Origin of the sequence: Streptomyces sp. NPDC015131 (assembly GCF_043079975.1) — a bacterium.
Taxonomy (GTDB): domain Bacteria; phylum Actinomycetota; class Actinomycetes; order Streptomycetales; family Streptomycetaceae; genus Streptomyces.
Genome location: NZ_JBIBVB010000003.1, coordinates 366,542 through 420,596 on the forward strand (window position 1 = coordinate 366,542; position 54,055 = coordinate 420,596).

Here is a 54,055-nt window from a genome sequence, read left to right on the forward strand (position 1 = left end):
CCACACCCGAGCGTGGGCGGGGGGGGCGGGGGGGGGGGGGGGGGGGGCCGCGGGGCGGGGGGCGGGGGGGGGGGGGGGGGGGGGGGGGGGCGGGGGTGGGCCCCCCCCGCCACCGGAAGGGGTGAATGCTCGTAACTTTCGCGCGCAGGTCGCGTTTCGACGCGCTACCGCCCGTTTCGCCCGCCGGGGGCGCGCGGCGCGCGGCCGTCCCCACGGCCCGGCCCGCCCGGGTCAGCCGGTGGGGTACACCCACGGGTTGGGGCGGCAGGCGATGCCTTCGACCTTCAGCGACTTGGTCTGCTGCTGCATCACCGGAGCGAGCGCGCCGGGCGTGCGGCAGTTGACGTGGTTGTGGCCCAGCCGGTGCCCCACCTCGTGGTTGATCAGCATCTGCCGGTAGGTGAGCATCGCCTTGGGGCCGTACGTCGCCGAGCCCTGCGCCCACCGGTAGGCGTTGATCATCACGCGGTCGGTGGCGGCCGAGTCGCACGAGACGTTGTCGATCGTCGTGTCGAGACCGGACTTGGCGCACCAGACGCCGGTGGTGCCCGGGCTGGCGAGGGTGATCACAAAGGCCGGCTCGCCGCTGGAGATCCGCTCGAAGGTCATGGCGCCGCCGTGCGCCCAGCTCCGGTCGTCGTTCAGCGTCTCGTGCACGGCGCGCGCGAAGAGGGCGTGGTCGAGGCCGAGGCCCTTCTCCACGTCGATGCGGTAGCGGATCTTCTGGCCCGCGCCGGGCGCCTTGTCGGTGCCGGGCACGACCTCGAAGCCGCCGGGACCCTTCAGCTTCGGGTCGAGCGGGAACGGCTTGGCCATCAGCTGCGCGTACGTCGGCGGGGCGGCCGGGCGGGCGGCCCCCGGCGGGGCGGCGCGCTGGTCGGAGCGGTCGGACCGGCCGCCGGTGCCGGGAGCGGCGCCGGCACCGGGGTCGGCGGGCCGGCCCGCGGCCTCGCCCGGCGCGCGGGACGCGGAGGCGTCCGGTCCGGCGCCGGTGACCTGGCCGGCCACGACCACCGCGAGGACGGTGGTGACGGCCGCCGCCGCGATGCCGGTGACCGTGCGTCCCCGGCCGCCGCCCGCGGTGCGGTCCTTCTGCGGCGGCGGCTGGTCGCCCTCCCCCGCGCCGGGCACCTCGCGCGGGTGCGGGGCGCCGTCGAACGCCTCGGTGTACTCGCGGCGGGGCCCCGGTATCCGGGCGCCCGCGCCCACCCCGGTGGGCGGGCCCGAGGGGCCGGCGGGCCTGCCGGGAGGGCGGGACGGTACGCCGCGCCAGTCGCCGTAGCGGCCGGGCTCGCCCCAGCCGCCGCCCGGCTCGCGGTGCTCGGGGTGGCCGCCCCGCACCGGCGGCTGGGGCCGCGGGGGCTGCTGCTGGTGCTGCGGTTCGGCCGGGGGCGCCGCGCTCCGGCGCCGGCGGCCGGTCCCCGGGCGGGCGTCCTCACGCACCGCCCCGGTGGCCTGCTCCGCGCCCTGAGGTACGGGGCCTTTGCGACTGTGTCGTCCCACGCCCCGGATCAGCCCCCGTCGCCGTCGTCGCCGTCACGCCCGCGGTCGCGGGCCGTACCGCCGCTCGTACCGCGGCCCGTACCGGCGTCCGTGCCGCCCCCGCCGCCCCTGGAGTCGTACTCGGTGATCAGCTCCCGTACGGCCTGGGCGACCGTCTCCGGGTACTCCATCATCGCCACGTGCCCCGCGTCCGGGAGCGTCAGCAGCCGGGACTCGCGGAAGGCGGCCGCCGCCTTCCGCGCCATCCGGAAGGACACCAGCTGGTCGCGCGCCCCGTACACCAGCAGCGTCGGCGCGAGCACCCGCTCCGCCTGCCGCCACAGCCCGTGCTGGCCGCCCAGGGTGTAGGCGTCGACGATGCCGCGCGAGGACCGGGCCATCGCGTCCCAGAAGTACGGCAGGCTCAGCCGCCGCTCCATCTCCTCCACCGCGTTGCGGAAGCCCTCGTCGGTGACCCGCCCGGGGTCGCCGTAGCAGAGGGAGAGGACCCCGCGCACCCGCTGCTCCGCCGTCCAGTCCCGGGTGAGCCGGGTGAACAGGGACGCGACCCCGGGCAGCGCTATCAGCGCCGTGGGCCACGCGCCCCGCTGCGCGCGCAGCTCCGGCAGCGCGGGCGAGATCAGCGTCAGCGTACGGACGAGGTCGGGGCGGACGGCCGCGATACGGGTGCAGACGGCGCCGCCCAGCGAGTTGGAGATCAGGTGCACCGGCCCGCGCCCGCCGGCGTCGAGCAGCCGGATCACCGCGCGCGCGTGCGCGGTGACCGAGTAGTTGCCGTCGTCGGGCGGCGGGGAGTCGCCGAAGCCGGGCAGGTCGACCGCGTCGCCGTCGACCACGTCCTCCAGCAGCGGCATCAGCGCCGACCAGTTCTGCGAGGAGCCTCCGAGGCCGTGCACGTACAGCGCGGGCGGGCGGCCGGTGCGGTCCGAGGGGCGGTAGCGCACGTTCAGCGTCAGTCCGGGCAGCGTCACACAGCGCAGCCGCTCCCCCTTCGCGACCCGCACGGCGCTCACCCGCGGCCCCGCCGCGGCGGCGGCGACGGATTCCGGCAGCTCGGTCGAAGACATGCGGCAATGTTACGAGACGATCACGCGCGGGCCGGTGTGTTCGCCGTCACAGATCGCATAGCGCCGGAGAGGGGTACCTCCTAGGCTCGTAACCGAGGGCACACCGATGTGGACGACCCCCCACCGCCAGAAGCCAGGGAAAGGGAGCCCATGACCGTCGACCCGACCGACCCGGAGACCTTCGCAGCCGAGAACGGTGAGGCGACCGCGCCGGAGGACCAGGAGGCGCCCGAGGCGGACGCCGCGGAGCAGCACACCGAGCTGCGGCAGCGCTCCGACGAACCGCTCACCCGGATCGACCCGTCCGTGGCCAACCCCGCGGACGCCGCCGAGCAGGCCCGTGTGGTGGAGACCGACGAGGACGACTACCGCTGATTTGGTCGGTTTAACGTTGAATATCCAGCTACCCCGCCCGTCCGGTACGTGAAATTCTGCGCTCGCACCGCGCACAGCCGGGTTACCCAAAAGTACGATGGCGGGCGCGGCGCACAGCGCGCAAGGATCGATTTTGGGAGGCGGCGTGACAGCCATCGAGCAGACAGAGGCGGCGCGCCCGCGGGGCACGCGCCTGCCGCGCCGAGCCCGACGCAACCAGCTCCTGGGCGCCGCCCAGGAAGTGTTCGTGGCGCAGGGGTACCACGCCGCCGCGATGGACGACATCGCGGAGCGCGCGGGCGTCAGCAAGCCCGTGCTCTACCAGCACTTCCCGGGGAAGCTGGACCTGTACCTGGCCCTGCTGGACCAGCACTGCGAGTCGCTGCTCCAGGCGGTGCGCACCGCGCTCGCCTCCACCACGGAGAACAAGCTGCGCGTGGCGGCCACCATGGACGCCTACTTCGCCTACGTGGAGGACGAGGGCGGCGCCTTCCGCCTCGTCTTCGAGTCGGACCTGACGAACGAGCCCGCGGTGCGCGAGCGCGTGGAGCGGGTGTCGCTGCAGTGCGCCGAGGCCATCTCGGACGTGATCGCCGAGGACACCGGGCTGTCCAAGGACGAATCGATGCTGCTGGCCGTCGGCCTGGGCGGGGTCTCGCAGGTGGTGGCGCGGTACTGGCTGTCCAGCGAGTCGGCGATCCCGCGCGACAAGGCGGTGCAGCTGCTGACCTCGCTGGCCTGGCGGGGCATCGCCGGCTTCCCGCTGCACGGCTCCGAGTCCCACGGGTGATCGGGGTCGCCTCCCCGGGCTAATGTGTGCAGCGTACGGCGCGGCCGACCGCGCAACGCTGACCGTTCGGAGGGACATAGCCGTGGAGGTCAAGATCGGCGTGCAGCACGCGCCCCGGGAGATCGCTCTGGAGAGCGGGCAGTCCGCCGAGGAGGTGGAGCGCGCGGTGGCCGAGGCACTGGCCGGCAAGACGCCGCTGCTCAGCCTGACGGACGACAAGGGCCGCAAGGTCCTGGTGCCGTCCGACCGGATCGCCTACGTGGAGATCGGCGAGCCGGCGACGCGCCGGGTGGGCTTCGGGGCGCTCTGAGCAGGACGCGAAGCAGGACGTGAAGGCCCGGTGGGGATGTCCCCGCCGGGCCTTTCCCCTGCCCCAGGAGCAGGATTGCGCCACGCAGGCATCGGGTAGGACGGGATGTGACCGATTTGCCCGCCCCGCCCACGCGAGGTGATCCGTTTGTTCTGGGAAGCTCTCGGCTCCGTCGTGCTCGGTTTCGCACTGTCCTGGGCGGCCGCCCACCGGCTCGCCGACCGGCTTCCGTCCCGCCGTACGGTCCTGGGCGCCGGAGTGCTGGGCACCCTGTTCGGCGCGCTGATCACCCATGCCGCACTGGGCCCGGGCTATCCGCTGGGCACCCTGCTGGGAGCCGTCGCGGTCGGGGCGGTCGTGCTGTCCCTGCTGCTGCGCCCGGCGCGCCGCCTGCGCCGAGCGCCACAGACCTGACCGGGCCCGGCGCGGACCTGACCGGACCCGGCGCGGACCTGACCGGACCTAGCGCGGACCTGACCGGGCCCCACACGGACGCGCCGTCCGCCGGGCGGCCGTCAGGCGGCCAGGCCCAGCGCGGCCATGCGCTTGGTGTGCGCCTTGGTGATACGGGAGAACATCTCGCCCACCGCCGCCAGGTCGAACCCGTCCGCGACACCGCCCACCAGCATCGTCGACAGCGCGTCCCGCTCCGCCACCACCCGCTGGGCCTGCGACAGGGCCTCGCCCATCAGACGGCGCGCCCACAGCGCGAGCCGGCCGCCCACCCGGGGGTCGGCCTCGATGGCGGCCCGTACCTTCTCCACGGCGAAGTTCCCGTGACCGGTGTCGTCCAGCACCGCCAGCACCAGCGCGCGCGTGTCGGAGTCCAGCCGGACCGCGACCTCGCGGTAGAAGTCGCTGGCGATCGAGTCGCCGACGTACGCCTTGACCAGGCCCTCCAGCCAGTCGGACGGCGCCGTCTGGCGGTGGAAGTCGTCCAGCGCCCGGGCGAAGGGCTCCATCGCTGCCGTGGGCTCCGCGTCGATCGCCGCCAGCCGGTCGCGCAGCCGCTCGAAGTGGTGGAACTCCGCCGAAGCCATCTTGGCCAGCTCCGCCTTGTCGGCGAGCGTGGGCGCCAGCTTCGCGTCCTCCGCCAGCCGCTCGAAGGCCGCCAGCTCTCCGTACGCGAGCGCGCCGAGCAGGTCCACGACCGCCGCGCGGTACTGGGGCTCGGCGGACGCGGCGGCCCAGTCCAGGGCGGCGATCCCGGTGGGTTCCGCGTCGGCGGGGGCGGGGGCGGTGGCGTTGTCAGGCGTCTCCATGGAGCGCACAATAGCCCGCCCGGCGCGCCTCCGAAGGCCCCGGTCATCCACTGTGACCTCCCCCTCCTTGTGAATCGACTCAACACGGCTGCGGGAATCCGGGGTACAGTGGTATTGCGCCTGCTGAGTAATCAGTCATGTCCGTATGTACGCGATGTGCTCGGTGGGCCGGCTCATGAATGAGGATGCCCGGTCGGTGGCCCGATCGGCTCCGACCCGACAGCCCTCCGTGCGCGAAGAGCCGCACGTGAGGGGCCCTCAGCGGTATGACGCTCGAGCGACGGCAGTGGTCCCGCGCCATCCGGCAGTGGTCTTGACGACCCGCGGCCGGCCGCTACCGGCACGGTAAGACCCCCAGCGTTCGCCTCATGCCGCGTCTCACAGAAGAGGCAGCACCCTGACTACGACTTTCCGAGAGCTCGGGATCCTTCCCGAGACGGCCGAGGCCCTCGAAGCCGTCGGCATCACGACCCCGTTCCCCATCCAGGAGATGACCCTCCCAGTCGCCCTCTCCGGCACCGACGTCATCGGCCAGGCCAAGACCGGCACCGGCAAGACCCTCGGTTTCGGCCTGCCGCTGCTGGAGCGCGTCACGGTCCCCGCGGACGTCGAGGCCGGCCGGGCCGCGCCCGAGCAGCTCACCGACGCCCCGCAGGCGCTGGTGGTCGTCCCCACCCGCGAGCTGTGCACCCAGGTCACCAACGACCTGCTGACCGCCGGCAAGGTCCGCAACGTCCGTGTCCTCGCCATCTACGGCGGCCGGGCGTACGAGCCGCAGGTCGAGGCCCTGAAGAAGGGCGTCGACGTGATCGTCGGCACCCCCGGCCGCCTGCTGGACCTGGCCGGCCAGCGCAAGCTGGACCTGTCCAAGGTCAAGGCCCTCGTCCTCGACGAGGCCGACGAGATGCTCGACCTCGGCTTCCTGCCGGACGTCGAGAAGATCATCAACATGCTTCCGGTGCGCCGCCAGACCATGCTGTTCTCGGCGACCATGCCGGGCGCCGTCATCGGCCTGGCCCGCCGCTACATGTCGCAGCCCACCCACATCCGCGCCACCGCGCCGGACGACGAGGGCGCGACCGTCGCCAACATCGCGCAGCACGTCTACCGCGCCCACTCCATGGACAAGCCGGAGATGGTGGCGCGCATCCTCCAGGCGCGCGGCCGCGGCCTGGCGATGATCTTCTGCCGTACGAAGCGGACGGCGGCCGACATCGCCGAGCAGCTGGAGCGGCGCGGCTTCGCCTCCGGCGCGGTCCACGGCGACCTCGGCCAGGGCGCCCGCGAGCAGGCGCTGCGCGCCTTCCGCAACGGCAAGGTCGACGTGCTCGTCTGCACCGACGTCGCCGCGCGCGGCATCGACGTCGAGGGCGTCACCCATGTGATCAACTACCAGTCGCCCGAGGACGAGAAGACCTTCCTCCACCGGGTCGGCCGCACCGGCCGCGCCGGCAAGAAGGGCATCGCCGTCACGCTGGTCGACTGGGACGACATCCCGCGCTGGCAGCTGATCAACAAGGCGCTGGGCCTGGACTTCAACGACCCGGTCGAGACGTACTCGACGTCCCCGCACCTGTACGCGGAGATGGACATCCCGGAGGGCACCAAGGGTGTCCTGCCCCGCGCCGAGCGGACCCGGGCCGGTCTGGACGCGGAGGAGGTCGAGGACCTCGGCGAGACCGGCGGGCGCGGTGCGCGCGGCCGGCGCCCGGAGCGCCCGGAGCGTGAGGAGGAGCGCCCGGCGCGTACGCGTACGCCGCGTCAGCGCCGCCGCACCCGGAGCGGCGCCCCGGTGGCGGACGGTGCCGAGGGAGCGGCCGCCGCGCCGGTGACCCCCGCGCCCGAGGCGCCCGAGGCCGAGCAGGCCCCGGAGCCCCGGACGCCGCGCCGCCGCCGGACGCGCACCCGCGCGGGCGCCGCCGCCCCGGTGGCGGAGGCGGCTCCGGTCGCCGAGGCCGCCCCGGTGGCCCCGGCCGCGACGGAGGCCCCCGAGGCCGCCGCGCCGGCCGCGGAGACCAAGCCCCGCCGCCGTACCCGCAAGGCCACCGCGGCCACCGCCGAGGCACCCGCCGCCGAGGCGCCCGCCGCGACCGAGGCCGCCGCGCCGGTCGCCGAGGACAAGCCCCGCCGCCGTACCCGCAAGGCCACCGCGACCACGGTCGAGGCACCCGCCACGGCCGAGGCCACCGAGGAGAATCCGCGCCGGCGCCGCACCGCGAGGGCGGCCGCGCGGCAGGTTCCCGTGGCGCCCGAGCCGGTCATCGAGGGCCCGCCCCGCCGGCGCCGTACGGTGAAGGCCGCCGCCGCCCAGCCCGAGAGCTGACGGCCGGCACGAACGGCACGACCGACGGCCCCGCACCCCGCACCGGGGCGCGGGGCCGTCGGCCTGTCGGCGTCGCCGCCGGTCGCGCGCCGGGCGGCCCGCTAGCCTCGTCCCATGAGCCGCCCGCCCACGTTCGTCCCGCCGCCCTGCGCCCGTGCCCGTACCCTCCGCACCGCGCGCGGGGACTTCGCCGTCCTGGACGCCGCGCCCGCCGACGGCACCGCGCCCCGGGGGACGGCCCTCCTGCTGCCCGGCTACACCGGGTCCAAGGAGGACTTCATCGCGATGCTCGAACCGCTCGCCGCCGCCGGCTGGCGGACCGTCGCCGTGGACGGCCGCGGGCAGTACGAGACGCCCGGACCGCCCGATCAACAGGCGTACGAGCAGGACGAGTTGGCGCGTGACGTCCTGGCGCAGGCGGAGGCCCTCGGGGCCGGGCGGGTCCATCTGCTCGGGCACTCGCTGGGCGGCCAGATCGCCCGCGCGGCGGTACTGCTCGACCCGGAGCCGTTCCTGACGCTCACCCTGATGTCGTCCGGGCCCGCCCGGGTGGCCCCCGAGCAGCAGGAGAAGATCAGGCTGCTGAGCGGTGCGCTCACCGTGATGACCATGGACGGGGTGTGGCAGGCCATGCGCGCCCTCGACCCGCCGGAGGACGCCGAGGAGACGGGCGCCGCGCGGGAGGACCTGCGCCACCGCTGGCTGCTGCACAACCCCGCGCAGCTGCTGGCCACCGGCCGCCGGCTGAGCACCGAGCCGGACCGGGTGGACGAGCTGGCGGCACTGTGCCCGCCGCCGGCGGTGCATGTGATCTCGGGCGTCCGGGACGACACCTGGCCCGTCTCGCTGCTCGACGCGATGGCGGTACGGCTGGGCGCCCGCCGGACCCTCGTCGAGGGTGCCGAGCACTCGCCGAACACCGACCGCCCGGAGGAGACCGCCGCGGCGGTGGCGCACTTCTGGGAGACGTGGGACACCGGGAACACCGGAGAGGCCGGGGACACCGCCACCACCACCGCCGAGAGCGGAGCCGCCGGTCAGAACCGGGACTGAAGGTGCTGCCAGAAGCCGTCGCGCAGTGACCGGCGCAGCACGGCGTGGCCGCGCAGGGAGCGGCCGAGCAGCCGCTCGGCCTCGACGAGCAGCTCCTGGTCGACCGGGCCGGGCAGGTAGGGGTGGCCGGGCAGCAGCTCGGCCATCGCGCCGGCGCCCCGCTCCCCCACCCAGCCGGCCGCTATGCGGGCGCCCAGGAGCCGGACCTCGTCGCGCGAGGGCGGCGGTTCGCCCTCGCTCTCGTAGGTGGTCACCGGCCGCCGGGTGAGGTAGGGGCGGCAGAAGTCCAGGTCGAAGGTGCGGGTGGTGTCGGCCTCCCAGAGGAGAGGGTCGGCCTGGTTGCGGCCGTCGGCGGCCTCGATGCCCCAGACGTGGACGCGCGCCCCGTACCCCTGGGCCGCCTCGACGGCGGAGACCAGGTCCTCGTCGCCGCCGACCAGCGCCGCGTCGCTGATGGCCCGGTGGCGGGCGAGCGACTCCAGGTCGGTGCGGATGAGGGAGTCGACGCCCTTCTGCTGGTTGTTGGCGTTGAGGTTGCCGAGGCGGACCTTGACGTCGGGGAGTTCGGCGATGGCCTGCTGCTCGGGGGTGTGGATACGGCGCCGGGCGCCGTCGTACCAGTAGACCCGCAGCAGGCGGCTGTCGGTGAAGAGGGTGCGGGCCTTGTCGATGAACGCCTCGATCAGCCCCTCGGCGTCCAGGTCGAAGGAGCGCCGGTCCTCGGTGCCCGCCACCAGCAATCCGGCCGAAGCATAGACGTAACCGGCGTCGACGAAGATGGCGTGGGTCGAGGGCGTTCGGGAGACCTCGGCGAGCACGCGCCGCAGCAGTGCGTCGGTGCGCTCCAGGCGGGTGCCGAGGTCGGCGGGGACGGGGGTGTCGGGGTGGTCGTCGTTCATACGGGGCCCATTCTCCGGCCCCGGGGAAGGCCCCGCCACCAGGCAATACTTAGAATGTCGAAAATTTTCTTTAGCGTAGGGAATGTTTGCCCCCTACACCTCGTTGGAACCCGTACAGACACCAGTTCTCCATCAGGAGGATCAACTCCGACGAAGGGAGAAGCCCATGCGCTTCGAGATTCTGCGACTCGACGACGTCGACGGCACGCCCGTGGACAGCACCGTCGTGGACGCCGCCTCCGTCAACGGGATCGTGCAGCAGGCCGCCTCGGTGGGTCAGCGCATCTGGATCCGCCCGGCCGAATCCGCGGCCTCGTAACGCGTACGCCGCGCGCCGTACGACCGGCGCGCACGCCCACCGCGCCCCCGCGCGGACTCCGGACCACGAGAGCCGGAATCCGTACGGGGGCGCAGTGCTGCCCGGGCCTCCGCCGCCCGGCCGGGGGCGTCAGGCGCCCTGGACGACCTGGGTGACGCCGTTGATGATCTGCTGGACGGCGATCGCGGAGAGCATCATCCCGGCGAGGCGGGTCACCAGCACCACACCGCCGTCCTTGATGATCCGGATGATCACCAGCGAGTAGCGCATGGTGAGCCAGAGCACCACGTGCATGGCGACGATCGCGGCCCAGACCGAGACCTGGCCGGTGAAGCCCTCGGCGTGCTGCACCGCGAGGATCACCGACACGATCGCGCCCGGCCCGGCGAGCAGCGGCATGCCGAGGGGGACGAGGGCGACGTTGACGTCCTTGGTCTGCTTGGGCTCGTCGGTCTTGCCGGTGAGCAGGTCGAGCGCGATCAGCAACAGGAGCAGTCCGCCCGCGATCATCAGCGCGGGGACGGAGACATGCAGGTAGGCGAGGATCTGCTGGCCGAGGATGCCGAAGACGGTGATCACGCCGAAGGCGACGGCCACGGCCTGCCACGCCATCCGGCGCTGCACCTTGGTGGCGCGCCCGGAGGTCAGGGCGAGGAAGATCGGGGTGATCCCGGGGGGATCCATGATGACAAAAAGGGTGAGGAAGAGGGAGCCGAAGACGGCGACGTCGAACACGGTGAGCCTTGAGACCTTGAGGGGGAGAAGAGAAACGGGTGGTACGGGGGTGGCGAGGGCTACGGGCGGCGTCCGCCCGCGCCGGGCACCGGGAAGGCGCCGGTCGCACGGCGCGTGATCTCGCCGTAGATCTCCGGGTCGGTCGTGTGGTCGCCGAGCCGGCAGGTCTTGCGGGTGCCGTGGTAGTCGCTGGAGCCGGTGGTGAGCAGGTCCAGGTCGGCGGCGAGGGCGCGCAGCCGGTCGCGGGTCGGCCCGTCGTGGTCCATGTGGTCGGTCTCGATGCCGTCGAGGCCGTACGCGGCGAGCTCGGCGATGACCGCTTCGGGCACCGTGCGTCCGCGCTTGGCGGCGCCGGGGTGGGCGAAGACGGTGACGCCGCCGGCCGCCTTGACGAGCCGGATCGCGGTGAAGGGGTCCAGCTCGTGCTTGTCGACGTAGGCCCGGCCGCCGTCGGCGAGCCACTCGGGCGTGAAGGCGTCGGAGACACTGGCGACGACGCCCAGTTCGACGAGCGCCTCGGCGATGTGCGGCCGGCCCACGGAGCCGTCGCCGGCGATGGCGGCGACCCGCTCCCAGGTGAGGTCCACGCCCAGCTCGCGGATCTTCCCCACCATGCCCTGGGCGCGCGGGACGCGGTCGTCGCGCACCAGCTCGCGCTCGCGGAGCAGTTCGGGCTCGTCCGGGTCGAAGAGGTAGGCGAGCATATGCATGCCGATGCCGTCGATCCGGCAGGACAGTTCGGCGCCCGTGACGAGGGTGAGGCCCTCGGGGAGCGCGGCGATCGCCTCGGCGTGGCCGCGGGTGGTGTCGTGGTCGGTGAGCGCCACGACGTCGAGCCCGGCCGCGGCTGCGGCCCGTACCAGCTCGGCGGGGGTGTCCGTACCGTCGGAAGCCGTGGAGTGGGTGTGCAGGTCGACGCGCACGACAGGCTCCGGGGCTCGGGACGGACAGGGGACGCTCCAGGATAACGGGAACGGGCACCCGCCCCGCTCACCCCGGGTCCGGCCCTGCGGCTCACACCCCCGGCAGGTCCAGGAGCCGGGGGCTCAGGGCGCCGCAGGGGAGCAGCTCGACCTCGGAGCCGGCCTCGCGCAGGTCGGTGAGGATCAGTTCGTCGTAGAGCAGCAGGCCGGACTTCTCCGGCCAGACGACGGCCCACAGCCACAGGCCGCACGCCTCGCCCGCGAAGACCGCGCGGTCCTCGGGGGCGTCGCCGACGTGCCAGAGCGGGGTGGGCCGGCCGGCGGCGTGGACCTTGGCCTGCGGCGGGGTGCCGGTGCACATGTGCGGGCCCGGGTCGGGGCCGTCGATCCCGGCGTACCGCGCGCCGAGCCCCACGCCGGGCTCCTCGGCGACGAGCAGCAGCTCACCGGCGCCGCCGAGGGGGCCGGGGCCCGAGCAGGCGACGGCGGCGGCGCGCCCGCCGGTGCGGTCGTCCCCCGCGTACGCCACGCCGGTGAAGAGCCAGCCCACCGGGAGCGGCCACGGCATCCAGACCGGGACGTGGGCGCGGTGCGTGACGACGCCGAGCGCCTCGACGCTGGGCGGGAGCACGGGCTGCAGCGGGTGCACGGCACCGTGCGCGTCGCACTGCCACGAGTCGGAGAAGAGGCCGGGGGCCCTGACCCGGCCTGCGCATTTCGGGCAACTGGGTTCGCCCCTCATAGCGTTCCACGGTCCTCCCCCGCCGTCGCCCCGTCAAGGACGATCACCCTTCCGGTACGGACGGGATCTCCCGGGCCTTTGAGTGTATCTTGCACCCATTAGCTCGGCTAACTTATTATGTGTATCTACCAACTAACTCGGCCGTTCCAGGGAAGGGCCGGGAGGGCCACGGAAGGAGCGGACATGCGGCGAGACGATCCACTGGACGAGGGGGCCGGCAGCATCCTGCGGCAGCCCCGGGCCGTCTGGGCCACCGCCGGGGCGTCGGTGGTGGCGTTCATGGGCATCGGCCTGGTCGACCCGATCCTGCCGTCCATCGCCAAGGGACTGGACGCCTCCCCCAGCCAGGTGTCCCTCCTGTTCACCTCGTACTTCCTGATCACCGCCGTCGCGATGCTGGTCACCGGCTTCGTCTCCAGCCGCATCGGCGGGCGCCGGACGCTGCTCGCCGGGCTCGCGCTGGTGGTCGTCTTCGCCGCCCTCTCCGGCACCTCGGGGTCGGTCGGCGAGCTGGTCGGCTTCCGGGCCGGCTGGGGGCTGGGCAACGCCCTGTTCGTCTCCACCTCGCTCGCGGTGATCGTCGGCGCGGCGGCGGGCGGCAGCGCCGCCGCCATCCTGCTGTACGAGTCGGCCCTGGGCCTCGGGATGGCCTGCGGGCCCCTGGTCGGCGCCCTGCTCGGCGACGCCAGCTGGCGCTACCCCTTCTTCGGCACGGCCGCGCTCATGGCGGCCGGCTTCCTGTGCATCGCCGCCTTCCTGAAGGAGCAGCCCCGGCCCGCCCGCAAGACGTCGCTGCTCGACCCGCTGCGGGCGCTCGGGCACGGCGGCCTGGCGTCCGCCGCCGCCTCGGCGTTCTTCTACAACTACGCCTTCTTCACCGTGCTGGCGTTCACCCCGTTCGTGCTGGACATGACGCCCTACGCGTCCGGCGCGGTGTTCTTCGCCTGGGGCGTGCTGCTCGCCGTCTTCTCGGTGCTGGTCGCGCCGCGCCTCCAGGAGCGGTTCGGCTCGCTGCGGGTGCTCGGCGGCTCCCTGCTGCTGCTCGCCGCCGACGTCGTCGTCCTCGGGTACGGCGACCACACCACGGCCGTCGTCTGCACGATCCTGTCCGGCGCCTTCATCGGCGTGAACAACACCGTCTACACCGAGCTGGCCCTCGGCGTCTCGGACGCCCCGCGCCCGGTGGCCAGCGCCGGCTACAACTTCGTGCGCTGGTTCGCCGCCGCCGCGGCGCCCTGGCTGGCGCCGCGGATCGAGGAGTGGAGCGACGCGCACATGCCGTTCGTGGTCGCCGGCGCCGCCGCCGTCGCCGGGGCGGCCATCGTCGGGGTACGCCGCCGCTCGCTCACCCGCGAGGCCGAGGCGCACCGCGCGCGGCCCCGCCCCGCGTACGCCGGCTGACGCCCCCTCAAAGCACCCGGGCGGGCGGTCAGGTGAGGGGGACGGACCCGCGCAGCGGGTCACGCAGATCGGTGCCGGCGCCCAGCCAGCGCTCCTGGAGCGCCTGGGCGCCGTGCACCCGCTTCCAGGCCGCCTCGTTGGGCGTCATCGGCAGCAGCGGCAGGAACCGCACCGGCTCCCTCGGCGCGTCCAGCTCCAGGTCCTCGACCAGCCCGCCGGGCTCGGCGACCAGCACCGAGGTGAACGGCGCGCCCGGCCACAGCGGTTCGCCGGTGTCCAGCGACGCGCCGGGCGCCACGATCACCCCCTCGACCTGCGGCGAGGCGGCGAGCACCGCCAGCGGGCGCAGCACCTTGTCGGTGTCGGCGAGCCCCGCCCGTACGGTCAGGAGGAGCTCGGCGCGCGGGCCCTTCACCGGGTCGGCGAGGACAGCGGCCGGGTCGGTCATCGGCCGGTCCGACATGCCGAGCGTGGCGTATCTCACCAGCCCCAGGGCGGCGTCCGGGAAGCGCAGGACCTCGATGCGGTCGGTGCCCAGGAACGTCACCGCGGCGCGCGCGTCGGGCTCCCCCAGGGCGGAAAGCAACCGGGCTTCGACCAGAGCAAGAACTTCTCCCATGCGGGGAGCATAGAGCGCGTATGGAACGGGCAAAGTACGGGATTGACCCTCAGTCGGCTGATACGCTGGGCCGTCTGCTGGTCGGGGCGGCATGCCAAGCATCGCTTTCCAGTCCCGACGACACGTCATCCCCCACGGGGGACCGGCCGGAGGAGGTGGGGCTGCGTGGATCGAAGTCGATCGTGCGATACCAGCCGTTCTTCCGCCGAGAGCCTCTCCCTGTGATCCGGTTCTTGTGACCCGGCTCCCTGTGATCCCGCAGGGGTGACCCGCCCCGCTCCCGCGATTCCGCCCGTGACACCGGGTGCGAGAGCGACATCACGGCGATGCGCACGACGGAAGAGCACACGTTTTGCCTGTCTGTAGCGAACGCCGCCACCGCGATCCCGCGGTGCCGCCCGCTTTGCGGACGTAAGGAACGCCACGTCCCCATTCCGGGCTGCGCCACGCCCCGCGACGGCCTCTCCGCGAAGGAGCCAGCCATGTCGATGATCCGTGACCTGCGCGCAGCGGTACGCCCGTCCCTGCGCAAGAACAGCTCGCCCTACACCCCGTACAACTCCTACGACGCCACCCGCGACCCGTCGACCTCCACCGCCGTGGTGGACTGCGCCGTCTACCTCGACGGCCGGCGGGTGAAGGACGGCGGCCCCGGCAACTGCCTCACCCCCCGCGAGGCGATGCGGCAAGTGCGGGAGGGCGGCGGCTTCGCCTGGATCGGCCTGCACGAGCCGACGGAGGCCGAATTCGCCGGTATCGCCGCCGAGTTCGGGCTGCACCCGCTGGCCGTCGAGGACGCGGTCCACGCCCACCAGCGGCCCAAGCTGGAGCGGTACGACGACACGCTGTTCACCGTCTTCAAGACGATCCACTACGTGGAGCACACCGAGCTGACCGCGACCAGCGAGGTCGTCGAGACCGGTGAGGTGATGTGCTTCACCGGCCGGGACTTCGTGATCACCGTCCGGCACGGCGGCCAGGGGTCCTTGCGCAACCTCCGGCACCGGATGGAGGGGGAGCCCGAGCTGCTGGAGAAGGGCCCCTCGGCGGTGCTGCACGCGATCGCCGACCATGTGGTCGACGGCTACATCGCGGTGGCGGACGCGGTGCAGATCGACATCGACCAGATCGAGATCGACGTCTTCTCGCCGCCGGCCAAGGGCTCCACGCGCGGCGCCGACACCGGCCGGATCTACCAGCTCAAGCGCGAGGTGCTGGAGTTCAAGCGGGCGGTGTCGCCGCTGCTGCGGCCGATGCAGCTGCTCAGCGAGCGCCCCATGCGGCTGGTCGACCCGGACATCCAGAAGTACTTCCGGGACGTGGCCGACCACCTCGCCCGGGTGCAGGAGCAGGTCGTCGGCTTCGACGAGCTGCTGAACTCCATCCTCCAGGCCAACCTCGCCCAGGCGACGGTCGCGCAGAACGAGGACATGCGCAAGATCACCTCGTGGGCGGCGATCGTGGCCGTGCCCACCGCGGTCTGCGGGGTGTACGGGATGAACTTCGACCACATGCCCGAGCTGCACTGGAAGTACGGCTATCCCATGGTGCTCACCGGCATCATCGGCATCTGCTTCGCCATCCACCGCACGCTCAAGCGCAACGGCTGGCTGTAGCGCGCGACGGCCCGGCGGCCCCCGCCGCCTGTCGCGGGGGCCGCCGCGGCCGGTGGCTAAGCTGCCGGGCATGACTGACGCACTGCTCGACCGGGCCCTCGTCGAGGAGGCCACCAAGAAGTCCGGCCTGATCTGGGTACGGGGCGAGGGCCCGGCCCGCGCGCTGTGGCACGTGTGGCTGGACGGGGCGGCCCATGTCGTGGGCGACGGGCCGGGCGAGCAGCCGCTGCCGGGGCTGGCGGACGGCGCGACCGCGGAGGTCACCGTACGCAGCAAGGACAAGGGCGGGCGTCTCGTCGCCTGGACGGCGGGCGTGACCGAGCTGGCGCCCGGCTCCGAGCCGTGGGAGGCGGCCGTCGCCGAGCTGAAGGGCAAGCGGCTGAACGCGCCGGACGCGGAGACGATGACCGACCGCTGGGCGCGCGAGTGCCGGGTGCTGCGGCTCGCCCCGACCGGCGCGACCGCCGCCCACCCGGTCGGGTCGCTCTCGGCCGTACCGCTGCCCACCCCGGCCACCACGCGCCACCCGGTCCCGGCGGCGCTGCCGCGCCTGCTGCTCAAGCGCGGACGGCGCGGCGGCCGGGGCTGAGGCCCCTGCGGCCAGCCGGGGCTGAGGCCCCTGCGGCGGGCCGGGGCCCGCTGCCCGAGACTGCGGCCCGGGGCCCGCCGTCCGTCGCTGCGGCCCGGGGCCGCTGTCAGTCGCTGGTACGGGGCAGCTGGCGGCCGTAGTCGAGCGTCTGGTCCCGGGAGGGCTCGGTCAGCGGGAAGGGCTTGTTCCAGTCGGACAGCAGGACCACGCCCGCGCCGCCGCCCCGGGCGAACTGCAGCGGGTACGGGGTGCCCTCCAGGGAGACGTCCAGGGTGCCGCCCTCGCCGCCCGCGCCGCCGGCGACCTTGATGGTGCGGATGCCGCCGACCTTGGAGCGGTCGCCCTTGACCACGTCGCCGTGCAGCTCCAGCAGGCCGTTCAGCAGGACGTTCATCTCGGTGAAGCCGCGCAGCTGCTTGTACGAGGGGTCGTCCTCGGGGACCTTCACGTACTTGTCGTCGAGCTTGTCGGCCGCCTCCGTACCGGACTCGCCCTCGCCGCCGTCCGGCCCGCCCTCCGACCCGCCCCCGGAGTCGCCGGAGTCGCCGGAGCCGCCGCCGGCCTCGTCGTCGCTCGCCCAGAACTCCGCGTCGGCCTTCAGGTAGAGCGCGTCGCCCACCCGCAGCAGCTCGAAGGTGGAGGTCCTGGTGCCCACCGAGCCGGCCGCGCCGCCCCGGTTCAGCCGCATGTTCAGCTCGTAGGTGCCGCCCTTGCTGACCAGCGTCCCCGACAGGCGGACCGCCTGGGCCTTGCCGGCCGCCGCCCGTGCCTTGGTCTCGATGGCGGTGGCGGACAGCTTGCCCACCCCGTTCGTGCCCGCGTCCGGGTCGGGTTCCTCACTCGCGCAGGCGGTGAGCACCACGGTCAGCCCGGCGCACAGTGCGACGGGGAGGGCGGCCCGGCGGGCACGCGAAGCCGGGGCGAGAAGGGTCACCAGCGCACTGCCTCTCATCAAACCGTGGGGGGTTGGCAGACCGCAGCGTACCCGGGCCGCCGGGGGCCGCCGGAAGGGAGCCGTCCGGACGCCCTGCCCGGGCGGCCCGCACCATCACGGGCTAGCCTGAACCGGCACAAAGGTCTGAATCCGGGCGGACGAGGAGGTGTGCGGCATGGCGGCAGGCACGTCCCGGATCTTCGTCTCCCACCTCGCCGGGGTCCCCGTCTTCGACCCGAACGGCGACCAGGTCGGCCGGGTCCGCGACCTGGTCGCCATGCTGCGCGTCGGCCGCCGCCCGCCCCGCCTCCTCGGCCTGGTGGTGGAGGGCATCGGGCGGCGCCGGATCTTCCTGCCGATGACCCGGGTCACCGGCGTCGAGTCCGGCCAGGTCATCACCACCGGGGTGCTCAACGTCCGCCGCTTCGAGCAGCGCCCCACCGAGCGCCTGGTCCTCGGCGAGCTGCTGGACCGCCGCGTCCGGCTGGTCGAGGACGGCTCCGAGGTGACCGTCCTGGACGTCGCCATCCAGCAGCTCCCGGCCCGCCGCGACTGGGAGATCGACAAGGTGTTCGTCCGCCGGGGCGGCGGCGGGGCGCTGCGCCGCAAGGGCGAGACGCTGACCGTCGAGTGGTCGGCCGTCACCGGCTTCTCGCTGGAGGAGCACGGGCAGGGCGCCGAGAGCCTGGTGGCCACCTTCGAGCGGATGCGCGCCGCCGACCTCGCCAACGTCCTGCACCACCTCAGCCCCAAGCGCCGCGCCGAGGTCGCCGCCGCCCTCGACGACGACCGGCTCGCCGACGTCCTGGAGGAGCTGCCCGAGGACGACCAGGTGGAGATCCTCGGCAAGCTCAAGGAGGAGCGGGCCGCCGACGTCCTGGAGGCCATGGACCCCGACGACGCGGCCGACCTGCTGTCCGAGCTGCCCGAGGAGGACAAGGAGCGGCTGCTGACGCTGATGCGGCCGGACGACGCCGCCGACGTACGCCGGCTGATGTCGTACGAGGAGCGCACCGCGGGCGGCCTGATGACCACCGAGCCGATCGTGCTGCGCCCCGACGCGACCGTCGCCGACGCGCTGGCCCGGGTGCGCCAGCAGGACCTCTCCCCCGCCCTGGCCGCGCAGGTGTACGTGTGCCGGGCGCCCGACGAGACGCCGACCGGGAAGTACCTGGGCACGGTGCACTTCCAGCGGCTGCTGCGCGACCCGCCCTTCACCCTGGTATCCGCGATCGCCGACACCGACCTGGCGCCGCTGGCCCCGGACACCCCGCTGCCCGCGGTCACCAGCTACCTCGCCGCCTACAACCTGGTGGCCGTCCCGGTGGTGGACGAGAGCGGGTCGCTGCTCGGCGCGGTCACCGTGGACGACGTCCTGGACCACCTGCTGCCGGAGGACTGGCGCGAGACGGAGTTCCACCCGGAGGCCGAGAGCGAGGCCGCGCATGGCGCATGAGCGTCCCGTCGAGCCGGCCGGCCCCCGCATCCGGCTCGACCAGCCCCGCGTCCGGCGGCCCAAGCTGCTGCCCGAGTACGACCCGGAGGCGTTCGGGCGGCTGTCCGAGCGGATCGCCCGCTTCATCGGCACCGGGCGGTTCCTCGTCTGGATGACGGCCGTCATCATCGTGTGGGTGCTGTGGAACGTCTCCGCGCCCGGGGCGCTGCGGTTCGACGAGTACCCGTTCATCTTCCTGACCCTGGCCCTGTCCCTCCAGGCGTCGTACGCGGCCCCGCTGATCCTCCTCGCGCAGAACCGGCAGGCCGACCGGGACCGGGTCACCCAGGAGCAGGACCGGAAGCAGAACGAGCGGTCCATCGCCGACACCGAGTACCTGACGCGGGAGATCGCCGCCCTGCGGATGGGCCTCGGCGAGGTCGCCACCCGGGACTGGATCCGCTCCGAGCTGGCCGCCCTGGTCCGCGAGCTGGACGAGCGGGGCGGCCCGCCCGGGCACGGGAGTGACGAAGCCGACCGCTGACGCGCTTTCCGGAGGCAGGGTCCGGCGCCGTACCATCTCCGTATGGCTACGGAAGACGCGGTGCGCGAAGCACTGGCGACGGTGAACGACCCCGAGATCAACCGGCCGATCACCGAACTGGGCATGGTGAAGTCGGTGGAGATCGCTCCGGACGGGGCGGTCGCCGTGACCGTCTACCTCACGGTCTCCGGCTGTCCCATGCGCGAGACGATCATCTCCAGGGTCACCGAGGCCGTCTCCCGCGTCGAGGGCGTCACCGGTGTCGACGTGACGCTGGACGTGATGAGCGACGAGCAGCGCAAGGAGCTGGCCGCCGCGCTGCGCGGCACCACCGCCGAGCGCGAGGTGCCCTTCGCCAAGCCCGGCTCGCTGACCCGGGTGTACGCCGTGGCCTCCGGCAAGGGCGGTGTCGGCAAGTCGTCCGTGACGGTGAACCTGGCGGCGGCGATGGCCGCGGACGGGCTGAAGGTCGGTGTCGTGGACGCCGACATCTACGGCCACAGCGTGCCGCGCATGCTGGGCGCGGACGGCAGCCCGACCCAGGTCGAGAACATGATCATGCCGCCGTCGGCGAACGGCGTGAAGGTCATCTCCATCGGCATGTTCACCCCCGGCAACGCCCCGGTGGTCTGGCGCGGCCCCATGCTGCACCGCGCGCTCCAGCAGTTCCTCGCCGACGTGTACTGGGGCGACCTGGACGTCCTGCTGCTCGACCTGCCGCCGGGCACCGGCGACATCGCGATCTCCGTCGCCCAGCTGGTGCCCAACGCGGAGATCCTGGTCGTCACCACCCCGCAGCAGGCGGCGGCCGAGGTCGCCGAGCGCGCCGGGTCGATCGCCGTGCAGACCCACCAGAAGATCGTCGGCGTGGTGGAGAACATGGCGGGCCTGCCCTGCCCGCACTGCGACGAGATGGTCGACGTGTTCGGCACCGGCGGCGGCCAGAGGGTCGCCGACGGGCTCACCAGGACCACCGGCGCCACGGTCCCGGTGCTGGGCTCCATCCCCATCGACGTACGGCTGCGCGAGGGCGGCGACGAGGGCCGGCCGGTGGTCCTGGCCGACCCCGACTCCCCGGCGGGCGCGGCGCTGCGCGCCATCGCGGGCAAGCTCGGCGGCCGGCAGCGCGGCCTGTCGGGCATGTCGCTGGGCATCACCCCGCGCAACAAGTTCTGACCACGGCGGAGTCCGCCGGTCGCGTACGACGTCAGGGGCGCCGCTCGGTGAGCGGCGCCCCTGACGTGTTCCGGCGCGTTCCTGCGTGTTCCGGCGTACGGCCCTGTCAGGCGTACGAGGCGATGTCCCGCACCTGGGCGAAGCCGAGGCCGTACGCGCTCATCCCCCGTCCGTACGCACCCAGATGGGCGCCCCCGGGCGTGGTGCCGGCCAGGATCCAGCCGAACTCGGACTCGCGGTAGTGGAACGGCGTCGGCACCCCGTCCACGGGCAGCGACAGCGTCGACCACTCCGGGCCGTCCAGGTCGTCGGCCAGCGCGAAGGCCGTCTCGGTCTGCTGGTCCAGCCAGTCGTCCCGCAGCGCGTGGTCGAGCTGGGCGGGCCAGGTGTAGGCCAGCAGGCCCGAGCCGGCCAGCCAGGCGGCCGACGAGACGCTGGTGGCGTCCAGCACCCCCGTACCGTCACCGCTGCGGCGCACCGGGCTCGCGGCGACCGTCACCACGGCCGCGAAACGCTCCTTGTCGGCCTCGGCCTCGTCCGGCCGCTCGGGCCGTATCGACGGCTCGTCGCCGTGCCCGATGGAGCCGTGCTGGACGGTGCCGTCGGCGGACGTGCCGACCTGCATCAGCCAGCGCGGCCCGGTGAACGCCTCGTCCAGCCCGTACCAGGGGAACGTCGCCCGCAGAAAACCGTCGGCCGTACGCCGGGCCGCGAGCGCCCCATCGGGCGCCCCGGGCGCCGGCGCGGCGCCGGGTGCTGCCCCCTGCGCCCCTACTCGACTCGTCGTCTCCATCTGCCCGGCCGCCTCCTCGATTGTGGAGTCCGGTGCCGCGCGCCCCACGGGCGTCTCGCGCAACCGGACAGATGGAGAGGATAGCCACCTCGCGGCGGCTCTTTCCGCAAGGGCGGCCGGGAGCGGTTCAGGTGGCGTCGGCGTCGAACGGGGGACGCTCGGTGCGGCCCGCCGCGTCGCTCTTCTTCAGCAGGTCGGGGCCGGTGCCCTGGCCGCCGCCCGCCGGGGCCGGGACGGCCGCCGTGTCGGACTCGCGGCCGTTGACCGCGTCGGCGACGTCGTTGATCTCCTTCTTGAGATCGAAGCTGCTGCGGAGGTCCTTCAGCTCCTTGAGGTCCTCGTTCTCCGTCAGCTGCTTGCGGATGAACGCCTTGGGGTTGAGGTCCTCGAACTCGAAGTCCTTGAACTCCGGGCCCAGCTCGCTGCGGATGTCCTGCTTGGCGTTCTCCGAGAAGTCGCGGATCTTGCGGATGAAGCCGGCGACGTCCTGGATGACCTTGGGCAGCTTGTCGGGACCGAAGATGAGCACGGCAAGGACGACGAGCGCCACCAGTTCGAGTGCGCCTATGTCATTGAACACCTTGCTGCTCCTTCCGGCCCGGGGCCCGTACCACGGTACCTGGCCGGGCTGCCGGGGCGGTACCTGCGGGCGGCCGGGCGGTGACGGCGGGGTGGACGGTCAGCCACCCGCCGCCGAACCGAGGGTGAGGGTCCGGGTCTGCTCCTTGCCGGCCCGCTCCAGGGTGAGCCGGAGCCGGTCGCCGGGGCGGTGCGCGCGGATCTTGACGATCAGTTCCTCCCCGCTGTGCACCCGCTGGCCGTCCACCTTGGTGATGACGTCACCGGGCCGGACGCCGGCCTTGGCCGCCGGACCGCCGGGGGTGACGGAGGCGCCGCCGTCCTGGGCCTTCTCGCCGACCCGGGCGCCGTCGCCGGTGTACTTCATGTCGAGGCTGACGCCGATGACGGGGTGCGTGGCCTTCCCGGTGTTGATCAGCTCCTCGGCGACCCGCTTGCCCTGGTTGACCGGGATGGCGAAGCCCAGCCCTATGGACCCGGCCTGTTCGCCGCCGTCCCCGGAGCCGCCCCCCGCGGCGCGGATCGCGCTGTTGATGCCGATGACCCGGGCCTTGGAGTCGAGCAGCGGCCCGCCGCTGTTGCCGGGGTTGATCGGGGCGTCGGTCTGGAGGGCGTCGACATAGCTGATGTCGCTGCCGTCGCCCTTCTCGCCGCCTGCGGTGATGGGCCGCTCCTTGGCGCTGATGATGCCGGAGGTCACCGTGTTCTGGAGGTCGAAGGGCGCGCCGATGGCGACGACGGGGTCGCCGACGCGGACGTTGTCGGAGTTGCCCAGCGGCAGCGGCTCCAGGTTCGCCACGCCCTTGACCCGGACGACGGCGAGGTCGTAGCCGCTGTCCTTGCCGACCAGTTCGGCGGCGGCCGTCTCCCCGCCGCTGAAGGTGACGGTGATGTCGCCGGAGGCGCCGGCCGGGTCGACCACATGGTGGTTGGTGAGGATGTGGCCGCGCTCGTCGAGGACGAAGCCGGTGCCGGTGCCCTGCTCCCCGCCGCCGCTGACGTGCAGGGTGACCACTCCGGGCAGGGCGCTGGCGGCGATCCCGGCGACGCTGTCCGGCGCCCGGTCGCCGTCCTCCCGCCCGGCCTGGGGCAGTTCGACGGTGGTGAGGCCGCCGTGGCGCTCGATGTACGCGCCGACACCGCCGCCGACGACACCGGTGACCGCCGCGAACAGCAGCGCGGCGACTACGGCGAGGCCCCGGCGCCGCCCCTTGCGCGGGGCACCCGGTACGGCCCCCGCCGGGTGGAGCAGCGGCTCCCGCGCCCCGCCGGGGGCGCTCCACGGGTCGTACTGGGACCACTGCGGGGCGGGCGGCGTGGGGTGGGGGTGGCTCTGGTGCGGCGCGTGTGGTTGGTGGGTCTGGTGGTGCTGGTGGTGCCGTTGGGTCTGCTGGTTCTGGTGGTCCTGATGGTCCTGGTGGGGTGCCTGGGCCGGGTGTGACGGCTGAGGCGGTGGTGTCTGGTGAGGGACTGGTGCCTGCTGAGGGACCGGTGCCGCGGGCGGCGGGGCGGCCGGGGGCGTGGCGGGGGCCTGCGTGGCGGGAGCCGGTGCCGGTACGGCGGCTGCGGCGGCGGGCGGCGGCGTGGCGCCCGCGGGCGGGACGGGCGTCCCCTGCGCGGGCGTCGGCAGCTGTACGGGCGGGGCGGGCGCCCAGGGACCGGGCTCGCCGTAGGGCGGGGTGCGGTACTCGTCCGGCTCGTGCAGCGGCCGGGGCCGCTCCGCCGCCACGGCGGCCGGCGCGGGTGCGGCCCCGTCCGGGGCGCCCCCCGCGGGCCGCCGCGCGGGGCGGCTCCACCACGTCGGCCTCGACTCCGTGGGCTTCCCGTCGTCCATGTTCTCCCCGCTGCGTACCCCGCGCCCCCTCGGGGCGCCCCTGCGCAGGATTCAACCAGGTCGGCGCCCCACCGCGCAGGGGGCCGGGGTCAGCGGCCCGCGGGCAGCGGCAGCGAGCTGGGGGACGGGGTGGCCGCCGGGGCGAGGCCGTGGGCGGTGGCCAGGCGCAGCTCCGGACCCGTAGGGCGGATCAGCGGGGCGGGCATCGCGGTGTTGAGCGCGCTCATCACGCCGGGTGCGGAGGCGGCGGGCGGAAAGGGCGGCGCCCCGGGCCGCCGCACCGCGTGCAGCGGCAGCGCGGACAGCGGTGCCACCGGCCGGTCCACCGCGCGCGCCGGGCCGGAGCCGCCCGCGCGGCGGCGGGTGCTCTCGCCGGTGCCCGGGCTCCCGGTGCTCGCGTTGCTCTTCTGGGCCTGGCCGGGCGAGCGCAGCGGGGTCACGGTGTTGCCCGTGCCGTCGCCGCGCGCGTCCACGGTCGCGGCCGTGGGCAGCGCGCCGCCCAGAGCGATGGCCGCGAACGACACCGCGCTGGCGGCCGCGAAGGCGAACCTCCGCCCCCGCCACGGGGACCGCTCCGCATCATGGCGGCCCACCTCGTGGATGCGGAAGCCCGTGTCCGGTCCCCCGGCGTGACCGAGGGTGCCGGGTCTCGCGCCGAAGGAGCCGTCACCGCCGAAAGGGCCGCCCCGGTCGTCGTCACCGGGACCGACGCCGGGCAGGCCCTGGAGGCGGGCGAGCAGCCCCTCGGAGGGCGGCGGCGGGGCGGTCTGGGCGAAGACGCTCTTCAGCCGGCGCTGCGCGTCGGCCTCGGCCTTGCACTTGGGGCAGGTGGCCAGGTGGGCGAGGACCCGCTCGCGGGCGTCATGGCCCAGCTCGCCGTCGACGAGCGCGGCGAGACGGTCCCCCAGGTGCTGTTCCGCGGGGGTCGGACGTGTGCCGCTCACGCCGGTCCGCCCTCCGCTCCCACCACCGCGAGGGTGCGCTGCCCCGCCCGGGCCTCGGGCGACCGGTGCTTGAGGGCCTTGCGCAGGTGCGACCGGCCGCGGTGGATGCGGCTGCGGACGGTGCCGAGCTTGACGCCGAGGGTCGCGGCGATCTCCTCGTACGACAGTCCCTCGATGTCGCACAGCACGACGGCGGCGCGGAACTCGGGGGCCAGGGTGTCGAGGGCCTGCTGGACGTCGGCGTCGAAATGCGTGTCGTGGAAGACCTGCTGCGGCGACGGCTCGCGGCTCGGCAGCCGCTCCGCCGCGTCGTCGCCGAGGGCGTCGAAGCGGATGCGCTGCTTGCGGCGCACCATGTCCAGGAAGAGGTTGGTGGTGATGCGGTGCAGCCAGCCCTCGAAGGTGCCGGGCGTGTAGGTCGACAGCGAGCGGAAGACGCGGACGAAGACCTCCTGGGTGAGGTCCTCGGCGTCGTGCTGATTGCCGGTCAGACGGTAGGCGAGGCGGTAGACCCGGCCACTGTGCGTGCTGACGATCTCCTCCCACGAGGGCGGAGTCCACGCCTGCGATTCCGCATCCGGGGCGAAGGTCGCGGTGGTGGGTGCGAAGTCGGCGGGCATGGAACGGTCAGCGGTGTCGGTCACGGATTTCGGCTCACCCGCCGACCTGAGAAGGCGCCGCAGCACTCCTCCCCGATCCACAGGCTCAGCCGCACCTCCCCTGTCGGCTCTGGTGGTGTCCAGTGGAGCCCCTACCATAGCCACCTCGCCCGTTAGCTCCGGATAAGAATCTTTACGTGAATTTGGGACCGTCTTCGGCTCTTGATCCATGTGCTCCCCCCACCTCTCCTGAACGCGTGGTCCCATCTGCGGGTTCCCGGGCCCGAACGGCTACAGTCACCGTTGCGCCAACTACGGGGACAGGAGAGGGTCATTACCGCCAACCGGCAGACGAGCTGGGCGTTCGCCGACGCCTTTGTCGCCGAGGACGAAGCGCTGCGCTGGGCCCGTGACCGGGCCCGGGACGCGGGGCTGCCCTCGGTGTCACCGGGCACCGGCGCGAGCCTGCGTCTGCTGGCGGCCACGGCGGACGCCAAGGCGGTGGCGGAGATCGGCACCGGCACCGGGGTGTCGGGGATCTACCTGCTGGAGGGCATGCGGCCCGACGGGGTCCTGACCACCGTGGACACCGAGCCGGAGCGCCAGCAGTTCGCCAAGCAGGCGTTCCGGGCGGCCGGCTTCGCCGGGAACCGGGCGCGCTTCATCCCCGGCCGGGCGCTGGACGTGCTGCCGCGGCTCGCGGACGGCGGGTACGACCTGGTCTTCTGCGACGGCGACCGGTCGGAGGGCCTGGAGTACCTGGCTGAATCGTTGCGCCTGCTGCGGCCGGGCGGGCTGGTCTGCTTCGAGGGCGTCTTCGCCGACGGGCGTACGGTCGACTCGGCGGCCCAGCCGGTGGAGGTGCTGCGGGTGCGGGAGCTACTGCGGGCGGTGCGGGAGAGCCAGGAGCTGGTGCCGGCGCTGCTGCCGGTGGGCGACGGACTGCTGTGCGCGGTGCGGCGCGGCTGACGGGCGCGGAGGGCGTATGGCCTGCGGGGCTCGTACCAGGGGCGTACGCCTCCGTGCGGCCTGCGGACGCGCGGAAGCCCCGGACCGCTCGCGTCGCCGCGTACCGCCGGGGCTTCCGGAAAAACCGGGGGCCGTCCGCCTCAGCCGACGACCTTCTTCAGTGCGTCGCCGAGCGCGTCGGCCTCGTCCGGGGTCAGCTCGACGACAAGCCGACCGCCGCCTTCGAGCGGAACGCGCATGACGATGCCCCGCCCCTCCTTGGTCACCTCGAGCGGGCCGTCGCCCGTCCGCGGCTTCATGGCCGCCATGCTCGTTCCCCTTCCTGAAACCAGCTCATCGTCGCCGACGGCCCTCTGGCATGGGCACGCATCACCGGCATCGAACACATTGCTTCCAGGTCATTATCCCGCATGGCAGGACCCGATGACCAACATCGGTCGGCATCGCTTGGGCAACGCGCTCTCGCAAAACCGTCCATTTCGGCGATACGCCTGCGATACTTCGCCGCCGCACCCACGGCCCGGGACCCGCATTGTTAGACGCAGGTCACATGTCCGGGCGCGTGTCCGGGCGCGATGATCTCCGCCATGCTGGGCGGGACATCACCGCCGGAGCGCAAAGGGGACCCCACTCATGGCCGACACCGTGCTGTACGAGGTGGCCGACGGACTCGCCACGATCACGCTCAACCGCCCCGACGCCATGAACGCCCTGAATGTCCAGGCCAAGATCGCGCTGCGGGACTCGCTCCGCGCGGCGGCGGAGGACGACGGCGTACGGGCCGTCCTGCTGACCGCGACAGGCAAGGCGTTCTGCGTGGGCCAGGACCTCAAGGAGCATGTGTCGCTGCTCGGCACCGAGCACACCATGAGCACCGTGCGCGAGCACTACAACCCGATCGTCCGCGCCATCGCGGGCATGCCCAAGCCGGTCATCGCCGGGGTCAACGGCGTGGCGGCGGGCGCGGGCCTGGGCTTCGCGCTGGCGGCGGACTACCGGGTGGTCGCCGACACCGCGTCCTTCAACACCTCCTTCGCGGGCGTGGCGCTCACCGCCGACTCGGGCGTCTCCTGGACGCTGCCCCGGGTGGTCGGCCCGGGCCGCGCGGCCGACCTGCTGTTCTTCCCGCGCTCGATCCCGGCGCGGGAGGCGTACGAGCTGGGCATCGCCACCCGGCTGGTCCCGGCCGCCGACCTGGCGGCGGAGGCGGAGTCGGTCGCCCGCACCTTCGCGGCGGGGCCGACCCTGGCGTACGCGGCGCTGAAGGAGTCCCTGGCGTACGGCGCGGCGCACACCCTGGACGAGTCGCTGGACAAGGAGGACGAGCTCCAGACGCGGGCGGGTGCCTCCGAGGACCACGGCATCGCGGTGCGGGCCTTCCTCGCCAAGGAGAAGCCGAAGTACGTGGGGCGCTGACCCCGCGGGCGGCCCGGCCGGCCGGAGTCGGCGGCGGGCGGGGTCGGCTGCGGGCGGCGGCCGGCTGCGGGCGGCGGCCGGGTCAGGCGAGGGCGCCGGCGCGGGCGGCGCAGTCGGCGAGGTGGTCGTCGACCAGGCCGCACGCCTGCATCAGGGCGTACGCCGTGGTGGGGCCGACGAACCGCAGGCCCCGCTTCTTGAGCGTCTTGGCCAGGGCCGCCGACTCGGGGGTGACCGCCGGGACGTCGGCGACGGTACGGGGCGCCGGGCGGGCCGCCGGGTCGGGGGCGTGGGACCAGATCAGGGCGTCCAGCTCACCGGGCGCCCAGCCGGCCAGCACGCGCGCGTTGGCGAGGGTCGCGTCGATCTTGGCGCGGTTGCGGATGATCCCGGTGTCGGCGAGCAGCCGGCTCCGGTCGGTGTCGGTGAACCCGGCGACGGCGGCGATGCGGAAGCCGTCGAAGGCCCGGCGGAACCCCTCGCGGCGGCGCAGGATGGTGATCCAGGACAGGCCCGACTGGAACGCCTCCAGGCACAGCCGCTCGAAGAGGGCGTCGTCGCCGTGGACCGGGCGGCCCCACTCCTCGTCGTGGTAGCGCACATAGTCCTCGGTGGACACGCCCCAGGGGCAGCGGAGCCTGCCGTCGGGTCCGGCCACGGCTCCCCCGGTCACCGCTCGTCCTCACCGGCGGCCGGGCCGCCATGGGCCTCGCCGGCCGCGCCGCCGCCCCGCCCGGGCGCCGCCGCCCGGGCCTCCGCCAGGGCGTCCTCCAGGTCGGCGATCCGGGCGTCCCGCTCGGCCAGTTCGGCGCCGAGCCGGCCCAGCGCGTCGTCCACCTCGGCCATCCGGTAGCCACGCGGGGCCAGCGGCAGCCGCAGCGCGTCGACGTCGGCACGGGTGACGGGCCGAGTCAGGGGCAGGGGGTCCACCGTGTGCTCGGGCGGCACGTCCGGGAGCACGGCACGCTCCCCGCCGCCGATCACGGCGAGCGTGACCGCGGCCACGACCACCACCATCGCTACAGCCAAGAACCAGAACACGACCGTGCCTCTCCACCCGGAGCGAAAACCCGACGGTGCCGATCGTGCCATGCGGCACTGACGGTTAAGGTCGCAGGCGACGGAAGACGAGGAGGAGCAACGGGATGCTGCGCTTGGGACGGCGTGAGTTCGGGCCGCACGAGCCGGTGATCATGGCCATCGTGAACCGGACCCCGGACTCCTTCTACGACCAGGGCGCCACCTTCCGTGACGAGCCCGCGCTCGCCCGGGTCGAGCAGGCGGTCGCCGAGGGCGCCGCGATCATCGACATCGGCGGGGTCAAGGCCGGGCCGGGCGAGGAGGTGACCGCCGCCGAGGAGGCGCGCCGCACGGTCGGCTTCGTCGCCGAGGTGCGCCGGCGGTTCCCGGACGTGGTGATCAGCGTCGACACCTGGCGGCACGACGTCGGCGAGGCGGTCTGCGAGGCAGGCGCCGACGTGCTCAACGACGCCTGGGGCGGGGTCGACCCGAAGCTCGCGGAGGTCGCCGCCCGGTACGGCGCCGGGCTGGTCTGCACGCACGCGGGCGGCGCGGAGCCCCGCACCCGGCCGCACCGGGTCGCGTACGACGACGTGATGGCCGACATCCTGCGGGTCACGCTCGGCCTGGCGGAGCGCGCCGTGGAGCTGGGCGTACGCCGGGACGGCATCATGATCGACCCGGGTCACGACTTCGGCAAGAACACCCGGCACAGCCTGGAGGCCACGCGCCGGCTGGGCGAGATGGCGGAGACGGGCTGGCCGGTGCTGGTGTCGCTGTCCAACAAGGACTTCGTCGGCGAGACCCTCGACCGGCCGGTCAAGGAGCGGGTGCTGGGGACGCTCGCGACGACGGCCGTCTCGGCGTGGCTGGGCGCGCGGGTGTACCGCGTCCACGAGGTCGCCGAGACCCGGCAGGTGCTGGACATGGTGGCGTCCATCGCGGGGCACCGCGCCCCGGCGGTCGCCCGCCGGGGCCTGGCGTAGCGCGCCCGCAGGGCCCTACGGCGTCTCGTGGATCTTGGGGCCGGTCTCCTTGCTGACCAGGGCGACCGCCTCCTCCACGTCGTCCGTGACGTGGAACAGCAGCAGGTCCCGCTCCGACGCCTTGCCCTGCGCGATCACCGTGTCGCGCAGCCAGTCGACCAGCCCGGACCAGTACGCCGTGCCGAACAGCACGATCGGGAAGCGGGTGACCTTCCGCGTCTGCACCAGGGTCAGCGCCTCGAACAGCTCGTCCAGGGTGCCGAGCCCGCCCGGCAGGACCACGAAGCCCTGGGCGTACTTGACGAACATCGTCTTCCGCACGAAGAAGTAGCGGAAGTTGACCCCGATGTCGACGTGCGGGTTCAGCCCCTGCTCGAAGGGCAGCTCGATGCCGAGCCCCACGGAGACGCCCTTCGCCTCCCGGGCGCCCTTGTTCGCCGCCTCCATCGCGCCCGGACCGCCGCCGGTGATCACCGCGAAGCCCGCCTCCACCAGCGCCCGGCCGAGCCGGACGCCCGCCTCGTACTCCGGCGTGCCCGCCGGCGTACGGGCCGAGCCGAACACACTGATCGCGCTGGGCAGTTCGGCGAGCGCGCCGAAGCCCTCCACGAACTCCGACTGGATGCGCATCACGCGCCACGGGTCGGTGTGCACCCACTCGGAGTCGCCCGCGGTGTCCAGCAGCCGCTGATCGGTGGTGCCGGGCTGGACCTGCTCCCGGCGGCGCAGTACCGGCCCCAGCCGCTGCTCGGCCAGCGCTCGCAGTCCTTCGGCCTCGGCCTCGGGGTTGCCCATGATCCGCTCCCTCCGCTGAACATCGTTGCTCGATCAGGGTAGGACGGCGGACGTGACAAAAGGCGAAATTACGGAGGTCAGGCAGTGAGCCAGTCGTACAGTCGCCGTTCACAGTGGGTGATCCGCTCGACCACGACGTGCTCGTCCCGCTTGTGCGCGAAGAGCGGGTCGCCCGGTCCGTAGTTCACCGCGGGCACGCCCAGGGCGCTGAAGCGGGACACGTCGGTCCAGCCGAACTTCGGCTTGGCCACCCCGCCGACCGCCTTCATGAACGCCGCCGCGGCCGGGTGTGACAGCCCCGGCAGCGCGCCGCCGGTGTGGTCGTCCACCACGAACTCGTCCACGCCGCAGTCCGCGAACACCTCCCGTACGTGCGCCTCGGCCTCCGCCATGGTGCGGTCCGGGGCGTAGCGGTAATTGACGATCACGGTGCACTCGTCGGGGATGACGTTGGTGGCGACGCCGCCCTCGATCCCCACGGCGTTGAGGCCCTCGTGGTACTCCAGGCCGTCGATCACCGGGCGGCGCGGCTCGTAGGCGGCGAGCCTCGCGAGGATGGGCGCGGCGGCGTGCACCGCGTTGGACCCCATCCAGCTGCGCGCCGAGTGGGCCCGCTCGCCCTTGGTGCGCAGGTGGACGCGGAGCGTGCCCTGGCAGCCGCCCTCGACCTCGCCCATCGACGGCTCCAGGAGGATGGCGAAGTCGCCCTCCAGCCAGTCGGGGTGCGCCTCGGCGATGTGCCCGAGGCCGTTGAGGTGGGCGGCGACCTCCTCGTTGTCGTAGAACACGAAGGTCAGGTCGCGGTTGGGCTCGGGGACGGTCGCGGCGATACGGAGCTGGACCGCGACGCCCGACTTCATGTCCGAGGTGCCGCAGCCCCACAGGACGCCGTTCTCGTCCAGCCGGGAGGGGACGTTGTCCGCGATCGGCACCGTGTCGATGTGCCCGGCCAGGACGACCCGCTCGGCGCGGCCCAGGTGCGTGCGGGCCACGACGTTGTTGCCGTACCGGTCGACGGTCAGGTGCGGCAGCGCCCGCAGCGCGCGCTCGACGGCGTCGGCGAGGGGCTTCTCGGTGCCGCTGACGGACGGGAAGTCGACGAGCGCGGCGGTGAGCGCGGGACCGTCCTGCGCGAGGTCCAGCGTGGCGGCGGGCGTGGTTTCGGACATGGTGCCGAGCCTAACCCGGGCTCCAGTACGGTGGGCTCCGTGTCCGAAGCCACGTCCGATTCCACCCGTCCTCGCCGCCTGAGGGCCGCCGTCGCGCTGGCCGTTCTCCTCGCGGTCGTCGCGTATGTGGCCGTGCAGTACGCGACGGGCGAGAAGGACGCACCCCACTGTGTCGTGGGCAGTGACGGCCACACCTACCGCTTCACCCCCGAGCAGGCGTCGAACGCCGCCACGATCTCCGCCGTCGGGACCTCGCGCGGGATGCCCGAGCGGGCCGTCACCATCGCGCTGGCGACCGCCCTCCAGGAGTCGGCGCTGCGCAACATCCGGTACGGCGACCGCGACTCGCTCGGCCTGTTCCAGCAGCGCCCCTCGCAGGGGTGGGGCACCGAGGCGCAGATCCTCGACCCGGTGTTCTCGGCCGGGAAGTTCTACGACCACCTCGCCGAGGTGCCGGGGTACTCGCGGCTGCCGCTGACCGTCGCGGCGCAGCGCGTCCAGCGCAGCGGTTTCCCGCAGGCGTACGCCAAGCACGAGCCGGACGCCGCGCTGCTGGCCGCCGCGCTCACCGGGCGGGCGCCCGCCTCGCTGCGGTGCGCCACCGGGAGCGGGCCGGTGCGCGCGGGCGACCCGGCGAAGGTCCGGGCGGAGCTGCGGCGGGCGTTCGGCGCGCCGGCGGCCTCGGCGGCGGGTGGTGACGCGGCGGCTGGTGACGGGGCGGCGGACCTCGCGGTGCCGGTGCGCGCGCCCGTGTCCGGCGCGGCCGGGCCCGAGGCCGCCGCGCCGGGCGGCGGGTCGCGGGCCGGCTGGGAGCTGGCCCAGTGGGCGGTCGCCCGGGCCGACGCGCTCGGGCTGGCGGAGGTGGCGTACGCGGGCCGCGTCTGGAGCGCGGCGGACGCGGAGGGCGGCTGGCGCCCGGCGGAGGACGGTTCGGCGCCCGCCGACACGGTCCGCATCCGGGTGGCCCGGTCGCGGTAGGTCCCGGAAGGGGGTGGGTCTTCGGTGTGCGGCTCGCGCCGGGGCCCGATTGGGGACAGGTTTGTCGTCCGGGTGGCCCGTCGGGCGGTAGGTGCCGGCGGGGCGTGTCTCCCGCGTGCGGCTCGTGCCGGGGAGCGCCTCTGTACGTGGGTGGGGGCGTGGCCCCTCCGGGCTCACCTCCTCGAAGCCGGCGGGGCGCCCGGCCGGTTCGGTGACCGCGCGTCGCCGCCGGCTTCTGCGGGGGCGACCCTGCACGGCCCCGCCCGGCCGTCTCGCGGGTGCGGAACGCGCGTACGGGCGCTCACTCGATCGGGGTGGCGGAGCATGGGCGGGCAAGTGTCGCGGGATTCTTCCGGGTGGCTTCCCAACTGCCTTGCGGTGCTTGGGGAGTGACGGTTTTTCGGGGGCGGCGTTTGCCCGGTTTTAGGGGGAGCCGATAATGCGACGCATTACCAACTCTTTACCTTGGGCCACCGCAACCTCCCCCGCCCTCCGAGCGGTTGTCACAGCGTCCGATCGTCGGACAGGCACCACAGTCAACGTTCAAGGAGCATCATGTCCCTCCCCCTGACCCGTCGGATCGCCCGTGCCGCGCTGCTGATCGCAGCGGGCGCAGCTCCCGTGGTCGGTGCGGCCGGCTCCGCAAGCGCCGTGGACCTCCCCAACGCCTCCAGCGGCCTCAGCAGCCTGGACACCGCCTCGGCGACCGAGACCCTCGGCGGGGCCTCCACCGGCACCACCGGCATGGTGGGCGCGGCCGGCGGCCGGGCGGTCGAGCAGGCCGTGCCCGCCGCGGGCCAGACCGTCGCCGAGACCGGCGGGACCGCCACGCCGGCCGCCCAGAAGGCCGCCGGTGACGCGGCCGGCAGCGCCGGTGAGGTCGTCGGCGCCGCCGCGGGCGCCGCGCCCACCGACGCGCTCGGCGGCGGCGTACCGGCGGAGCTGCCCGTCAGGACCCTCCCGGCGCTCGGCCAGTAGCCGCGACCGTACGAAAGGGCCCGGGGAGCCGCTCCCCGGGCCCTTCGCACGTCTCAGCCCAGCCGCTTGACCGCGGCCTCGACCCGCTCGTCGGTGGCCGTGAACGCCACCCGGACGAACCGCTCCCCCGCCACGCCGTAGAAGTCGCCGGGCGCGACCAGGATGCCGAGGGAGGCCAGGTACGCCACCGTCTCCCAGCAGGGCTCGTCGCGGGTCGCCCACAGGTAGAGGCTCGCCTCGCTGTGCTCGATCCGGAAGCCGTGCGACTCCAGCGCGGTGCGCAGCGCGGTGCGCCGGGCCGCGTACCGGGCCCGCTGCTCGGCGACGTGCGTGTCGTCGGCCAGAGCGGCGACGGTGGCCGCCTGCACGGGCGCAGGCGTCATCATGCCGCCGTGCTTGCGGATCTGGAGCAGCTCGCCCAGCACGGCCGCGTCACCGGCGACGAACGCCGCCCGGTAGCCGGCCAGGTTGGAGCGCTTGGACAGCGAGTGGACGGCGACCAGGCCCTCGTACGAGCCGCCGCACACGTCCGGGTGCAGCACCGAGACCGGGTCGGCCTCCCAGCCCAGCTCCAGGTAGCACTCGTCGCTCAGGACGAGGACGCCGTGCTCGCGGGCCCAGGCGACGATCCGGACCAGCTCGTCCTTGGGGATGATCTTGCCGGTCGGGTTGGACGGCGAGTTCAGCCACAGCAGCTTCAGCCCGGCCGGGTCCAGCTCCGTCGGGTCGTCGTACACGACCGGCGTGGCACCGCAGAGGCGTGCGCCGACCTCGTACGTCGGGTAGGCGAGCCGGGGGTACGCCACCGTGTCGCCGGCGCCGAGGCCGAGCTGGGTCGGCAGCCAGGCGACCAGCTCCTTGGACCCGACGACGGGCAGGACGTTGGTGTGTCCGAGGCCCCGCGCCCCGAGGCGGCGCTCGCACCAGCCGGTGAGCGCGTCGCGCAGCTCCGGGGTGCCCCACACCGTCGGGTAGCCCGGCGAGTCCGCCGCGGCCGTCAGGGCCTGCCGGATCACCTCGGGGACGGGGTCCACCGGGGTGCCCACGGACAGGTCCACGATGCCGTCCGGGTGGGCCGCGGCCGTCTTCTTGTACGGCTCGAGCTTGTCCCACGGGAAGACCGGGAGGCGTGAGGAGACGGGGGAGGACACGGTGCTCGCTTTCTCGTACGAAGGGTGAAACGCGTCGGTCCCGTACAGCGGCGGGGCCGTACGGGACCGGAGATGCGCGATCAGCCGTTCTGCGGCGGCAGTCCGGCGACGAAGGGGTGGTCGCGCTCGATCAGGCCCAGCTTCGAGGCGCCACCGGGCGAACCGAGGTCGTCGAAGAACTCGACGTTCGCCTTGTAGTAGTCCTTCCACTCCTCGGGAGTGTCGTCCTCGTAGAAGATGGCCTCGACCGGGCAGACCGGCTCACAAGCACCGCAGTCGACGCATTCGTCCGGGTGGATGTACAAGGACCGCTGGCCCTCGTAGATGCAGTCGACGGGGCACTCCTCGATGCACGCCTTGTCCTTGACGTCGACACAAGGCTGCGCGATGACGTAGGTCACGCTGGTCGTTCCTCCTCGGTAGGGCTGGTTGCGCGGGAGCGCGGCGTCGTCGATGCCCGCCCCTAGTATCTCCGTTCTCGGGACGGAACCGAACAGGAGGGGCGGACACAGCTGTGGAATTCACTGCGGGCGGACGGCTGGAGGTCCGGATCACCCCCTCTGACGTGGGGAAAAGAGTGTCCGTCCGCCGGTTGAGCGACCCTGGAGCACACCCGGAGAAGTTCACCGACACGGTGGGTGTTCTCACATCATGGGACGAGGGTGTGCTGCTGATCACACGACGTACCGGGGAGGCTGTCCGTATCCCGGAATCGTCCCTGGTCGCGGGCAAGGTCGTGCCCGCCGCCCCGGCGCGTCGCCGGGGGCCCGCCGCCGGTTTCGAGGAGCTGACGCGGCTGGGCGCGCGGGCCTGGCCGCCGGTGGAGAGCGAGCCGCTCGGCCGGTGGACCCTGCGGGCGGCGGGTGCGTTCACCCGGCGGGCCAACTCGGTGCTGGCGCTCGGTGATCCGGGGATGCCGCTGGACGACGCCCTGGCCCGGGTGCGCGCCTGGTACGAGGAGCGGGGCCTGCCCGCGTACGTCCAGGCCGCGACGGGCGCGGAGGGCACCCAGGAGTCGCTGTGCGCGGCGCTGGAGGAGCGGGGCTGGCGCCGGGAGGTCACCGCGGAGGTGCGGATCGCGGCGCTGGCGCCGGTCGCGGAGCCGGAGCCGGGCGGGGTGCTGCTGTCCCGGTCCGTGGACGCGGACTGGTTGCGCCGCTACAACCGGTCCGGCGAGGCGGGCCCGCACGTGCTGCGGGTCCTGGGCGGCGGGCCGTCGGTGTGGTTCGCGACCCTGCCGGGCGACGGCGACGTGCCGGCCGCGATCGGGCGGTGCGTGGTCGACGGGCGGTGGGCCGGCTTCATGGCCGTGGAGGTGGACCCGGCGCTCCGGCGGCGGGGGCTCGGTACGGCGGTGATGGCCGCGCTGGCGCGGCGGGCGCTGGAGGAGGGGGCGTCGGCGGCCTGGCTCCAGGTGGAGGAGGACAACACCGCCGCCGCGGCCCTGTACGGCGGGATGGGCTTCGCCGTCCACCACCGGTACCACCACTTCCGGTCCCCCGGAGCGGGTACGTGAGCGGTATGCACAGCACCGAGTGGCGCCGCCGGTTCGCCGAGGAGGCCCGCGAGGAACGGCCCGACCTCGCGACCCTGTGCCTGCTGGTGGGCGCGGAGGCGGACGGGGACCTGGGGCAGGCCGGGATGGACGCGGCCGAGGTGGAGCTGGACCGGCTGGCCGGCCTGCTGCCGTACGGGCGGAGGGAGCCGCGCGCGTGGGTGGCCGCGCTGGCCGGGCTCCTCGGCGAGCGGTGCGGCTTCCACGGGACGCCCGGCGACTACCAGCGGCTGGAGTCGTCGCTGCTGCCCGAGGTGCTGCGGCGCCGCCGGGGCCTGCCGATCCTGCTGTCGGTGGTGTGGATGGAGGTCGCGCGGCGGGCGGGGGCGCCGGTGTACGGGGTGGCCCTGCCCGGGCACTTCGTGGTGGGCTTCGGCGACCCGGAGGAGCAGGCGCTGGCGGACCCGTTCGCCGGGGGCCGGGCGCTGACCGGTGAGGACGCCGAGCTGCTGGTGGCGGGGGCGACCGGGGAGCGGCTGCGGCCGTCGATGCTGACGCCCGCGGACCCGCTGGAGACGGTGCGCCGGATCCTCAACAACATCCGCGCCTGGGCCTCGGCGCGCCCGGAGCGCTCGGACGTGGCGCTGTGGGCGGTGGAGCTGTCCCTGCTGCTGCCGGCGCACCCGGCGCGGTTGCGGTACGAGCGGGCGCAGCTGCTGGTGCAGCGGGGCGACTTCCTGACGGGCGCGGCGGAGATGGACGCGTACGCGGAGGTCGTGGCGGCCGTGGAGCCGTCGGTGGCGGAGTCGGTCCGCCACCGGGCCCGCGCGGCCCGCGCCCTGCTCAACTGAGGCGGGGCCGCGCGGTGGAGGTCAGTCGCGGTCCACGTGCTCCCGCACGATCGAGCCGCTCTTGGCGTCGATGTCGTAGGTCGTCTTGTTCCAGTCGCCGGTGACGATGTCGACGGACCAGGCGGTGTCGTCGAGCTGGACGGCGGTGACGGTGCCCTTGGTGCGGTCGGTGGCGGTCTTGACGGCCTGCTGCGGGGTCACCGTGGCGCCCTTGAGCAGGCCGGCCATCTCCTGCTTGTCCTCCGCGTCCTGGCCGGGATCGGTCCGCGACTCGGTGACCTTGCCGGTGACGGCGTCGACGCGGACGCTGTGCGCGGTGCCGTCCTGGGCGCCGACCGTGGCCTCCCACTCGGGGGTGCGCGGGCCGGGGCTGGGGCTGGGGCTGCCGGTGGTGGCGCGGGCCCACTTCAGCTCGATGTCGGCGAGCCGGCCCTGCGGTACGGCGGCGACCGCCGTGCCGGCCGCCTTGTCCCACGGGACCTTGGTGGCCTGGAGCAGCGCCTGCCGCTCGGCCTGGTCCTGGGTCCGCCCGCCGGGGGACGGGCTGCCCGTGGGGCTGCCGGCCGGGGAGGGCGGTGCGGCGGCGGGGCGGGTCTCCCCCTGGTCGCCGCAGGCGGTCAGGAGCGGGGCCGCGGCCAGGGCGGCGCACAGGGCCGCGGCGGCTGCGAGGGTGCGGGGGCGGGACGGAGCGGTCATGTCGGCACCGGTAACCCCCGGGCCGCCGCGGCATGCCGGGCGGGCCGGGATTGAACCCGAAAGGCCCCCGCCGGGCGGGCGGGGGCCTTGGTGGCGGGCCGGGGGCGGTGTCAGCCCTGGGGGTCGAGCTCGATCGTCCCGGTGCGCTCGGCGGGCGTCCTGCCGCGCAGGGCCTGCTGCATCGCGCTGGCCACGTCGTCGGCGGAGACCTCGTGCTGCTTGCCGTCGCCCTTGGTGATCATGATGCCGTCGAAGACCCCGTCGAGGAGTTCGTCGATGGCCTTCTTGTCGTAGACCTCGACCAGCCGGCCGTTGATCGCCTTCATGGAGAGGATCTTCGGCAGCGACCGGTCGGGGCCGAACTGGATCTCCTTGCCGCCCGCCCGGATGGTCACCAGGCCGGACATGGCGGGCTCGGCGAACTCCTTCATCGCCCGGTCCAGTTCGGTCCGGGTGACGGTCGGTTCCTTGGTGACGACGGGCAGTTCGACCGGGTTGGTGCGGCCGGTCTCGACCTGGGCGCGGTAGGCGTCCCGTACCGAGATCATCGAACGCTGCACGTCCAGCGTCTTGCCCGCCCTGCCCGGTACGGCGACGGCCTCGCCCTTCTCGAACCGGATCGTGCCCTCGGTGGCGGAGCCGGAGGCGCCCGCCAGGTCGGTGAGGGCGACGCCCAGCTTCTCCTCGTCGACCAGGATCACCGGCTGGGCGACGCGCTCGCCGCCGAAGAGGGAGCCGATCACGGAGACGGGGTTGTAGTCGGCCCCCGCGGCGCCGCGGACGGTCTCCTGGGTGTCCAGGGAGAGGCCGGCCTTGTCCGGGGCGAGCTGCTCGTTCTTGCCGCCCACGCTGAGCCGGAGCGGGGCCGACGCCTTGTCGCCGAAGGCGGACTCCAGCTTCTGGGCCGCCTCCTCCTTGGTCCCGCCGCCGATGTCGACGCCGAGGACGGTGGTGCCCTTGGGCACCTCGGAGTGGTTGAGCAGCAGCCCGGCCCCGTAGGCCACGCCGGTGAGCGCCACGGCGGCCACGCCCAGCAGGACCACCTTGGAGCGGCCCTTCTTGGCGGGGCGGGCCGGCGCGGGCTTCGGCGCCGGGGCGGGCGCGGGTGCGGGGGGCTCGGGGGCGGCCGTGCCGGGCCCGTCCCCGGGCTCGTACCCCTCGGGGGCCGCGACCTGCGCGGGGCCGGAGACGGGGAACGGCGACGGGGACCGGTGCTCCGACGGGACGACCGGGATGCCGCTGGTGAGCGTGTCGCCCGAGACATGGCCGCCGGCCGGCGGGCCCTGGTGGTGGCCGGGCTCGAACGGCGGCTCGGGCGCGGGCTGCTGGGGCGTCAGGACGGCGGTGTCGTCGGACATCCACGGCACGGCGCCCATGCTGCCGGTCGCCGGGCCGGTGGTGGGGCCGTCCGGCTGCGCGGGGCGGGGGCCGGGGGCGACCGTGTCGGCGGCCAGGTCCGTGAGGGCGCTGTGCGGGCGCGGGCCGCCTCCCTGGGCGGGGCCGCCGTGCGGTCCGCCGGGCGCGGGGACCGGCGGGCGTCCGGCGGCCTGCGGCTGCCCCTGCGCGGGGGCGCCGGGCGCCGGGTGTGCGGGCGCGGGGTTTCCGGGCGCCGGGGTTCCGGGCGCGGGGGTGGCGCCGGGCGCGGGGGCGGGGGGCTTGCGGGGGGCGAACCAGTCGCTGGTGGGCTTCCCCTCCTCGGGCCTCGGCTCCTCCGCGGGCCTCGGCACCTCGGCGGCGGCCGGCGGGCGCTGCTCGGCGGCGCGGGGGGCGGGCGCGGTGGCGGGCCCCTCGCCCTCGGCGACGGGTTTGCGCACGACGACCGGCGGGATGGGCCGCGATCCGGGGATGTTGATCCGGATGCGGGTGGTCAGCGTGGTCTCGGTCCTGGGCTCGTCCGGTTCCGGCACGGCGGCTCCGGCGCCCTCCTCCGGTGCGTCCTGCGTCGGGTGCGGCGACGGATACTGGCGGGATCCGTACGGCGGGGTACCCGAGGGGTACGCGGCTCCGCCGCGCCCCTGGGGGCCGGAGGACGAACTGTCAGTTTCACGACTCAAAGCAGGTTCTCCCGGTTGGCTCCGCCGCCCGCTCTTACACGTGCGGGCGCTCGGCGGCGCGCACCACCATACTGGCCACCGCCGCCGGGCATCCCACGACCGGAGGAACCCGACCGGTCATTCCGGCCCAAGTCAGGGCACGTCAGGTGCCGGAAGCCCCGGTCCGCCCCTCCCCGGACGGAAGCCGCGGCACGGTGGCGCACATCACAGCGACGGCCATGCCCCCGAGGACGTACAGCAGCTCGGCCAGTCCGCCCCAGAACACCTGGTCGCCCTCGGGCCTGCCGAGGCTCAGCAGCAGGACCGCGACGAGCCAGCCGGCGCCCGGCACGACCACCCCCAACTGCCCGCCCATCAGGCGCAGTCCGCCGTAGAACAGGCCCACGCAGGCGGCCAGCGCCAGCAGCAGCCCGCCCGGGAACCAGGCGCCCTGGACCAGTGCCCCGGCGAGGCCCAGCACGGCCCCGAGCAGCAGCAGGCCGGCGAAGCCCGCGACGCGCCCGGCCCTGGGAGCGCCGCTCATGACGCCACCCCGGCGAACAGGTCGTCCTCGCGCGCGCCGGCCGGGGCGCCGAGGCTGCCCCGTACCAACTGGTAGTACTCGGTGGCGAACAGCGGCTGCCCCAGGTCGTTGGAGAGGGCGAAGAAGTCGCCCCGTACCGCGACCTGCGTGGCGTGCGCGCGCATGGCGGCCCGCTTCCGGTCGGCGTACCCGGCCCCGGCGACGGCGGTGGTGACCAGCGCGTCGTCCACCACGCCGGGGATGTCGTCCACCGCGCCGGCCCGGGGGAAGGTGCCCTCGGCGCGCAGCCGGGCGAAGCCCTCCTCGGCGACCGTGCGCGGCACCCGGTTCCAGTAGATCTTGACGATCTCGTGGGGGGCGCCGAGGTCGCGCCGGAAGGCGGGTTCGGCGGCCAGTTCGGCGGCGCGCACGGCGACCCGGTGGGCCTGGATGTGGTCGGGGTGGCCGTAGCCGCCGTCGGGGTCGTAGGTGACCAGCACCTGGGGGCGGACGGACCGGACGACCTCGACGAGGTGCGCGGCGGCCTCGTCGGGGTCCGCGCTCCAGAAGGCGCCGGGGCGGCGGTTCTGCTCGGCGCCCATCATCCCGGAGTCGCGGTAGCGGCCGGGGCCGCCGAGGAAGCGGTGGTCGGTGACGCCCAGCTCCTTCATCGCGGCGGCCAGTTCGCCGGCGCGGTGGGGTCCCAGACGGTTCTCCCGGTCGGGCGCCAGGTGGGCCAGGGCGGGCGGGATGACCTCGCCCTCCTCGCCGAGGGTGCAGGTCACCAGGGTGACGTGGGCGCCCTCGGCGGCGTACTTGGCCATGGTGGTGCCGTTGTTGATCGACTCGTCGTCCGGGTGCGCGTGCACCAGGAGCAGACGCCGGGATGGGAGTTCCGTCATACGGACACTCTAAGAGGGCCGTCCCGGGAAAGCCGCGCTAGAACTTGATGCCGCCGATCATGCCGGCGACGTTGGTGGTCAGCTCACTGATGGTGGGGGCGATGGAGGAACTCGCCAGGTAGAAGCCGAGCAGCATGCAGACGACCGCGTGGCCGGTCTTGAGGCCGGACTTCCGGATCAGCAGGAAGACGACGATCGCCAGCAGCACCACCGCCGAAATCGAGAGTGCCACGGCGGTTCACCTCCATACGTGTTCGTTCCGGACCGGGCAGGGCGGAGCAAGGGCAGGACGCATGTGCGTGCCGGAGGTTACCTACCCACCCGGCGCTACGGATCATAACTATCCGTTCCCACGCATCGATCGGTGCACAGCAGCACACGGGGGCGCACGACCGCTAGTTTCGGTCGTATGACCTCCAGGCAACAGCTCTCATTCCCTCGCCAGTACGCACGGACTCAGCGCTACACCCTTGGTGTTCCCCGGGCGTTCACCGTCTCGCCGGACGGGTCCCGGGTCGTGTTCCTCCGCTCCCCCTCGGGCACCGACAGAGCGAACCGGCTGTGGGTGCTCGACCTGGACGGCGGCGCCCGTGAGCGCGTCGCCGCCGACCCGGACGCGCTCCTGGGCGGCGCGGAGGAGGAGTTGTCGCCCGAGGAGCGGGCGCGCCGGGAGCGCAGCCGGGAGGGCGCGGGCGGCATCGTGGGCTACGCCGTGGACGGGGCCGTCGAGTTGGCGGCGTTCGCCCTGTCGGGGCGGCTGTTCGTGGCGGAGCTGAGGGCCGGTACGGCGCGTGAACTGCGGGTTCCCGGTCCGGTGATCGACCCGCGGCCGTCCCCGGACGGGCGGTGGGTCGCCTATGTGACCGGGGGCGCGCTGCGGGTGGCGGGCGCCGGGGGCGAGGACGACCGGGTGCTCGCCGAGCCGGAGGACGGGCACGTCACCTATGGGCTGGCGGAGTTCGTGGCGGCCGAGGAGATGGGCCGCTCCCGGGGCTTCTGGTGGTCGCCGGAGTCGGACCGGCTGCTGGTCGCGCGGGCCGACGACCGTCCGGTGCGGCGGTGGTGGATCGCGGACCCGGCGCACCCGGACCGGGAGCCGGTGAAGGTGGCCTATCCGGCGGCGGGCACGGCCGACGCGGAGGTGTCGCTGTGTCTGCTCGGGCTGGACGGGACGCGTACGGAGGTCTCCTGGGACCGTACGCGCTTCCCGTACCTGGCCCGGGTCCACTGGTCCTCCGGCGGGGCGCCGCTCCTGCTGGTGCAGGCGCGCGACCAGCGCACCCAGCTGTACCTGGCGGTGGACACCGCGACGGGGGCGACCCGGACGGTCCATGTGGACGAGGACCCGGATTGGCTGGAACTGGTCGGTGGGGTGCCGGGGTGGTCGCCGGACGGGCGGCTGGTGCGGGTCGCCGACGAGGGCGGGGCGCGGGTGCTGGCGGTCGGCGACCGGGCGCTGACCGGGCCGCAGCTCCAGGTGCGGGCGGTGCTGGACGTGGGCGGGGACGACGTGCTGGTGTCGGCGTCGGCGGGCGAGGAGGCCGCGGACCCGGAGCTGGGCGAGGTCCATGTGTACCGGGTGAGCGAGCGGGGCGTGGAGCGGGTCTCGGAGGGGCCGGGGGTGCACGCGGCGGTCCGGTCGGGGCCGGTGACGGTGCTGGCGTCGGCGCGGCCGGACGAGCCGGGGACGACGGTGCGGGTGCTGCGCGAGGGCAAGCCGGTGGCGGAGGTGGCGTCGTACGCGGAGCGGCCGGTGCTGTCGCCGCGGCTGACGCTCACCGAGTCGGGCCCGCGCCGCATCCCGTGCGCGGTGCTGCTGCCGCGGGACCACCGGCCGGAGGACGGCCCGCTGCCGGTGCTGCTGGACCCGTACGGCGGGCCGCACGGGCAGCGGGTGGTGGCCGCGCACAATCCGCACCTGACCTCGCAGTGGTTCGCCGAGCAGGGCTTCGCGGTGGTGGTGGCGGACGGGCGGGGCGCGCCGGGCCGGTCGCCGGGCTGGGAGAAGGCGATCAAGAACCGGCTGACGCTGACGCTGGACGACCAGGTGGAGGCGTTGCAGGGGCTGGCCGGCCGCTTCCCGCTGGACCTGGACCGGGTGGCGATGCGGGGCTGGTCGTTCGGCGGGTATCTGGCGGCGATGGCGGTGCTGCGGCGGCCGGACGTGTTCCACGCGGCGGTCGCGGGCGCGCCGATGTCGGACCTGCGGCTGTACGACACGCACTACATGGAGCGGTACCTGGGGCTGCCGCAGGAGGCGCCGGAGGTGTACGCGGCGAACTCGCTGATCACCGACGACGGGCTGTCGGCGCCGGAGAACCCGGCCCGACCGCTGATGATCATCCATGGTCTGGCGGACGACAATGTGGTGGCCGCCCACACCCTGAAGCTGTCGTCGGCGCTGCTGGCGGCGGGGCGGCCCCATGAGGTGCTGCCGCTGACGGGTGTCACCCATATGACGCCGCAGGAGCAGGTGGCCGAGAACCTGCTCCTCCTCCAGGTGGACTTCCTGAAGCGGTCGCTCGGGATGGTGTGACCGTCGCGGCCGGCCGGGGCGGTGCGGGCCGCCCCGGCCGGTGGTGCGTCAGGGCCGGGTCTCGCCGGGGACGACGTGCCGTTCCTCGGCGAAGTGGCAGGCGGAGGGGTGCCGGGCGGGGCTGTCGGTGCCCCGGTAGATGTCGGGGGCCGTCAGCAGCGGCACCTCGCGGGCGCACCGTTCGCGCGCCTTCCAGCAGCGGGTGCGGAAGCGGCAGCCGGAGGGGATGCCGGTGGGCGAGGGCACGTCCCCGGTCAGCAGGATGCGTTCGCGGCGGGTCCGTGCCTCGGGGTCGGGCACCGGGACGGCCGAGAGCAGGGCCTGGGTGTAGGGGTGGGTGGGGTGGTCGTAGATCTGGGTGTCGGTGCCGGTCTCGACGATCCGCCCCAGGTACATCACGCCGATCCGGTCGGAGATGTGCCGGACGATCGACAGGTCGTGCGCGATGACGATGTACGACAGCTTGAATTCGTCCTGGAGCTTCTCCATCAGGTTGACGACCTGGGCCTGGACGGACACGTCGAGGGCGGAGACCGGTTCGTCGGCGACGATGACCTCCGGCTGGAGCGCGAGGCCGCGGGCGATGCCGATGCGCTGGCGCTGGCCGCCGGAGAACTGGTGCGGGTAGCGGTTGATGTACTCGGGGTTGAGGCCGACGACCTCCAGCAGCTCCTGCACCTTGCGGCGCCGGTCGCCCTTGGGCGCGACCTCGGGGTGGATCTCGTACGGCTCTCCGATGATGTCGCCGACCGTCATCCGCGGGTTGAGCGAGGTGTACGGGTCCTGGAACACCATCTGGATGTTGCGCCGCACGGCCTTGAGCGCCCGGCCGGACAGCCCGGTGATGTCCTCGCCCTTGTAGAGGATCTGCCCGGAGGTGGGGCGTTCCAGGCTGACGAGCATCCGGGCGACGGTGGACTTGCCGCAGCCGGACTCGCCGACGATGCCGAGCGTCTCGCCGGGGGCGAGGGTGAAGTCGACCCCGTCGACCGCCTTGACCGCGCCGATCTGCTTGCGGAAGAGGATGCCCCGGGTGAGCGGGTAGTGCTTGACGAGGTCGCGCACCTCAAGAATGGGAGGCATCGATCGTCTCCTCCCAGAAGTGGCAGGCGCTGCGCCGGTCGCCGGAGACCTGGTAGAGCGGTGGTTCGTCGGTGCGGCACACCTCGCGGGCCCGGGGGCAGCGGGGGTGGAAGGCGCAGCCGGGCGGGATGGCGGTGAGGCTGGGCGGCAGGCCCTTGATGGCGTACAGCTCGCGGCCCTTGTGGTCCAGGCGCGGGATGGAGTCGAGCAGGCCCTGGGTGTAGGGGTGGGCGGGCGCCTTGTAGATGTCGTGGACGGGGGCGGTCTCGACGATGCGGCCGGCGTACATCACGGCGATCCGGTCGGCGACGTCGGCGACGACGCCGAGGTCGTGGGTGATGAGGATGAGGCCCATGTCGAGCTCCCGCTGCAGCTCGGCGAGCAGCTCCATGACCTGGGCCTGGACGGTGACGTCGAGGGCGGTGGTCGGTTCGTCGGCGATGATGAGGGCCGGTTCGAGCGCCATCGCCATGGCGATCATGATGCGCTGGCGCATCCCGCCGGAGAACTGGTGGGGGTACTGGCCGACACGTTCCTTGGCGGCGGGGATGCGGACGCGGTCCATCAGCTCGACGGCCTTGGCGCGGGCGTCCTTGCGGGACATGCGGCGGTGGACGGTGAACATCTCGGCGAGCTGGTCGCCGACGCTGAGGACGGGGTTGAGGGCCGACAGCGCGTCCTGGAAGATCATCGCCATCTCGGCGCCGCGCACCGGGCGCCGGGCGTCCTCCTTGAGCTTCAGCAGGTCGCGGCCCTTGAAGACCACCTCGCCCGCGGTGATCCGGCCGGGCGGTGTGTCGAGGATGCCCATGATGGCCTGGGCGGTGACGGACTTGCCGGACCCCGACTCGCCGAGCACGGCGAGCGTCTCGCCCGCGGCGACGGAGTACGACACGCCGTTGACGGCCTTGGCGATCCCGTCCCGGGTGCGGAACTCCACGTACAGGTCACGTACTTCGAGCAGCATGGTGGGCCTACCGCAGCTTGGGGTCGAGGGCGTCGCGCACCGCGTCGCCGAGCATGATGAAGGCGAGCACGGTGATGCTGAGGGCACCGGCCGGCCACAGCAGCATGTGCGGGGCGTTGCGGATCTGCGGGGCGGCGTTGGAGATGTCGATGCCCCAGGAGACGGTGGGCGGTCTCAGGCCGACGCCGAGGAACGACAGGGTGGCCTCCAGGGCGATGTAGGTGCCGAGCGCGATGGTGGCGACGACGATGACGGGCGCCACGGCGTTGGGCGCCACGTGGCGCAGCAGCATCCGGCCGCTGCCGGCGCCGAGGGCCCGCGCGGCCTGCACGTAGTCGTTCTGCTTGGCGGTGATGACCGCGCCGCGGGCGATACGGGCGAGCTGGGGCCAGCCGAGCAGCACGATGAAGCCGACGACGGGCCAGACGGTGGAGCTGGTGACGACCGAGAGGAAGACCAGGCCGCCCAGGACGACGGGGATGCCGAAGAACACGTCGGCGATCCGGGACAGCAGGGCGTCCCACCAGCCGCCGAAGAACCCGGCGAGGCCGCCCAGCAGGCTGCCGAGCAGCGCGGCGCCGAGGGTGGCGCAGACGCCGACGGTGATGGACGCGCGGGCCCCGTACACGGTGCGGGTGTAGACGTCGCAGCCCTGGGTGTCGTAGCCGAAGGGGTGGCCGGGGGCGGACCCCTGCTGCGACTTGGACAGGTCGCAGCGCAGCGGGTCGGCGCTGGTGAGGATCTGCGGCCAGATCGCGATGAGGACGAGGAAGACGATCAGGGCGGCGGAGACCAGGAAGACCGGGTTGCGGCGCAGCTGGTGCCAGGCGTCGGACCAGAGGCTGCGGGGTTTGCCGGTGGTGCCGCGCAGGGTCTCGGCCTCGCTCATGGCGAGGTCCATGGCGCCGCCCGCGCCGGTGGGCGCGATGGCCTCCTGGGGGTTCTCGTACGGGTCGGGCTCAGGCATAGCGGATCCTCGGGTCCAGGACCGCGTACAGCAGGTCGACGAGCAGGTTCGCCACCAGGAAGACGATCACCAGGATGGTCACGAAGCCCACGACGGTGGGGGCGTTGTTGCGCAGGATGCCCTGGTAGAGCTGGTAGCCGACGCCGTGGATGTTGAAGATCCGCTCGGTGACGATCGCGCCGCCCATCAGGGCGCCGATGTCGGCGCCGATGAAGGTGACGACCGGGATGAGGGAGTTGCGCAGCAGGTGGCGGGTGATGACCCGGCGGCGCGGGAGGCCCTTGGCGACGGCGGTGCGGACGTAGTCGGCGCGGACGTTCTCGGCGATGGAGGTGCGGCTGAGGCGGGTGACGTAGGCGAGGGAGACCAGGGCGAGGACGACACCGGGCAGGATCAGTTCGTCGAGGCGGGCGTCGGAGGAGACGGAGGGGCGTACCCAGCCCCATTTGACGCCCAGCAGGAACTGGAGGAGGTAGCCGGAGACGAAGGTGGGGATGGAGATGACGACGAGGGTGAGGACGAGCAGACCGGTGTCGAGGGGGCGGCCGCGCTTGAGGCCGCTGATGACGCCGAGGGTGATGCCGATGACGACCTCGATGACGATGGCGACCAGGGTGAGGCGGAGGGTGACGGGGAAGGCGGAGGCCATCAGCTCGGTGACCGGCTGGCCGTTGAACGCGGTGCCGAAGTCGCCCTGGAAGATGGCGCCCATGTAGAGCAGGTACTGCTTCCACAGCGGCTGGTCGAGGTGGAGGTCGGCGCGGATGCGGGCGGCGGTGGCCGGGTCGGGCGCCTTGTCGCCGAAGAGGGCCGCGACCGGGTCGCCGAGCGCGTACACCATGAGGAAGATGAGGAACGTGCTGCCGATGAACACCGGGATCATCTGGAGCAGCCGCCGGATCACGTAGCGTCCCATGAGGGCTCCGGAGGATCTCGGGGGTCAGCTGACCTTGATCTGGTCGTACACGGGGACGCTGAACTGGTTGAGGGTGACGTCGGAGAGCCGCTCCGAGTAGCCGGCGCTGCCGTTCTGGTACCAGAGCGGGACGGCCGGCATCTGGGCGGCGAGGATCTCCTCGGCGGCCTGGAAGTCCCGTACGGCGGCGGCCTCGTCGGCCTCGCTGTTGGCCTTGTCGACGAGGGCGTCGAACTGCTTGTTGCTGAACTTGCCGTAGTTGGAGGACCCGCCGGTGTAGTAGAGGGGCTCCAGGAAGTTCTGGATCAGCGGGTAGTCGGCCTGCCACCCGGAGCGGAACGGCCCGGTGAACTTGAACGTGGTCTGCTGGTTGCGGAAGTCGGCGAAGGTGCCGACCGGGTTGACCGTGCAGACGGCGCCCTTGCCGAGCGCGTTGTTGACGCTGTTGCAGACGGCGTCCATCCAGGCGCGGTGGGAGCCGGTGTCGACGTTGGAGGTGAGCGTCACCTTCCCGCCGGGCAGGCCGCCGCCCTCCTCGATCAGCCGCTTGGCCTCGGCGGGGTTGTACGCGCAGGCGTCGCCGCAGACGTCCTTGTAGCCGCCGTCGGCGCCGAGGGCGGGGGAGGTCCAGTCCTTGGCGGGGGTGCGGGTGCCCTGGAAGATCTGCTTGGTGATCTCGTCCCGGTTGATCGCCATGGACAGGCCGCGGCGGACCTTCTCCATGCCCGCCTTGTTCCACTCGGGGCGGTAGAGCGGGAAGACCAGGGTCTGGATGATGAGCGCCGGCTGGTTGATGTAGCGGTCGCCGAGGTCGCTCTCCACGTTCTTCAGCTGCTGCGCGGGCACGTCGTCGACGAGGTCGAGGTTCCCGGCGATGAGGTCGGTGTAGGCGGTGTTGTTGTCGGTGTAGACGACGAGGTCGACGCCGCCGTTCTGCGCCTTGTCGGGGCCGGTGTAGTCGTCCCAGCGGCGCAGCTTCATCCCGCTGCCGCGGGTGTACGAGTCGACGGTGTACGGGCCGTTGCCGACGGGCTTGGCGAGCCAGCCGTCATGGTCGGTGAAGAAGACCTGCGGCAGGGGCATGAACGCCTGGTAGCCGAGGGTCTCGGGCCAGGTGGAGAACTGCTCCTTCAGGGCGACGGTGAAGGTGCGGTCGTTCTTGACGACCAGGCCGCTCATGGTCTTGGCCTTGGCGGGGCCGGAGGCGGGGTGGACGTCCTCGTAGCCGACGATGTCGCTGAAGAAGGGCGAGTTGGCCTGCTTGTTCTCGACGTGGGCGCCGTAGTTCCAGGCGTCGGTGAAGGACTTGGCGGTCACCGGTTCGCCGTTGCTGAAGGTCCAGCCGGGCTTGAGGGTGACGGTGAAGTTCTTCGAGTCGGTGGTGGTGATGGACTCGGCGACCATGTCCTGGGCCTCGCCGGTCTTCGGGTCGTACTTCTTCAGGCCCCGGAAGAGCATGTCGAGGACCTTGCCGCCCTGGACCTCGTTGGTGTTGGCCGGTTCGATCGGGTTCTGCGGGTCGCCCCAGGAGGAGCTGATGATCCCGTCGGCGCCCGAGCCCCCGTTGCTCCCGCCGCCGCAGGCGGTCGCCGCGAGGGCGACGGCCACGGCGCAGGCGGCCCACCGGGCGTGCGTGGTGGTTCGGCGCATGGGTGCCTCCCGTGGTCCTCGGTCCCGTCCGGCCTAGGCCCACATACCACCCCATACCGGGTGATCGCGCACGTTCAGCCGGGCCGTACGGGCGCCGCACCACCCGCATGCGTGAGGGCGCCCCGGGCCGTCACGGCCCGGGGCGCCCTCATCGGTGCACTGGGAGGTCACGCCGCGTGGACGACGTCCTTCTCCTCGGCGAAGTGGCACGCCGACTCGTGCGCGGCCGGGCTGTCGGAGCCCTGGAAGCGCTCCGGGATCGCCAGCAGCGGCACCTCGGTGGCGCACTTCTCCTCGGCCTTCCAGCACCGGGTACGGAAGCGGCAGCCGGACGGCGGGTTCGCCGGCGACGGCACGTCACCGGTGAGGATGATCCGCTCCCGGCCCTCACGGGCGTCGGGGTCGGGCACCGGGACGGCCGACAGCAGCGCCTGGGTGTAGGGGTGCGTCGGGTGGTCGTAGATCTGGGTGTCCGTCCCGATCTCGGCCATCTTGCCCAGGTACATCACCCCGACCCGGTCGGAGATGTGCCGGACGATCGACAGGTCGTGCGCGATGAAGAGGTAGGACAGGTTGAACTCGTCCTGGAGCTTCTCCATCAGGTTGACGACCTGCGCCTGCACCGACACGTCCAGCGCCGAGACCGGCTCGTCGCAGATGATGATCTCGGGGTTGAGGGCCAGGCCGCGGGCGATGCCGATGCGCTGGCGCTGACCGCCGGAGAACTGGTGCGGGTAGCGGTTGATGTACTCGGGGTTCAGGCCGACGACGTCCAGCAGCTCCTGCACCTTGCGGCGCCGGTCGCCCTTGGGGGCCACCTCGGGGTGGATCTCGAAGGGCTCGCCGATGATGTCGCCGACCGTCATCCGCGGGTTGAGCGAGGTGTACGGGTCCTGGAACACCATCTGGATGTTCCGGCGGACCGCCTTCAGCGCCCGGCCGGACAGCTTGGTGATGTCCTGGCCCTTGTAGAAGATCTCGCCCGCGGTCGCCTTCTCCAGCATCATCAGCAGCTTGGCGACGGTGGACTTGCCGCAGCCGGACTCGCCGACGATGCCGAGCGTCTCGCCCTGGTAGAGGTCGAAGGAGACCCCGTCCACGGCCTTGACCGCGCCGACCTGCTTCTTGAACAGGATGCCCTGGGTCAGCGGGAAGTGCTTGACCAGGCCCCGCACCTGGAGGATCGGCTCCCCGCGCTCCACCGGCGCCTCGATCGCGGCGACCGACGCGGTCTCACTGGCCACGTCGACCGTCTCGACCTCGGTGACGTTCGGGGTCGCGTCCACGGCCTCGTCCTCTTTCCTGAGCTCAGCCATGGATCGTCTCCTTCCAGAAGTGGCACGCGCTGCCGCGGCCCGGCAGCTCGCCGCCGTCCTGCTCCGTCACCGGAACCAGGGCCGGGATCTCCGTACGGCAGATGTCCTCCGCCTTGGGGCAGCGCGGGTTGAAGGCGCAGCCCGTGGGGATCTTCATCAGGTTGGGCGGCAGGCCCTTGATCGCGTACAGCTCCTGGCCCTTGAGGTCCAGGCGCGGGATGGAGTCGAGCAGGCCACGCGTGTACGGGTGCGCCGGGCGCTTGTACAGCTCGCCGACGGGCGCGTTCTCCACGATCCGGCCCGCGTACATCACCGCGATCTTGTCGGCGACGTCCGCGACCACACCCAGGTCGTGGGTGATCAGGATCATGCCCATGTTCTCCTCGCGCTGGAGCTCCGCGAGCAGGTCCATGACCTGGGCCTGGACGGTCACGTCGAGCGCGGTGGTCGGCTCGTCCGCGATGATCAGGTCCGGCTCCAGCGCCATCGCCATGGCGATCATGATGCGCTGGCGCATACCGCCGGAGAACTGGTGCGGGTAGTCGTTCACCCGGGCCGCGGCGGCCGGGATCTTCACCCGGTCCATCAGCTCGATGGCCTTGGCCTTGGCGTCCTTGCGGGACATGCCCAGGTGGACGCGGTACATCTCGGCGAGCTGGTAGCCGACGGTGAGCACCGGGTTCAGCGCGGAGAGCGCGTCCTGGAAGATCATCGCGATCCGGCGGCCCCGGATCTTGCGGCGCTCCTCGGCGGACATCGTCAGCATGTCCTCGCCGTGGAACAGGATCTGGCCCTTGGGGATGCGGCCGGGAGGCATGTCGAGGATGCCCATGATCGCCTGGGCCGTGACCGACTTGCCGGAGCCCGACTCGCCGAGCACGGCGAGGGTCTCCCCCGCGTCGACGCTGTAGCTCACGCCGTTGATGGCCTTGGCGACGCCGTCCCGGGTGTGGAACTCCACGTGCAGGTCGCGCACTTCGAGGAGCGGGGCGTTCGGTGCGCTCATGGCGCCGGACGCGCTCGTCTGCTTGTCGATGGTGGTCAACGTACGCCCTCCTAGCGCAGCTTGGGGTCGAGGGCGTCGCGCACAGCTTCGCCGAGCATGATGAACGCGAGGACCGTGATGCTCAGGAACAGCGACGGGAAGAGCACCATGTGCGGGGCGCTCAGGAAGCGGTCCTGGCCGTCACTGATCATCAGGCCCCAGGAGATGTTCGGGGCCTGGACACCGATGCCGAGGTACGAGAACGCCGCCTCGGCCGAGATGTAGACGCCGAGGTTGATGGTGCTGACCACGATCACCGGGGCGAGCGCGTTCGGCAGGATGTGGCGCATCGCGATGCGCCAGCCGCCGGCGCCGAGCGCCCGGGCGGCCATCACGTAGTCGTTCTGCTTGTTGGTGATCACCGATCCGCGCATGATGCGGAACAGCTGCGGCCAGCCGAGCACGGCCATGATCAGCGAGACGGTGACGACGCTGCCGGAGCCCAGCATCGCCAGCACCAGCAGACCGCCGAGCAGGGTCGGGATGGCGAACCAGATCTCGGTGAAGCGGGACACCAGTGCGTCCAGCCAGCCGCCGCGCAGACCGGCGATCATGCCGAGGACACCGCCGGCGAGCGTGGTCAGCACCGAGGTGAGGATGCCGACGATGATCGAGTTGCGGGCGCCGTAGATCGTCCGGGCGTAGATGTCGCAGCCCTGGACGTCGTAGCCGAACCAGTGCGCGCCGCTGGGCGGCGTCACCGAGTTGGCCAGGTCGCAGAAGCCCTTGGAGTACGGGTCCTGACTGGTGAACAGCTGCGGGAAGACCGCCATGACCAGCAGGAAGAGGATCAGCACGGCGGAGACCAGGAACACCCAGTTGTGCATCAGGTCGCGGCGCGCGTCGCTCCACATGCTGGCGACCCGCTCCGGCTTGTCCTCCTTGGTCCGCACGGGACCGCCGGGCGTGGCCGTCTTGACGGCCTCGCTCTCCTCAACGGTGGTGGAGGTGTTCTCAGGCATAGCGGATCCTCGGGTCGAGCACGGCGTAGAGCAGGTCCACGAGCAGGTTCGCGGCGATGTAGACGAGCACGAGCACGGTCACGATGCTGACGACGGTGGTGCCCTGCCGCAGGTAGACGGCCTGGTACAGGGTGCCGCCGATGCCGGGGATGTTGAAGATGCGCTCCGTGATGATCGCGCCGCCCATGAGGGCGCCGAGGTCGACACCGAGGTACGTGACGATCGGGATCAGCGCGTTGCGCAGTCCGTGCCGGACGATCACGCGGGGACGGCTCAGGCCCTTGGCCGTGGCGGTGCGCACATAGTCCGAGCGCATCGTCTCGATCATGCTGGTCCGGGTCAGCCGCGCGATGTACGCGAGGGACACCGAGCCCAGGACGACGCCGGGAAGGATCAGTGTGGTGATGTCCTCGGCGTCGTAGGAGATCGGGACGAGCGCCCACTGCACGCCCAGCACCAGCTGGAGCACGTTGCCCAGGACGAACACCGGGATGGAGACCAGCAGGAGGGTCGACAGCAGCACCAGGTTGTCGAGGAACTTGCCGCGGCCGAGCGCCGCGAAGACACCGGCGACGACGCCGACGACGGCCTCGACCAGGAAGGCGATACCGGCCAGCTTGAGCGTGACCGGGAAGGTCTCGCTCATGATCTCGGACACCTCGCGCCCGGTGAAGTCGGTGCCGAAGTCACCGGTCAGCACACCGGAGAGGTAGTACCAGTACCGCTGGTAGAGCGGGTCATTGAGGTGGTACTGCTCTCGCAGGATGGCTGCGATGTTGGGGTCTGCCTTCTTCTCTCCGGCCAGTGCCTGGATCGGGTCACCGGGCAGCAGGAAGACGAGGCAGTACAGAAGAATGGTCGCGCCGAGCAGTACGGGTATCGCCTGCAGAAGACGCCTGATCACATAACGACCCATCAGGTCTCCAGTTGTACGGATACCGGGAGGGGCACACCAGCGGGCCCCGCCCCGGGTGAGGGGTAATCGACAACGGGACGGCAGAAGGGGGGTGACGGGGCGTAACCCCGTCACCCCCACTGCTGTCAGGACCTCCCGGAGGAGACCCTCTCTACCGTCAGGCGGGGTTGACCGTGGTCCAGTCGATCTGGGTCATGTTGTCGATCCGCACGCCCGGCTTGAGGTTCTTGCTGAGGCCGGCGTTCAGCTTGTAGAAGTACACCGGGATGTACGGCATCTCCTTGAGGAGGATGTCGTCCGCCTGCTGGTACGCCTTGATCGCGGCGTCCTCGGTGGTGGCGGTGTCACCCTGGTCGAGGAGCTTCTCGACC

The 54,055-nt window shown here is 73.2% G+C and carries 57 protein-coding genes (1 of these 57 only partly in view); 21 read left to right on the forward strand and 36 right to left on the reverse strand.

What is annotated here, in order from left to right; all coding sequences use genetic code 11:
• Positions 1 to 231: 231 nt before the first annotated feature.
• Both ACF08D_RS13015 and ACF08D_RS13020 read right to left on the reverse strand, forming a co-directional pair.
• Positions 232 to 1,503: a DUF3152 domain-containing protein gene (locus ACF08D_RS13015; protein WP_392222663.1), complete on the reverse strand. Its 1,272-nt coding sequence runs from the start codon at positions 1,501 to 1,503 to the stop codon at positions 232 to 234.
• An 8-nt stretch (positions 1,504 to 1,511) separates the two neighbouring features.
• Positions 1,512 to 2,570 carry an alpha/beta fold hydrolase gene (locus ACF08D_RS13020; RefSeq protein ID WP_392222664.1) on the reverse strand — a complete coding sequence of 353 codons (1,059 nt, stop codon included), beginning with the start codon at positions 2,568 to 2,570 and terminating at the stop codon, positions 1,512 to 1,514.
• 150 nt (positions 2,571 to 2,720) lie between these two features.
• On the opposite strand from ACF08D_RS13020, the gene ACF08D_RS13025 reads away from it, so the two are divergent.
• From ACF08D_RS13025 to ACF08D_RS13040, 4 genes are all read left to right on the forward strand, one after another.
• Positions 2,721 to 2,945, forward strand: coding sequence for a hypothetical protein (locus ACF08D_RS13025; protein WP_392222665.1), 225 nt, complete (start codon positions 2,721 to 2,723; stop codon positions 2,943 to 2,945).
• 145 nt (positions 2,946 to 3,090) lie between these two features.
• Positions 3,091 to 3,735, forward strand: a complete 645-nt coding sequence (locus tag ACF08D_RS13030) for a TetR/AcrR family transcriptional regulator (RefSeq protein WP_392222666.1) — start codon at positions 3,091 to 3,093, stop codon at positions 3,733 to 3,735.
• Positions 3,736 to 3,817: 82 nt separating this feature from the next.
• Positions 3,818 to 4,045 (forward strand): DUF3107 domain-containing protein, encoded by a 228-nt coding sequence (locus ACF08D_RS13035; RefSeq protein ID WP_392222667.1) that lies wholly within the window; start codon positions 3,818 to 3,820, stop codon positions 4,043 to 4,045.
• A gap of 147 nt (positions 4,046 to 4,192) precedes the next feature.
• Positions 4,193 to 4,459, forward strand: a complete 267-nt coding sequence (locus ACF08D_RS13040; RefSeq protein ID WP_392222668.1) for a hypothetical protein — start codon at positions 4,193 to 4,195, stop codon at positions 4,457 to 4,459.
• 101 nt (positions 4,460 to 4,560) lie between these two features.
• On the opposite strand, the gene ACF08D_RS13045 is transcribed toward ACF08D_RS13040, so the two are convergent.
• Positions 4,561 to 5,307, reverse strand: a complete 747-nt coding sequence (locus ACF08D_RS13045) for a ferritin-like fold-containing protein (protein ID WP_392222669.1) — start codon at positions 5,305 to 5,307, stop codon at positions 4,561 to 4,563.
• 490 nt (positions 5,308 to 5,797) lie between these two features.
• Between ACF08D_RS13045 and ACF08D_RS13050 the strand changes: the two genes are divergently transcribed.
• Positions 5,798 to 7,630, forward strand: coding sequence for a DEAD/DEAH box helicase (locus ACF08D_RS13050; RefSeq protein ID WP_392222670.1), 1,833 nt, complete (start codon positions 5,798 to 5,800; stop codon positions 7,628 to 7,630).
• Positions 7,631 to 7,744: 114 nt separating this feature from the next.
• Positions 7,745 to 8,683 (forward strand): alpha/beta fold hydrolase, encoded by a 939-nt coding sequence (locus ACF08D_RS13055; RefSeq protein WP_392222671.1) that lies wholly within the window; start codon positions 7,745 to 7,747, stop codon positions 8,681 to 8,683.
• Here the strand turns inward: ACF08D_RS13055 and ACF08D_RS13060 are convergent.
• On the reverse strand, positions 8,668 to 9,582 hold the full coding sequence (locus ACF08D_RS13060; protein ID WP_392222672.1) for an NYN domain-containing protein: 915 nt from the start codon (positions 9,580 to 9,582) through the stop codon (positions 8,668 to 8,670). The genes ACF08D_RS13055 and ACF08D_RS13060 overlap by 16 nt on opposite strands.
• Before the next feature lie 166 nt (positions 9,583 to 9,748).
• Here ACF08D_RS13060 and ACF08D_RS13065 point away from each other — a divergent pair, with 166 nt between their 5' ends.
• The gene (locus ACF08D_RS13065) at positions 9,749 to 9,901 is read left to right on the forward strand and encodes a hypothetical protein (RefSeq protein WP_392222673.1); all 153 of its coding nucleotides are present in this window, start codon (positions 9,749 to 9,751) and stop codon (positions 9,899 to 9,901) included.
• Between the two features lie 129 nt (positions 9,902 to 10,030).
• Here the strand turns inward: ACF08D_RS13065 and ACF08D_RS13070 are convergent, their stop codons facing one another.
• From ACF08D_RS13070 to ACF08D_RS13080, 3 genes are all read right to left on the reverse strand, one after another.
• On the reverse strand, positions 10,031 to 10,636 hold the full coding sequence (locus ACF08D_RS13070) for a MarC family protein (protein ID WP_392222674.1): 606 nt from the start codon (positions 10,634 to 10,636) through the stop codon (positions 10,031 to 10,033).
• Positions 10,637 to 10,695: 59 nt separating this feature from the next.
• The gene (locus tag ACF08D_RS13075) at positions 10,696 to 11,559 is read right to left on the reverse strand and encodes a PHP domain-containing protein (RefSeq protein WP_392222675.1); all 864 of its coding nucleotides are present in this window, start codon (positions 11,557 to 11,559) and stop codon (positions 10,696 to 10,698) included.
• Positions 11,560 to 11,650: 91 nt separating this feature from the next.
• Positions 11,651 to 12,301, reverse strand: coding sequence for a DUF6758 family protein (locus ACF08D_RS13080; protein ID WP_392222676.1), 651 nt, complete (start codon positions 12,299 to 12,301; stop codon positions 11,651 to 11,653).
• Between the two features lie 183 nt (positions 12,302 to 12,484).
• Here ACF08D_RS13080 and ACF08D_RS13085 point away from each other — a divergent pair, with 183 nt between their 5' ends.
• Positions 12,485 to 13,702, forward strand: coding sequence for an MFS transporter (locus ACF08D_RS13085; protein ID WP_392222677.1), 1,218 nt, complete (start codon positions 12,485 to 12,487; stop codon positions 13,700 to 13,702).
• A 28-nt stretch (positions 13,703 to 13,730) separates the two neighbouring features.
• On the opposite strand, the gene ACF08D_RS13090 is transcribed toward ACF08D_RS13085, so the two are convergent.
• Positions 13,731 to 14,321 (reverse strand): suppressor of fused domain protein, encoded by a 591-nt coding sequence (locus tag ACF08D_RS13090; RefSeq protein WP_392222678.1) that lies wholly within the window; start codon positions 14,319 to 14,321, stop codon positions 13,731 to 13,733.
• 482 nt (positions 14,322 to 14,803) lie between these two features.
• On the opposite strand from ACF08D_RS13090, the gene ACF08D_RS13095 reads away from it, so the two are divergent.
• Together ACF08D_RS13095 and ACF08D_RS13100 are read left to right on the forward strand one after the other, a co-directional pair.
• A complete protein-coding gene (locus ACF08D_RS13095; protein WP_392222679.1) occupies positions 14,804 to 15,937 on the forward strand; it encodes a magnesium and cobalt transport protein CorA in 1,134 nt (377 codons plus the stop codon).
• 70 nt (positions 15,938 to 16,007) lie between these two features.
• Positions 16,008 to 16,526 (forward strand): hypothetical protein, encoded by a 519-nt coding sequence (locus tag ACF08D_RS13100; RefSeq protein ID WP_392222680.1) that lies wholly within the window; start codon positions 16,008 to 16,010, stop codon positions 16,524 to 16,526.
• A 106-nt stretch (positions 16,527 to 16,632) separates the two neighbouring features.
• On the opposite strand, the gene ACF08D_RS13105 is transcribed toward ACF08D_RS13100, so the two are convergent.
• Entirely contained in the window at positions 16,633 to 17,478 is an 846-nt protein-coding gene (locus ACF08D_RS13105; RefSeq protein WP_392222681.1) for a hypothetical protein, read from the reverse strand.
• A gap of 157 nt (positions 17,479 to 17,635) precedes the next feature.
• Between ACF08D_RS13105 and ACF08D_RS13110 the strand changes: the two genes are divergently transcribed.
• Genes ACF08D_RS13110 through ACF08D_RS13120 form a run of 3 tightly spaced genes read left to right on the forward strand, consistent with a single transcriptional unit; the run spans position 17,636 to position 20,615 of the window.
• A complete protein-coding gene (locus ACF08D_RS13110; RefSeq protein ID WP_392222682.1) occupies positions 17,636 to 18,916 on the forward strand; it encodes a magnesium transporter MgtE N-terminal domain-containing protein in 1,281 nt (426 codons plus the stop codon).
• Complete coding sequence (locus tag ACF08D_RS13115) at positions 18,906 to 19,439, forward strand: DUF1003 domain-containing protein (RefSeq protein WP_392222683.1); 534 nt, start codon at positions 18,906 to 18,908, stop codon at positions 19,437 to 19,439. Before ACF08D_RS13110 ends, ACF08D_RS13115 begins: the two co-directional genes overlap by 11 nt.
• A 42-nt stretch (positions 19,440 to 19,481) precedes the next feature.
• On the forward strand, positions 19,482 to 20,615 hold the full coding sequence (locus ACF08D_RS13120; RefSeq protein ID WP_392222684.1) for an Mrp/NBP35 family ATP-binding protein: 1,134 nt from the start codon (positions 19,482 to 19,484) through the stop codon (positions 20,613 to 20,615).
• A 106-nt stretch (positions 20,616 to 20,721) separates the two neighbouring features.
• Here ACF08D_RS13120 and ACF08D_RS13125 read toward each other — a convergent pair whose 3' ends face one another.
• The 5 genes from ACF08D_RS13125 to sigE form a co-directional block, all read right to left on the reverse strand.
• Positions 20,722 to 21,408, reverse strand: a complete 687-nt coding sequence (locus ACF08D_RS13125; protein ID WP_392222685.1) for a hypothetical protein — start codon at positions 21,406 to 21,408, stop codon at positions 20,722 to 20,724.
• Between the two features lie 127 nt (positions 21,409 to 21,535).
• Entirely contained in the window at positions 21,536 to 21,988 is a 453-nt protein-coding gene (locus ACF08D_RS13130; protein WP_392222686.1) for a sec-independent translocase, read from the reverse strand.
• Positions 21,989 to 22,087: 99 nt separating this feature from the next.
• Positions 22,088 to 23,821, reverse strand: coding sequence for a S1C family serine protease (locus ACF08D_RS13135; protein WP_392222687.1), 1,734 nt, complete (start codon positions 23,819 to 23,821; stop codon positions 22,088 to 22,090).
• 89 nt (positions 23,822 to 23,910) lie between these two features.
• Positions 23,911 to 24,765 carry an anti-sigma factor family protein gene (locus tag ACF08D_RS13140; RefSeq protein WP_392222688.1) on the reverse strand — a complete coding sequence of 285 codons (855 nt, stop codon included), beginning with the start codon at positions 24,763 to 24,765 and terminating at the stop codon, positions 23,911 to 23,913.
• Positions 24,762 to 25,523: an RNA polymerase sigma factor SigE gene (gene sigE / locus ACF08D_RS13145; RefSeq protein WP_392222689.1), complete on the reverse strand. Its 762-nt coding sequence runs from the start codon at positions 25,521 to 25,523 to the stop codon at positions 24,762 to 24,764. Before sigE ends, ACF08D_RS13140 begins: the two co-directional genes overlap by 4 nt.
• Before the next feature lie 144 nt (positions 25,524 to 25,667).
• On the opposite strand from sigE, the gene ACF08D_RS13150 reads away from it, so the two are divergent.
• The gene (locus ACF08D_RS13150) at positions 25,668 to 26,333 is read left to right on the forward strand and encodes an O-methyltransferase (RefSeq protein WP_392222690.1); all 666 of its coding nucleotides are present in this window, start codon (positions 25,668 to 25,670) and stop codon (positions 26,331 to 26,333) included.
• 140 nt (positions 26,334 to 26,473) lie between these two features.
• On the opposite strand, the gene ACF08D_RS13155 is transcribed toward ACF08D_RS13150, so the two are convergent.
• Positions 26,474 to 26,641 (reverse strand): DUF3117 domain-containing protein, encoded by a 168-nt coding sequence (locus ACF08D_RS13155; protein WP_003966491.1) that lies wholly within the window; start codon positions 26,639 to 26,641, stop codon positions 26,474 to 26,476.
• Positions 26,642 to 26,966: 325 nt separating this feature from the next.
• On the opposite strand from ACF08D_RS13155, the gene ACF08D_RS13160 reads away from it, so the two are divergent.
• Complete coding sequence (locus ACF08D_RS13160; protein ID WP_392222691.1) at positions 26,967 to 27,749, forward strand: enoyl-CoA hydratase/isomerase family protein; 783 nt, start codon at positions 26,967 to 26,969, stop codon at positions 27,747 to 27,749.
• A gap of 82 nt (positions 27,750 to 27,831) precedes the next feature.
• On the opposite strand, the gene ACF08D_RS13165 is transcribed toward ACF08D_RS13160, so the two are convergent.
• Together ACF08D_RS13165 and ACF08D_RS13170 are read right to left on the reverse strand one after the other, a co-directional pair.
• Entirely contained in the window at positions 27,832 to 28,422 is a 591-nt protein-coding gene (locus ACF08D_RS13165; RefSeq protein ID WP_392222692.1) for a DNA-3-methyladenine glycosylase I, read from the reverse strand.
• Positions 28,419 to 28,841 (reverse strand): DivIVA domain-containing protein, encoded by a 423-nt coding sequence (locus tag ACF08D_RS13170; RefSeq protein ID WP_392222693.1) that lies wholly within the window; start codon positions 28,839 to 28,841, stop codon positions 28,419 to 28,421. The genes ACF08D_RS13165 and ACF08D_RS13170 overlap by 4 nt, the downstream gene beginning before the upstream one ends.
• 53 nt (positions 28,842 to 28,894) lie before the next feature.
• Between ACF08D_RS13170 and folP the strand changes: the two genes are divergently transcribed.
• Positions 28,895 to 29,755, forward strand: coding sequence for a dihydropteroate synthase (gene folP, locus ACF08D_RS13175; RefSeq protein WP_392222694.1), 861 nt, complete (start codon positions 28,895 to 28,897; stop codon positions 29,753 to 29,755).
• A gap of 15 nt (positions 29,756 to 29,770) precedes the next feature.
• On the opposite strand, the gene ACF08D_RS13180 is transcribed toward folP, so the two are convergent.
• Together ACF08D_RS13180 and dapE are read right to left on the reverse strand one after the other, a co-directional pair.
• Complete coding sequence (locus tag ACF08D_RS13180; RefSeq protein WP_392222695.1) at positions 29,771 to 30,550, reverse strand: TIGR00730 family Rossman fold protein; 780 nt, start codon at positions 30,548 to 30,550, stop codon at positions 29,771 to 29,773.
• Positions 30,551 to 30,627: 77 nt separating this feature from the next.
• Positions 30,628 to 31,719 carry a succinyl-diaminopimelate desuccinylase gene (gene dapE, locus ACF08D_RS13185; protein WP_392222696.1) on the reverse strand — a complete coding sequence of 364 codons (1,092 nt, stop codon included), beginning with the start codon at positions 31,717 to 31,719 and terminating at the stop codon, positions 30,628 to 30,630.
• Between the two features lie 30 nt (positions 31,720 to 31,749).
• Here dapE and ACF08D_RS13190 point away from each other — a divergent pair, with 30 nt between their 5' ends.
• Together ACF08D_RS13190 and ACF08D_RS13195 are read left to right on the forward strand one after the other, a co-directional pair.
• A complete protein-coding gene (locus ACF08D_RS13190) occupies positions 31,750 to 32,697 on the forward strand; it encodes a hypothetical protein (RefSeq protein ID WP_392222697.1) in 948 nt (315 codons plus the stop codon).
• 555 nt (positions 32,698 to 33,252) lie between these two features.
• The gene (locus ACF08D_RS13195) at positions 33,253 to 33,675 is read left to right on the forward strand and encodes an ATP-binding protein (RefSeq protein ID WP_392222698.1); all 423 of its coding nucleotides are present in this window, start codon (positions 33,253 to 33,255) and stop codon (positions 33,673 to 33,675) included.
• Between the two features lie 53 nt (positions 33,676 to 33,728).
• On the opposite strand, the gene ACF08D_RS13200 is transcribed toward ACF08D_RS13195, so the two are convergent.
• A complete protein-coding gene (locus ACF08D_RS13200; protein WP_392222699.1) occupies positions 33,729 to 34,826 on the reverse strand; it encodes a bifunctional succinyldiaminopimelate transaminase/glutamate-prephenate aminotransferase in 1,098 nt (365 codons plus the stop codon).
• A gap of 80 nt (positions 34,827 to 34,906) precedes the next feature.
• Complete coding sequence (gene fdxA, locus ACF08D_RS13205; RefSeq protein ID WP_351644388.1) at positions 34,907 to 35,227, reverse strand: ferredoxin; 321 nt, start codon at positions 35,225 to 35,227, stop codon at positions 34,907 to 34,909.
• A 113-nt stretch (positions 35,228 to 35,340) separates the two neighbouring features.
• Here fdxA and ACF08D_RS13210 point away from each other — a divergent pair, with 113 nt between their 5' ends.
• Complete coding sequence (locus ACF08D_RS13210; protein WP_392222700.1) at positions 35,341 to 36,342, forward strand: GNAT family N-acetyltransferase; 1,002 nt, start codon at positions 35,341 to 35,343, stop codon at positions 36,340 to 36,342.
• Positions 36,343 to 36,347: 5 nt separating this feature from the next.
• Entirely contained in the window at positions 36,348 to 37,172 is an 825-nt protein-coding gene (locus tag ACF08D_RS13215; protein WP_392222701.1) for a tetratricopeptide repeat protein, read from the forward strand.
• Between the two features lie 21 nt (positions 37,173 to 37,193).
• Here the strand turns inward: ACF08D_RS13215 and ACF08D_RS13220 are convergent, their stop codons facing one another.
• The 5 genes from ACF08D_RS13220 to ACF08D_RS13240 all read right to left on the reverse strand — a co-directional run bounded on the left by ACF08D_RS13220 (position 37,194) and on the right by ACF08D_RS13240 (position 41,558).
• Positions 37,194 to 37,868 (reverse strand): PepSY domain-containing protein, encoded by a 675-nt coding sequence (locus ACF08D_RS13220; protein ID WP_392222702.1) that lies wholly within the window; start codon positions 37,866 to 37,868, stop codon positions 37,194 to 37,196.
• 110 nt (positions 37,869 to 37,978) lie between these two features.
• Positions 37,979 to 39,775 carry a hypothetical protein gene (locus tag ACF08D_RS13225; RefSeq protein ID WP_392222703.1) on the reverse strand — a complete coding sequence of 599 codons (1,797 nt, stop codon included), beginning with the start codon at positions 39,773 to 39,775 and terminating at the stop codon, positions 37,979 to 37,981.
• 289 nt (positions 39,776 to 40,064) lie between these two features.
• Positions 40,065 to 40,445, reverse strand: coding sequence for a DUF6113 family protein (locus tag ACF08D_RS13230; protein WP_392222704.1), 381 nt, complete (start codon positions 40,443 to 40,445; stop codon positions 40,065 to 40,067).
• Positions 40,442 to 41,326, reverse strand: coding sequence for an N-acetyl-1-D-myo-inositol-2-amino-2-deoxy-alpha-D-glucopyranoside deacetylase (gene mshB / locus ACF08D_RS13235; protein ID WP_392222705.1), 885 nt, complete (start codon positions 41,324 to 41,326; stop codon positions 40,442 to 40,444). Before mshB ends, ACF08D_RS13230 begins: the two co-directional genes overlap by 4 nt.
• 37 nt (positions 41,327 to 41,363) lie before the next feature.
• Entirely contained in the window at positions 41,364 to 41,558 is a 195-nt protein-coding gene (locus ACF08D_RS13240) for a hypothetical protein (protein ID WP_392222706.1), read from the reverse strand.
• 177 nt (positions 41,559 to 41,735) lie between these two features.
• On the opposite strand from ACF08D_RS13240, the gene ACF08D_RS13245 reads away from it, so the two are divergent.
• On the forward strand, positions 41,736 to 43,862 hold the full coding sequence (locus ACF08D_RS13245; RefSeq protein WP_392222707.1) for an alpha/beta fold hydrolase: 2,127 nt from the start codon (positions 41,736 to 41,738) through the stop codon (positions 43,860 to 43,862).
• 48 nt (positions 43,863 to 43,910) lie between these two features.
• Here the strand turns inward: ACF08D_RS13245 and ACF08D_RS13250 are convergent, their stop codons facing one another.
• The 10 genes from ACF08D_RS13250 to ACF08D_RS13295 form a co-directional block, all read right to left on the reverse strand.
• A complete protein-coding gene (locus ACF08D_RS13250; RefSeq protein WP_392222708.1) occupies positions 43,911 to 44,945 on the reverse strand; it encodes an ABC transporter ATP-binding protein in 1,035 nt (344 codons plus the stop codon).
• Positions 44,929 to 45,912, reverse strand: a complete 984-nt coding sequence (locus ACF08D_RS13255; protein ID WP_392222709.1) for an ABC transporter ATP-binding protein — start codon at positions 45,910 to 45,912, stop codon at positions 44,929 to 44,931. Before ACF08D_RS13255 ends, ACF08D_RS13250 begins: the two co-directional genes overlap by 17 nt.
• 7 nt (positions 45,913 to 45,919) lie before the next feature.
• Complete coding sequence (locus tag ACF08D_RS13260) at positions 45,920 to 46,879, reverse strand: ABC transporter permease (protein WP_392222710.1); 960 nt, start codon at positions 46,877 to 46,879, stop codon at positions 45,920 to 45,922.
• A complete protein-coding gene (locus ACF08D_RS13265) occupies positions 46,872 to 47,795 on the reverse strand; it encodes an ABC transporter permease (RefSeq protein WP_392222711.1) in 924 nt (307 codons plus the stop codon). The genes ACF08D_RS13260 and ACF08D_RS13265 overlap by 8 nt, the downstream gene beginning before the upstream one ends.
• A gap of 24 nt (positions 47,796 to 47,819) precedes the next feature.
• On the reverse strand, positions 47,820 to 49,445 hold the full coding sequence (locus tag ACF08D_RS13270) for an ABC transporter substrate-binding protein (protein ID WP_392222712.1): 1,626 nt from the start codon (positions 49,443 to 49,445) through the stop codon (positions 47,820 to 47,822).
• A 167-nt stretch (positions 49,446 to 49,612) separates the two neighbouring features.
• On the reverse strand, positions 49,613 to 50,761 hold the full coding sequence (locus ACF08D_RS13275; RefSeq protein ID WP_392222713.1) for an ABC transporter ATP-binding protein: 1,149 nt from the start codon (positions 50,759 to 50,761) through the stop codon (positions 49,613 to 49,615).
• Positions 50,754 to 51,806: an ABC transporter ATP-binding protein gene (locus ACF08D_RS13280; protein WP_392222714.1), complete on the reverse strand. Its 1,053-nt coding sequence runs from the start codon at positions 51,804 to 51,806 to the stop codon at positions 50,754 to 50,756. The genes ACF08D_RS13275 and ACF08D_RS13280 overlap by 8 nt, the downstream gene beginning before the upstream one ends.
• Positions 51,807 to 51,817: 11 nt before the next feature.
• Entirely contained in the window at positions 51,818 to 52,768 is a 951-nt protein-coding gene (locus tag ACF08D_RS13285; protein WP_392222715.1) for an ABC transporter permease, read from the reverse strand.
• The gene (locus ACF08D_RS13290) at positions 52,761 to 53,684 is read right to left on the reverse strand and encodes an ABC transporter permease (RefSeq protein WP_392222716.1); all 924 of its coding nucleotides are present in this window, start codon (positions 53,682 to 53,684) and stop codon (positions 52,761 to 52,763) included. The genes ACF08D_RS13285 and ACF08D_RS13290 overlap by 8 nt, the downstream gene beginning before the upstream one ends.
• Before the next feature lie 157 nt (positions 53,685 to 53,841).
• Positions 53,842 to 54,055 carry the 3' portion of an ABC transporter substrate-binding protein gene (locus ACF08D_RS13295; protein ID WP_392222717.1) on the reverse strand. 1,406 nt of this gene lie beyond the right edge of the window, so 214 of the gene's 1,620 nt are visible here — the last part of the coding sequence; its start codon lies beyond the right edge, outside the window; it ends in the stop codon at positions 53,842 to 53,844.

What these genes read in the sequence shown, in the direction of transcription:
- ACF08D_RS13020 (WP_392222664.1), bottom strand. Translation starts at nt 2,570, where the DNA reads ATGTCTTCGACCGAGCTGCCGGAATCCGTCGCCGCCGCCGCGGCGGGG.
- ACF08D_RS13025 (WP_392222665.1), top strand. Translation starts at nt 2,721, where the DNA reads ATGACCGTCGACCCGACCGACCCGGAGACCTTCGCAGCCGAGAACGGT.
- ACF08D_RS13045 (WP_392222669.1), bottom strand. Translation starts at nt 5,307, where the DNA reads ATGGAGACGCCTGACAACGCCACCGCCCCCGCCCCCGCCGACGCGGAA.
- ACF08D_RS13050 (WP_392222670.1), top strand. Translation starts at nt 5,798, where the DNA reads ATGACCCTCCCAGTCGCCCTCTCCGGCACCGACGTCATCGGCCAGGCC.
- ACF08D_RS13055 (WP_392222671.1), top strand. Translation starts at nt 7,745, where the DNA reads ATGAGCCGCCCGCCCACGTTCGTCCCGCCGCCCTGCGCCCGTGCCCGT.
- ACF08D_RS13060 (WP_392222672.1), bottom strand. Translation starts at nt 9,582, where the DNA reads ATGAACGACGACCACCCCGACACCCCCGTCCCCGCCGACCTCGGCACC.
- ACF08D_RS13065 (WP_392222673.1), top strand. Translation starts at nt 9,749, where the DNA reads ATGCGCTTCGAGATTCTGCGACTCGACGACGTCGACGGCACGCCCGTG.
- ACF08D_RS13080 (WP_392222676.1), bottom strand. Translation starts at nt 12,301, where the DNA reads ATGAGGGGCGAACCCAGTTGCCCGAAATGCGCAGGCCGGGTCAGGGCC.
- ACF08D_RS13085 (WP_392222677.1), top strand. Translation starts at nt 12,485, where the DNA reads ATGCGGCGAGACGATCCACTGGACGAGGGGGCCGGCAGCATCCTGCGG.
- ACF08D_RS13090 (WP_392222678.1), bottom strand. Translation starts at nt 14,321, where the DNA reads ATGGGAGAAGTTCTTGCTCTGGTCGAAGCCCGGTTGCTTTCCGCCCTG.
- ACF08D_RS13095 (WP_392222679.1), top strand. Translation starts at nt 14,804, where the DNA reads ATGTCGATGATCCGTGACCTGCGCGCAGCGGTACGCCCGTCCCTGCGC.
- ACF08D_RS13100 (WP_392222680.1), top strand. Translation starts at nt 16,008, where the DNA reads ATGACTGACGCACTGCTCGACCGGGCCCTCGTCGAGGAGGCCACCAAG.
- ACF08D_RS13105 (WP_392222681.1), bottom strand. Translation starts at nt 17,478, where the DNA reads ATGAGAGGCAGTGCGCTGGTGACCCTTCTCGCCCCGGCTTCGCGTGCC.
- ACF08D_RS13110 (WP_392222682.1), top strand. Translation starts at nt 17,636, where the DNA reads ATGGCGGCAGGCACGTCCCGGATCTTCGTCTCCCACCTCGCCGGGGTC.
- ACF08D_RS13115 (WP_392222683.1), top strand. Translation starts at nt 18,906, where the DNA reads ATGGCGCATGAGCGTCCCGTCGAGCCGGCCGGCCCCCGCATCCGGCTC.
- ACF08D_RS13120 (WP_392222684.1), top strand. Translation starts at nt 19,482, where the DNA reads ATGGCTACGGAAGACGCGGTGCGCGAAGCACTGGCGACGGTGAACGAC.
- ACF08D_RS13125 (WP_392222685.1), bottom strand. Translation starts at nt 21,408, where the DNA reads ATGGAGACGACGAGTCGAGTAGGGGCGCAGGGGGCAGCACCCGGCGCC.
- ACF08D_RS13135 (WP_392222687.1), bottom strand. Translation starts at nt 23,821, where the DNA reads ATGGACGACGGGAAGCCCACGGAGTCGAGGCCGACGTGGTGGAGCCGC.
- sigE (WP_392222689.1), bottom strand. Translation starts at nt 25,523, where the DNA reads ATGGTAGGGGCTCCACTGGACACCACCAGAGCCGACAGGGGAGGTGCG.
- ACF08D_RS13155 (WP_003966491.1), bottom strand. Translation starts at nt 26,641, where the DNA reads ATGGCGGCCATGAAGCCGCGGACGGGCGACGGCCCGCTCGAGGTGACC.
- ACF08D_RS13160 (WP_392222691.1), top strand. Translation starts at nt 26,967, where the DNA reads ATGGCCGACACCGTGCTGTACGAGGTGGCCGACGGACTCGCCACGATC.
- ACF08D_RS13170 (WP_392222693.1), bottom strand. Translation starts at nt 28,841, where the DNA reads ATGGCACGATCGGCACCGTCGGGTTTTCGCTCCGGGTGGAGAGGCACG.
- folP (WP_392222694.1), top strand. Translation starts at nt 28,895, where the DNA reads ATGCTGCGCTTGGGACGGCGTGAGTTCGGGCCGCACGAGCCGGTGATC.
- ACF08D_RS13180 (WP_392222695.1), bottom strand. Translation starts at nt 30,550, where the DNA reads ATGGGCAACCCCGAGGCCGAGGCCGAAGGACTGCGAGCGCTGGCCGAG.
- dapE (WP_392222696.1), bottom strand. Translation starts at nt 31,719, where the DNA reads ATGTCCGAAACCACGCCCGCCGCCACGCTGGACCTCGCGCAGGACGGT.
- ACF08D_RS13195 (WP_392222698.1), top strand. Translation starts at nt 33,253, where the DNA reads ATGTCCCTCCCCCTGACCCGTCGGATCGCCCGTGCCGCGCTGCTGATC.
- ACF08D_RS13215 (WP_392222701.1), top strand. Translation starts at nt 36,348, where the DNA reads ATGCACAGCACCGAGTGGCGCCGCCGGTTCGCCGAGGAGGCCCGCGAG.
- ACF08D_RS13220 (WP_392222702.1), bottom strand. Translation starts at nt 37,868, where the DNA reads ATGACCGCTCCGTCCCGCCCCCGCACCCTCGCAGCCGCCGCGGCCCTG.
- ACF08D_RS13230 (WP_392222704.1), bottom strand. Translation starts at nt 40,445, where the DNA reads ATGAGCGGCGCTCCCAGGGCCGGGCGCGTCGCGGGCTTCGCCGGCCTG.
- mshB (WP_392222705.1), bottom strand. Translation starts at nt 41,326, where the DNA reads ATGACGGAACTCCCATCCCGGCGTCTGCTCCTGGTGCACGCGCACCCG.
- ACF08D_RS13245 (WP_392222707.1), top strand. Translation starts at nt 41,736, where the DNA reads ATGACCTCCAGGCAACAGCTCTCATTCCCTCGCCAGTACGCACGGACT.
- ACF08D_RS13250 (WP_392222708.1), bottom strand. Translation starts at nt 44,945, where the DNA reads ATGCCTCCCATTCTTGAGGTGCGCGACCTCGTCAAGCACTACCCGCTC.
- ACF08D_RS13255 (WP_392222709.1), bottom strand. Translation starts at nt 45,912, where the DNA reads ATGCTGCTCGAAGTACGTGACCTGTACGTGGAGTTCCGCACCCGGGAC.
- ACF08D_RS13260 (WP_392222710.1), bottom strand. Translation starts at nt 46,879, where the DNA reads ATGCCTGAGCCCGACCCGTACGAGAACCCCCAGGAGGCCATCGCGCCC.
- ACF08D_RS13265 (WP_392222711.1), bottom strand. Translation starts at nt 47,795, where the DNA reads ATGGGACGCTACGTGATCCGGCGGCTGCTCCAGATGATCCCGGTGTTC.
- ACF08D_RS13270 (WP_392222712.1), bottom strand. Translation starts at nt 49,445, where the DNA reads ATGCGCCGAACCACCACGCACGCCCGGTGGGCCGCCTGCGCCGTGGCC.
- ACF08D_RS13275 (WP_392222713.1), bottom strand. Translation starts at nt 50,761, where the DNA reads ATGGCTGAGCTCAGGAAAGAGGACGAGGCCGTGGACGCGACCCCGAAC.
- ACF08D_RS13285 (WP_392222715.1), bottom strand. Translation starts at nt 52,768, where the DNA reads ATGCCTGAGAACACCTCCACCACCGTTGAGGAGAGCGAGGCCGTCAAG.
- ACF08D_RS13290 (WP_392222716.1), bottom strand. Translation starts at nt 53,684, where the DNA reads ATGGGTCGTTATGTGATCAGGCGTCTTCTGCAGGCGATACCCGTACTG.